General features: G+C 36.1%; 74 protein-coding genes and 1 other annotated feature (1 of these 75 running past the window's edge). Of the genes, 67 read left to right on the top strand and 7 right to left on the bottom strand.

The genetic code is table 11. The features are described 5' to 3' along the window. The 28 genes from rplP to JF73_RS06340 form a co-directional block, all read left to right on the top strand. Positions 1-366, top strand: partial view of a 50S ribosomal protein L16 gene (rplP, locus tag JF73_RS06475; protein WP_038523747.1) — the 3' portion only. The gene continues 75 nt to the left of window position 1, outside the view; only the last 366 of its 441 coding nucleotides appear in the window; the start codon falls outside the window, past its left edge; its stop codon occupies positions 364-366. After that, a complete protein-coding gene (gene rpmC, locus JF73_RS06470) occupies positions 356-553 on the top strand; it encodes a 50S ribosomal protein L29 (RefSeq protein ID WP_034980443.1) in 198 nt (65 codons plus the stop codon). Before rplP ends, rpmC begins: the two co-directional genes overlap by 11 nt. An 18-nt stretch (positions 554-571) precedes the next feature. Next, on the top strand, positions 572-838 hold the full coding sequence (gene rpsQ, locus JF73_RS06465) for a 30S ribosomal protein S17 (RefSeq protein ID WP_038523743.1): 267 nt from the start codon (positions 572-574) through the stop codon (positions 836-838). Between the two features lie 32 nt (positions 839-870). Continuing rightward, entirely contained in the window at positions 871-1,239 is a 369-nt protein-coding gene (gene rplN, locus JF73_RS06460) for a 50S ribosomal protein L14 (protein WP_034980437.1), read from the top strand. Between the two features lie 17 nt (positions 1,240-1,256). Beyond that, a complete protein-coding gene (gene rplX, locus JF73_RS06455; protein ID WP_038523740.1) occupies positions 1,257-1,520 on the top strand; it encodes a 50S ribosomal protein L24 in 264 nt (87 codons plus the stop codon). Positions 1,521-1,534: 14 nt separating this feature from the next. Continuing rightward, a complete protein-coding gene (gene rplE, locus JF73_RS06450) occupies positions 1,535-2,077 on the top strand; it encodes a 50S ribosomal protein L5 (protein ID WP_038523737.1) in 543 nt (180 codons plus the stop codon). A gap of 12 nt (positions 2,078-2,089) precedes the next feature. After that, the gene (locus tag JF73_RS06445) at positions 2,090-2,275 is read left to right on the top strand and encodes a type Z 30S ribosomal protein S14 (RefSeq protein ID WP_038523734.1); all 186 of its coding nucleotides are present in this window, start codon (positions 2,090-2,092) and stop codon (positions 2,273-2,275) included. 22 nt (positions 2,276-2,297) lie between these two features. After that, entirely contained in the window at positions 2,298-2,696 is a 399-nt protein-coding gene (rpsH, locus tag JF73_RS06440) for a 30S ribosomal protein S8 (RefSeq protein ID WP_038523731.1), read from the top strand. 24 nt (positions 2,697-2,720) lie between these two features. After that, complete coding sequence (rplF, locus tag JF73_RS06435) at positions 2,721-3,251, top strand: 50S ribosomal protein L6 (RefSeq protein WP_046327484.1); 531 nt, start codon at positions 2,721-2,723, stop codon at positions 3,249-3,251. Between the two features lie 22 nt (positions 3,252-3,273). Further along, positions 3,274-3,633, top strand: coding sequence for a 50S ribosomal protein L18 (rplR, locus tag JF73_RS06430; protein ID WP_038523724.1), 360 nt, complete (start codon positions 3,274-3,276; stop codon positions 3,631-3,633). 16 nt (positions 3,634-3,649) lie between these two features. Then, positions 3,650-4,156: a 30S ribosomal protein S5 gene (rpsE, locus tag JF73_RS06425; RefSeq protein ID WP_038523721.1), complete on the top strand. Its 507-nt coding sequence runs from the start codon at positions 3,650-3,652 to the stop codon at positions 4,154-4,156. A gap of 13 nt (positions 4,157-4,169) precedes the next feature. Then, positions 4,170-4,355, top strand: coding sequence for a 50S ribosomal protein L30 (rpmD, locus tag JF73_RS06420; RefSeq protein ID WP_038523718.1), 186 nt, complete (start codon positions 4,170-4,172; stop codon positions 4,353-4,355). A 23-nt stretch (positions 4,356-4,378) separates the two neighbouring features. Then, positions 4,379-4,819 (top strand): 50S ribosomal protein L15, encoded by a 441-nt coding sequence (gene rplO, locus JF73_RS06415; protein WP_038523715.1) that lies wholly within the window; start codon positions 4,379-4,381, stop codon positions 4,817-4,819. Continuing rightward, positions 4,819-6,114: a preprotein translocase subunit SecY gene (gene secY, locus JF73_RS06410; RefSeq protein ID WP_038523712.1), complete on the top strand. Its 1,296-nt coding sequence runs from the start codon at positions 4,819-4,821 to the stop codon at positions 6,112-6,114. The genes rplO and secY overlap by 1 nt, the downstream gene beginning before the upstream one ends. A 10-nt stretch (positions 6,115-6,124) precedes the next feature. After that, on the top strand, positions 6,125-6,781 hold the full coding sequence (locus tag JF73_RS06405) for an adenylate kinase (RefSeq protein ID WP_046327483.1): 657 nt from the start codon (positions 6,125-6,127) through the stop codon (positions 6,779-6,781). 65 nt (positions 6,782-6,846) lie between these two features. Then, the gene (gene infA, locus JF73_RS06400) at positions 6,847-7,068 is read left to right on the top strand and encodes a translation initiation factor IF-1 (RefSeq protein WP_034980408.1); all 222 of its coding nucleotides are present in this window, start codon (positions 6,847-6,849) and stop codon (positions 7,066-7,068) included. A gap of 14 nt (positions 7,069-7,082) precedes the next feature. Continuing rightward, positions 7,083-7,199, top strand: coding sequence for a 50S ribosomal protein L36 (gene rpmJ, locus JF73_RS06395; protein ID WP_003647815.1), 117 nt, complete (start codon positions 7,083-7,085; stop codon positions 7,197-7,199). Between the two features lie 21 nt (positions 7,200-7,220). Beyond that, entirely contained in the window at positions 7,221-7,571 is a 351-nt protein-coding gene (gene rpsM, locus JF73_RS06390) for a 30S ribosomal protein S13 (protein WP_034980405.1), read from the top strand. 19 nt (positions 7,572-7,590) lie between these two features. Further along, a complete protein-coding gene (rpsK, locus tag JF73_RS06385; protein WP_038523704.1) occupies positions 7,591-7,974 on the top strand; it encodes a 30S ribosomal protein S11 in 384 nt (127 codons plus the stop codon). Between the two features lie 45 nt (positions 7,975-8,019). Further along, positions 8,020-8,958, top strand: a complete 939-nt coding sequence (locus JF73_RS06380) for a DNA-directed RNA polymerase subunit alpha (RefSeq protein WP_038523702.1) — start codon at positions 8,020-8,022, stop codon at positions 8,956-8,958. Positions 8,959-8,983: 25 nt separating this feature from the next. Then, positions 8,984-9,367 (top strand): 50S ribosomal protein L17, encoded by a 384-nt coding sequence (gene rplQ / locus JF73_RS06375; RefSeq protein ID WP_038523699.1) that lies wholly within the window; start codon positions 8,984-8,986, stop codon positions 9,365-9,367. A gap of 507 nt (positions 9,368-9,874) precedes the next feature. Continuing rightward, complete coding sequence (locus JF73_RS06370) at positions 9,875-10,726, top strand: energy-coupling factor ABC transporter ATP-binding protein (protein ID WP_038523696.1); 852 nt, start codon at positions 9,875-9,877, stop codon at positions 10,724-10,726. Beyond that, positions 10,702-11,547, top strand: a complete 846-nt coding sequence (locus JF73_RS06365; RefSeq protein ID WP_046327481.1) for an energy-coupling factor transporter ATPase — start codon at positions 10,702-10,704, stop codon at positions 11,545-11,547. Before JF73_RS06370 ends, JF73_RS06365 begins: the two co-directional genes overlap by 25 nt. Positions 11,548-11,551: 4 nt before the next feature. Continuing rightward, complete coding sequence (locus JF73_RS06360) at positions 11,552-12,349, top strand: energy-coupling factor transporter transmembrane component T family protein (RefSeq protein ID WP_046327480.1); 798 nt, start codon at positions 11,552-11,554, stop codon at positions 12,347-12,349. Continuing rightward, a complete protein-coding gene (gene truA, locus JF73_RS06355) occupies positions 12,349-13,134 on the top strand; it encodes a tRNA pseudouridine(38-40) synthase TruA (RefSeq protein WP_046327478.1) in 786 nt (261 codons plus the stop codon). The genes JF73_RS06360 and truA overlap by 1 nt, the downstream gene beginning before the upstream one ends. Positions 13,135-13,240: 106 nt before the next feature. Beyond that, a complete protein-coding gene (rplM, locus tag JF73_RS06350) occupies positions 13,241-13,684 on the top strand; it encodes a 50S ribosomal protein L13 (RefSeq protein WP_038523686.1) in 444 nt (147 codons plus the stop codon). A gap of 11 nt (positions 13,685-13,695) precedes the next feature. Beyond that, positions 13,696-14,091, top strand: coding sequence for a 30S ribosomal protein S9 (gene rpsI / locus JF73_RS06345; protein WP_034980394.1), 396 nt, complete (start codon positions 13,696-13,698; stop codon positions 14,089-14,091). Between the two features lie 97 nt (positions 14,092-14,188). Further along, a complete protein-coding gene (locus tag JF73_RS06340) occupies positions 14,189-14,545 on the top strand; it encodes a DUF6176 family protein (protein ID WP_046327477.1) in 357 nt (118 codons plus the stop codon). Between the two features lie 201 nt (positions 14,546-14,746). Here the strand turns inward: JF73_RS06340 and JF73_RS06335 are convergent, their stop codons facing one another. Beyond that, on the bottom strand, positions 14,747-16,012 hold the full coding sequence (locus tag JF73_RS06335; RefSeq protein ID WP_046327476.1) for an ABC transporter permease: 1,266 nt from the start codon (positions 16,010-16,012) through the stop codon (positions 14,747-14,749). Continuing rightward, positions 16,009-16,692, bottom strand: coding sequence for an ABC transporter ATP-binding protein (locus tag JF73_RS06330; protein WP_046327475.1), 684 nt, complete (start codon positions 16,690-16,692; stop codon positions 16,009-16,011). Before JF73_RS06330 ends, JF73_RS06335 begins: the two co-directional genes overlap by 4 nt. 270 nt (positions 16,693-16,962) lie before the next feature. On the opposite strand from JF73_RS06330, the gene JF73_RS06325 reads away from it, so the two are divergent. The 7 genes from JF73_RS06325 (at position 16,963) to JF73_RS09330 (ending at position 25,660) form a co-directional block, all read left to right on the top strand. Next, on the top strand, positions 16,963-17,286 hold the full coding sequence (locus tag JF73_RS06325) for a PadR family transcriptional regulator (protein WP_046327474.1): 324 nt from the start codon (positions 16,963-16,965) through the stop codon (positions 17,284-17,286). Then, entirely contained in the window at positions 17,270-17,893 is a 624-nt protein-coding gene (locus JF73_RS06320) for a DUF1700 domain-containing protein (RefSeq protein WP_046327473.1), read from the top strand. Before JF73_RS06325 ends, JF73_RS06320 begins: the two co-directional genes overlap by 17 nt. Positions 17,894-17,913: 20 nt before the next feature. Beyond that, positions 17,914-18,780, top strand: a complete 867-nt coding sequence (locus tag JF73_RS06315; RefSeq protein WP_046327472.1) for a DUF4097 family beta strand repeat-containing protein — start codon at positions 17,914-17,916, stop codon at positions 18,778-18,780. Positions 18,781-19,406: 626 nt separating this feature from the next. Next, positions 19,407-22,004: a cation-translocating P-type ATPase gene (locus JF73_RS06305; RefSeq protein ID WP_046327470.1), complete on the top strand. Its 2,598-nt coding sequence runs from the start codon at positions 19,407-19,409 to the stop codon at positions 22,002-22,004. A gap of 560 nt (positions 22,005-22,564) precedes the next feature. Next, a complete protein-coding gene (locus JF73_RS06300) occupies positions 22,565-23,422 on the top strand; it encodes a helix-turn-helix domain-containing protein (protein WP_046327469.1) in 858 nt (285 codons plus the stop codon). Positions 23,423-23,594: 172 nt separating this feature from the next. Then, positions 23,595-24,884 (top strand): DarT ssDNA thymidine ADP-ribosyltransferase family protein, encoded by a 1,290-nt coding sequence (locus JF73_RS06295; RefSeq protein ID WP_046327468.1) that lies wholly within the window; start codon positions 23,595-23,597, stop codon positions 24,882-24,884. Positions 24,885-24,889: 5 nt separating this feature from the next. Further along, positions 24,890-25,660 (top strand): macro domain-containing protein, encoded by a 771-nt coding sequence (locus tag JF73_RS09330; RefSeq protein ID WP_052727779.1) that lies wholly within the window; start codon positions 24,890-24,892, stop codon positions 25,658-25,660. Between the two features lie 171 nt (positions 25,661-25,831). Here JF73_RS09330 and JF73_RS06285 read toward each other — a convergent pair whose 3' ends face one another. Continuing rightward, positions 25,832-26,866 (bottom strand): linear amide C-N hydrolase, encoded by a 1,035-nt coding sequence (locus JF73_RS06285; RefSeq protein ID WP_046327467.1) that lies wholly within the window; start codon positions 26,864-26,866, stop codon positions 25,832-25,834. Between the two features lie 386 nt (positions 26,867-27,252). On the opposite strand from JF73_RS06285, the gene JF73_RS09715 reads away from it, so the two are divergent. Then, a complete protein-coding gene (locus JF73_RS09715) occupies positions 27,253-27,390 on the top strand; it encodes a hypothetical protein (protein WP_179853385.1) in 138 nt (45 codons plus the stop codon). Positions 27,391-27,525: 135 nt separating this feature from the next. Here the strand turns inward: JF73_RS09715 and JF73_RS06280 are convergent, their stop codons facing one another. Together JF73_RS06280 and JF73_RS06275 are read right to left on the bottom strand one after the other, a co-directional pair. Beyond that, positions 27,526-28,110, bottom strand: coding sequence for a DJ-1 family glyoxalase III (locus tag JF73_RS06280; RefSeq protein WP_046327466.1), 585 nt, complete (start codon positions 28,108-28,110; stop codon positions 27,526-27,528). Positions 28,111-28,146: 36 nt separating this feature from the next. Next, a complete protein-coding gene (locus JF73_RS06275) occupies positions 28,147-28,803 on the bottom strand; it encodes an HAD family hydrolase (RefSeq protein ID WP_046327465.1) in 657 nt (218 codons plus the stop codon). A 313-nt stretch (positions 28,804-29,116) separates the two neighbouring features. On the opposite strand from JF73_RS06275, the gene JF73_RS06270 reads away from it, so the two are divergent. The 9 genes from JF73_RS06270 (at position 29,117) to galT (ending at position 36,767) form a co-directional block, all read left to right on the top strand. Beyond that, positions 29,117-29,395 carry an autorepressor SdpR family transcription factor gene (locus JF73_RS06270; RefSeq protein WP_038523630.1) on the top strand — a complete coding sequence of 93 codons (279 nt, stop codon included), beginning with the start codon at positions 29,117-29,119 and terminating at the stop codon, positions 29,393-29,395. After that, on the top strand, positions 29,382-30,017 hold the full coding sequence (locus JF73_RS06265) for an SdpI family protein (protein ID WP_046327464.1): 636 nt from the start codon (positions 29,382-29,384) through the stop codon (positions 30,015-30,017). Before JF73_RS06270 ends, JF73_RS06265 begins: the two co-directional genes overlap by 14 nt. A gap of 432 nt (positions 30,018-30,449) precedes the next feature. Beyond that, positions 30,450-31,130, top strand: coding sequence for a histidine phosphatase family protein (locus JF73_RS06260; protein ID WP_046327463.1), 681 nt, complete (start codon positions 30,450-30,452; stop codon positions 31,128-31,130). Between the two features lie 55 nt (positions 31,131-31,185). Beyond that, the gene (locus JF73_RS06255) at positions 31,186-32,073 is read left to right on the top strand and encodes a cation diffusion facilitator family transporter (RefSeq protein ID WP_046327462.1); all 888 of its coding nucleotides are present in this window, start codon (positions 31,186-31,188) and stop codon (positions 32,071-32,073) included. An 18-nt stretch (positions 32,074-32,091) separates the two neighbouring features. Then, positions 32,092-32,268, top strand: a complete 177-nt coding sequence (locus JF73_RS09635; protein ID WP_222711717.1) for a hypothetical protein — start codon at positions 32,092-32,094, stop codon at positions 32,266-32,268. Position 32,269: 1 nt separating this feature from the next. Continuing rightward, positions 32,270-32,944 (top strand): 2,3-bisphosphoglycerate-dependent phosphoglycerate mutase, encoded by a 675-nt coding sequence (locus tag JF73_RS06250; RefSeq protein WP_046327461.1) that lies wholly within the window; start codon positions 32,270-32,272, stop codon positions 32,942-32,944. An 89-nt stretch (positions 32,945-33,033) separates the two neighbouring features. Then, the gene (locus JF73_RS06245) at positions 33,034-33,969 is read left to right on the top strand and encodes an AAA family ATPase (RefSeq protein WP_038523616.1); all 936 of its coding nucleotides are present in this window, start codon (positions 33,034-33,036) and stop codon (positions 33,967-33,969) included. 140 nt (positions 33,970-34,109) lie between these two features. Continuing rightward, positions 34,110-35,276 (top strand): galactokinase, encoded by a 1,167-nt coding sequence (locus tag JF73_RS06240; protein WP_046327460.1) that lies wholly within the window; start codon positions 34,110-34,112, stop codon positions 35,274-35,276. Between the two features lie 12 nt (positions 35,277-35,288). After that, positions 35,289-36,767, top strand: a complete 1,479-nt coding sequence (galT, locus tag JF73_RS06235; RefSeq protein WP_046327459.1) for a UDP-glucose--hexose-1-phosphate uridylyltransferase — start codon at positions 35,289-35,291, stop codon at positions 36,765-36,767. 97 nt (positions 36,768-36,864) lie between these two features. On the opposite strand, the gene pepC is transcribed toward galT, so the two are convergent. Beyond that, positions 36,865-38,211, bottom strand: a complete 1,347-nt coding sequence (pepC, locus tag JF73_RS06230) for an aminopeptidase C (RefSeq protein WP_046327458.1) — start codon at positions 38,209-38,211, stop codon at positions 36,865-36,867. Between the two features lie 129 nt (positions 38,212-38,340). Further along, positions 38,341-38,655: a hypothetical protein gene (locus JF73_RS06225; RefSeq protein ID WP_046327457.1), complete on the bottom strand. Its 315-nt coding sequence runs from the start codon at positions 38,653-38,655 to the stop codon at positions 38,341-38,343. Between the two features lie 113 nt (positions 38,656-38,768). Here JF73_RS06225 and JF73_RS06220 point away from each other — a divergent pair, with 113 nt between their 5' ends. The 22 genes from JF73_RS06220 to JF73_RS06120 all read left to right on the top strand — a co-directional run. Then, on the top strand, positions 38,769-39,320 hold the full coding sequence (locus tag JF73_RS06220; RefSeq protein ID WP_046327456.1) for a dCTP deaminase/dUTPase family protein: 552 nt from the start codon (positions 38,769-38,771) through the stop codon (positions 39,318-39,320). Continuing rightward, complete coding sequence (radA, locus tag JF73_RS06215) at positions 39,321-40,697, top strand: DNA repair protein RadA (protein WP_046327455.1); 1,377 nt, start codon at positions 39,321-39,323, stop codon at positions 40,695-40,697. Positions 40,698-40,771: 74 nt separating this feature from the next. Then, positions 40,772-42,271: a glutamate--tRNA ligase gene (gltX, locus tag JF73_RS06210; protein WP_038523597.1), complete on the top strand. Its 1,500-nt coding sequence runs from the start codon at positions 40,772-40,774 to the stop codon at positions 42,269-42,271. A gap of 159 nt (positions 42,272-42,430) precedes the next feature. Then, on the top strand, positions 42,431-43,855 hold the full coding sequence (gene cysS / locus JF73_RS06205) for a cysteine--tRNA ligase (protein WP_046327454.1): 1,425 nt from the start codon (positions 42,431-42,433) through the stop codon (positions 43,853-43,855). Further along, a complete protein-coding gene (locus tag JF73_RS06200) occupies positions 43,848-44,291 on the top strand; it encodes a Mini-ribonuclease 3 (protein ID WP_046327453.1) in 444 nt (147 codons plus the stop codon). Before cysS ends, JF73_RS06200 begins: the two co-directional genes overlap by 8 nt. Continuing rightward, a complete protein-coding gene (gene rlmB / locus JF73_RS06195) occupies positions 44,278-45,033 on the top strand; it encodes a 23S rRNA (guanosine(2251)-2'-O)-methyltransferase RlmB (protein ID WP_046327452.1) in 756 nt (251 codons plus the stop codon). Before JF73_RS06200 ends, rlmB begins: the two co-directional genes overlap by 14 nt. A 216-nt stretch (positions 45,034-45,249) precedes the next feature. Beyond that, positions 45,250-45,825: a sigma-70 RNA polymerase sigma factor region 4 domain-containing protein gene (locus JF73_RS06190; RefSeq protein ID WP_046327451.1), complete on the top strand. Its 576-nt coding sequence runs from the start codon at positions 45,250-45,252 to the stop codon at positions 45,823-45,825. A gap of 71 nt (positions 45,826-45,896) precedes the next feature. After that, entirely contained in the window at positions 45,897-46,115 is a 219-nt protein-coding gene (locus JF73_RS06185) for a P8 family protein (RefSeq protein ID WP_034980340.1), read from the top strand. A gap of 202 nt (positions 46,116-46,317) precedes the next feature. Next, complete coding sequence (gene rpmG / locus JF73_RS09540; RefSeq protein WP_082229351.1) at positions 46,318-46,467, top strand: 50S ribosomal protein L33; 150 nt, start codon at positions 46,318-46,320, stop codon at positions 46,465-46,467. 3 nt (positions 46,468-46,470) lie between these two features. Next, positions 46,471-46,641 (top strand): preprotein translocase subunit SecE, encoded by a 171-nt coding sequence (secE, locus tag JF73_RS06180; RefSeq protein WP_046327450.1) that lies wholly within the window; start codon positions 46,471-46,473, stop codon positions 46,639-46,641. Positions 46,642-46,743: 102 nt separating this feature from the next. Beyond that, positions 46,744-47,292, top strand: coding sequence for a transcription termination/antitermination protein NusG (gene nusG, locus JF73_RS06175; protein ID WP_038523578.1), 549 nt, complete (start codon positions 46,744-46,746; stop codon positions 47,290-47,292). 126 nt (positions 47,293-47,418) lie between these two features. After that, a complete protein-coding gene (gene rplK, locus JF73_RS06170) occupies positions 47,419-47,844 on the top strand; it encodes a 50S ribosomal protein L11 (protein ID WP_034980336.1) in 426 nt (141 codons plus the stop codon). A gap of 70 nt (positions 47,845-47,914) precedes the next feature. Continuing rightward, positions 47,915-48,607, top strand: coding sequence for a 50S ribosomal protein L1 (gene rplA / locus JF73_RS06165; protein WP_038523574.1), 693 nt, complete (start codon positions 47,915-47,917; stop codon positions 48,605-48,607). A 136-nt stretch (positions 48,608-48,743) separates the two neighbouring features. Next, positions 48,744-49,610, top strand: a complete 867-nt coding sequence (locus JF73_RS06160; protein WP_046327449.1) for a phosphate ABC transporter substrate-binding protein — start codon at positions 48,744-48,746, stop codon at positions 49,608-49,610. 1 nt (position 49,611) lies between these two features. Further along, a complete protein-coding gene (gene pstC, locus JF73_RS06155; RefSeq protein ID WP_046327448.1) occupies positions 49,612-50,607 on the top strand; it encodes a phosphate ABC transporter permease subunit PstC in 996 nt (331 codons plus the stop codon). Between the two features lie 4 nt (positions 50,608-50,611). Further along, positions 50,612-51,505, top strand: coding sequence for a phosphate ABC transporter permease PstA (gene pstA, locus JF73_RS06150; protein WP_046327447.1), 894 nt, complete (start codon positions 50,612-50,614; stop codon positions 51,503-51,505). Positions 51,506-51,515: 10 nt separating this feature from the next. After that, the gene (pstB, locus tag JF73_RS06145; RefSeq protein ID WP_046327446.1) at positions 51,516-52,316 is read left to right on the top strand and encodes a phosphate ABC transporter ATP-binding protein PstB; all 801 of its coding nucleotides are present in this window, start codon (positions 51,516-51,518) and stop codon (positions 52,314-52,316) included. A 14-nt stretch (positions 52,317-52,330) separates the two neighbouring features. Continuing rightward, positions 52,331-53,086: a phosphate ABC transporter ATP-binding protein PstB gene (gene pstB, locus JF73_RS06140; protein ID WP_046327445.1), complete on the top strand. Its 756-nt coding sequence runs from the start codon at positions 52,331-52,333 to the stop codon at positions 53,084-53,086. Positions 53,087-53,101: 15 nt separating this feature from the next. Continuing rightward, entirely contained in the window at positions 53,102-53,770 is a 669-nt protein-coding gene (phoU, locus tag JF73_RS06135; protein WP_046327444.1) for a phosphate signaling complex protein PhoU, read from the top strand. 33 nt (positions 53,771-53,803) lie between these two features. Beyond that, positions 53,804-53,927, top strand: a sequence feature (ribosomal protein L10 leader region). Between the two features lie 39 nt (positions 53,928-53,966). Next, positions 53,967-54,476: a 50S ribosomal protein L10 gene (gene rplJ, locus JF73_RS06130; RefSeq protein WP_038523553.1), complete on the top strand. Its 510-nt coding sequence runs from the start codon at positions 53,967-53,969 to the stop codon at positions 54,474-54,476. A gap of 51 nt (positions 54,477-54,527) precedes the next feature. After that, a complete protein-coding gene (gene rplL / locus JF73_RS06125; RefSeq protein WP_038523551.1) occupies positions 54,528-54,893 on the top strand; it encodes a 50S ribosomal protein L7/L12 in 366 nt (121 codons plus the stop codon). Between the two features lie 285 nt (positions 54,894-55,178). Then, the coding region (locus JF73_RS06120; protein WP_179853384.1) for an SLAP domain-containing protein at positions 55,179-55,703 on the top strand (525 nt) is incomplete at its 3' end.

Genomic DNA, 55,703 nt, shown 5'->3' with positions numbered 1-55,703 from the left:
AGAACCATTGCTTTTGGTGAATATGGTTTACAAGCCTTAGAGTCCCACTGGATTACTACTCAACAAATTGAAGCTGCTCGTGTTGCGATGACTCGTTACATGAAGCGTGGTGGTAAAGTTTGGATTAGAATTTTCCCTCAAAAGTCATACACTGCTAAAGGTGTTGGTGTACGTATGGGTTCTGGTAAAGGTGCACCTGCAGGCTGGGTAGCTGTAGTCAAGAGAGAAAAGATTATGTTTGAAATCGGTGGCGTTAATGAAGCTACAGCACGTGAAGCTTTAAGATTAGCTGCAACTAAGTTACCGATTAAATGTAAGTTTGTGACTAAAAGTTCGGAAGTAGGTGGCAATTCTAATGAAGGCTAAAGATATCAGAGCATTAACCACTGATCAAATGTTAGACAAGGAAAAGCAATACAAAGAAGAGCTTTTCAACTTGCGCTTTCAACAAGCAACGGGTCAATTAGAAAATACCGCTCGCCTAGGTAAAGTCCGCAAAAATATTGCTAGAATTAAAACAATTCTCAGCGAAAAAGCATTGGAAAAAGATTAGTGGAAGGGAGTTATTAACTTGAGCGAATCAATCGAAAGAAATCATCGTCATGTATATCAAGGCCAAGTAATTTCTGATAAGAACGACAAAACTATCACTGTAGTTGTTGATACTTATAAGAATCACCCTGTTTACAAGAAGCGTATTAGATATTCAAAGAAATACTACGCACAAGATGAAAAAAATGAAGCTAAAGTTGGCGATACTGTTCGTATCATGGAAACTCGTCCATTATCTCGTACAAAACGCTTTCGTTTAGTTGAAATTGTCAAAAAATCTGTTTAATACTGCGGATTTAGTGAGGGGAGGATTATATAGTGATTCAAAATGAATCCCGTTTGAAGGTTGCTGATAACTCAGGTGCCAGAGAACTTTTAGTTATTAGAGTCTTAGGTGGATCAAGACGTAAGACTGGTAACATTGGTGATATTGTGGTTGCAACTGTCAAACAAGCAACACCAGGTGGCGTTGTCAAAAAAGGTGACGTTGTCAAAGCAGTTATTGTTAGAACAAAATCAGGCGCACGTCGTGAAGATGGTTCATACATCAAGTTTGATGAAAATGCTGGTGTAGTTATTAATGCAGATAAGAGCCCACGTGGTACTCGTATCTTTGGGCCTGTTGCACGTGAGCTACGTGAGCACGACTTTATGAAAATCGTCTCTCTTGCTCCTGAAGTCTTATAATTAAGTGAGGTGCACTGATGTTTGTTAAAACTGGTGACAAAGTAAAAGTTATTGCCGGAAAAGACAAAGGTAAAGAAGGTACTGTTCTTTCTGTTAATGTTAAGAAAAACCGTGTGGTTGTAAAGGGCGTTAATAAGATTAAGAAACACCAAAAGCCTTCACAGACTAATGCAAATGGTGGTGTAGTTGAGTCAGAGGGTTCAATTCACGCATCAAATGTTAAAGTAATTGCTAAGTCTGAAAGCAAAGCAAAAGATAAAAAAGAAGAAACTAAGAAGTAGGAGGGAGGACACATATGGCAAATTATTTAGCTCAAGAATATAAAGAAAAAATTGTTCCTGCGTTGCAAGAAAAATTTGGCTACAGCTCAGTTATGCAAGTACCAAAAATCGAAAAAATAGTATTGAACATGGGTGTCGGTGATGCCGTTTCTAATGCTAAGAACTTGGATGAAGCTGTTGAAGAATTGACTTTAATTTCAGGTCAAAAGCCTTTGGTAACTAAAGCCAAAAAGTCAATTGCCAATTTCCGCTTACGTGAAGGCATGTCTATCGGTGCTAAGGTAACACTTAGAGGAGATAGAATGTACGATTTCTTATATAAGTTAATCAGTGTTTCACTTCCTCGTGTTCGCGACTTCCGCGGTGTTTCAAGCCGTTCATTTGATGGTCGTGGTAACTACACTTTAGGTATTAAGGAACAATTGATTTTCCCAGAAATTGACTTTGATAAGGTTAATAGGACTAGGGGTTTAGATGTTGTTATCGTTACTACTGCCAACACAGATGAAGAAGCACGTGAGCTTCTAGGTCAGTTTGGTATGCCGTTTGCAAAATAATGGAGGACATTAATGGCTAAGACATCACAAAAAATTAGAAATCATCGTCCTGCTAAATTTTCTTCACGTGAATACAGTCGTTGCGAGAGATGTGGTCGTCCACGCTCTGTATACCGCAAGTTTGGCTTATGTCGTATTTGCTTGAAGGATTTAGCTCACAAGGGTCAAATCCCAGGCCTTAAAAAGGCTAGTTGGTAATACGGATAGGAGGATAGCATAAATGGTCATGACAGATCCGATTGCAGATTATTTGACTAGGATTAGAAACGCCAACATGGCAAAACATAATTCTGTTGAAATTCCTGCATCAAATATTAAAAAATCTATTTCAGAAATTTTGAAACGTGAAGGCTTCATCCGTGATTACGAAGTTACTGATGATAACAAGCAAGGCATGATTAAGATCTTTTTGAAATACGGTCCTGACGGAGAACGTGTCATTTCAGGCTTAAAGAGAATTTCTAAGCCAGGTCTTAGAAATTACGTTAGTGCTGAAAACTTACCTAAGGTATTAAATGGTTTAGGTATTGCCATCGTTTCTACTTCTGCCGGTGTGATTACCGATAAAGAAGCAAGACAAAAAGACGTTGGTGGCGAAGTTATTGCCTATGTATGGTAATTCTGACAGAAAGGAGAACAATCAATGAGCCGTATCGGTTTAAAAACAATTGAAGTCCCAGATAGTGTCACTGTTACCAAGACGGGTGACAACATCACTGTTAAAGGACCTAAAGGTGAATTAACTAGATACTTCGATCCAAAAATTACTTTTAAACAAGAAGATGGCAAGATTAACTTTTCACGTTCAAGTGAAAATGATAAAGCACTTCACGGAACTGAAAGAGCTAACTTAGCTTCAATGGTCGAAGGCGTTGTTAATGGTTATAAAAAGACTTTAAAGTTAATTGGTGTTGGTTACCGTGCAACAGCACAAGGTAACAAATTGACTTTGAATGTTGGCTATTCTCACCCAGTTGTAATGACTGCACCAGAAGGTGTTTCAGTTAAAGCTACTTCAGCTACAGATATTGAAGTAGAAGGAATTTCAAAGCAAAATGTTGGTCAATTTGCTGCTGAAATTCGCGATGTACGTCCACCTGAGCCATATAAGGGTAAAGGTATTCGTTATACTGATGAATACGTACGTCGTAAGGAAGGTAAGACAGGTAAATAGTAAAAATTTTTGAGGTGAAATTGTGATTTCAAAACCAGATAAGAACAAATTGCGCTTAAAGCGTCATAAACGTATTCGTAGCAAAATTTCTGGTACTGCTGAGCGCCCACGCTTAAGCGTTTTCCGTTCAAACAAAAACATCTACGCTCAATTAATTGATGACGTAGCGGGTGTAACGCTAGCAAGTGCCTCAACTTTAGATGATAATGTATCAAAAGATCAAACTAAAGTAGAACAAGCTCAAGCTGTTGGCAAGGCAATTGCTGAAGCAGCAAAAGCTAAGAGCATTACAAATGTTGTTTTTGATAGAAGTGGTTACCTATACCACGGCCGTATTTCAGCATTGGCAGATGCCGCTCGTGAAAACGGATTAGATTTCTAGGAAAGGAGAATAATACATGGCAAACCGCAACGATTCTCGTAATAATCGCAGAAATAAGGACGATATTGAAGATCAGTTAGTCGCAATTAATCGTGTTACTAAGGTTGTCAAGGGTGGACAAAGAATGAGATTTGCTGCCTTGGTAATTGTTGGTGACAAAAAAGGTCGTGTAGGCTTTGGTACTGGTAAAGCTCAAGAAGTTCCAGAAGCAATCCGTAAGGCTGTTGAAGCTGGTAAAAAGAACATGATCAAGGTTCCTAAGGTTGGTACTACCATTCCTCATGAGGTAATTGGTCACTATGGTTCAGGTAACATTTTAATTAAGCCTGCCCCAGCTGGTTCAGGTGTTGCTGCAGGTGGTGCCGTTCGTATCGTTATGGATATGGCTGGTATTGCTGATGTTACTTCTAAGTCACTTGGCTCAAACACTCCTATCAATGTTGTTCGTGCAACAATTGATGGATTAAAGAAGCTTAGAACAAGTGAAGATATTGAAAAGCTTCGTCACGCTGAATTGGATTAGGGAGACTGGAAAAATGACTGAATTAAAAGTTACTTTAATTAGAAGTGCTGCACACCGTCTACCTAACCAAAGAAAAGTTGTGAAAGCTCTAGGCTTAGGTAGAATTAATAGTACAACAACTCTACCAGACAATGCTGCTACTCGTGGTGCATTAATGAAAATTGCCCACTTGATTTCAGTTGAAGAGATAAATAAATAGTTAATTGAGGAGGTGCCAAATTAATGAAGCTTCATGAATTACATGCTGCTGAAGGTTCACGCAATGCTAGAAAACGTGTTGGTCGTGGTACTTCAAGTGGTTTTGGAAAAACTTCTGGCCGTGGACAAAAGGGACAATTGTCACGTCAAGGCGGTCATACCCGTTTAGGTTTTGAAGGTGGTCAGATGCCATTATTCAGAACTATGCCTAAACGTGGTTTTAAGAACATTAACCGCAAAGAGTATGCAATCATTAACTTAGACGACTTAAACAAGTTTGAGAATAACAGCGATGTTACTGTTGCTAGTCTCAAAGAAAAAGGTTTGGTAAAGAAAGAATTATCAGGCGTTAAATTGCTTGCAAAAGGTGAGTTAAAAGTTAAGTTAAACGTAAAGATTAACAAAGTTTCCGCCGCTGCGAAGAAAGCAGTTGAAGATGCAGGCGGATCTGTTGAGGTGATCTAATGTTTTCGACCTTGAAGAACGCCTTTAAGGATAAAGAAATTAGAAATAAAATTTATTTCACTCTCTTTATTCTTTTGATATACCGAATTGGAGCTAATATTACTGTTCCAGGTGTCAACGCAAAAGCGATTACTCAAGTTGCACAAACCGGTCTAGTGCCAATGCTGGATACTGTGTCTGGTGGTGGACTAGATAATTATTCAATTTTCTCTTTGGGTGTTTCACCTTACATTACTGCGCAAATTGTTATTCAACTTTTGCAGATGGACATTGTTCCAACATTAGTAGAGTGGGGCAAACAAGGTGAAGTAGGACGTCGTAAGACTAATAACGTAACTCGTTGGCTTGCCTTATTTGTGGCATTCATTCAGAGTATCGGAATTACGCTTGGCTTCAATGCTTTAACGCAAATGGGCTTAGTTAAGTCTCAAACCTGGCAGTCTTATTGTGAAATTGCAATAATTATGACTGCTGGAACGATGCTTCTAACTTGGCTTGGTGATGAAATTACTGATAAGGGACTAGGTAATGGTGTATCAGTAATTATTTTTGCTGGTATTATTGCACGTCTTCCTCGTGGCCTCTGGCAGCTATATAAGGACAGCGTAATCAATAATAATGCTAGTGATCGTTGGCAAGGGATTTTGTTCTTCATCGCGATTATCATTGCAATACTCATCGTAACCCAGTTAGTTACCTGGGTAGAACAGGCAGATCGCCGAATTCCAATACAATATACAAGAAGAGCAACAATAAGTGGCTCCGAAAGCTTTTTGCCGTTAAAAGTTAATGTTTCTGGTGTTATTCCAGTTATTTTTGCTAGTTCATTTATCATTACACCAGCGACTATTTTAATGGCCTTTCAAAGATCTCAAGGTGACCAGCAATGGTACAAGGTAATGACTAATATCTTTAGTATGCAAACTACACCTGGAGTCATAATTTATACTGTTTTAATCATTTTGTTTACGTTCTTTTATGCTTTTGTTCAAGTTAATCCTGAGAAGCTGTCAAAGAATTTACAAAAACAAGGTGCTTATATTCCAAGTGTTTGGCCGGGTAAAGATACACAAGACTATGTATCTAAAGTATTGATAAGATTATCAACTGTTGGATCCGTATTTTTAGGTCTTGTTGCGTTATTGCCACAGTTAGCTACTAATTTTTGGGATTTGCCAAGTTCGATTGGTTTAGGCGGTACTAGCCTTCTGATTGTAATTGGGGTTGTCTTAGAATTATCTCGTCAAATTAACGGATTGTTAATGAAGAGAGAATACGTTGGATTCATCAGATAGGAACAGATAAATGATTAATATATTTCTTTTAGGCTTGCCAGGTGCTGGCAAGGGAACAGTATCAGAACAGATCGTAGATAAATATCATCTAACTCATATTTCAACTGGGGATATGTTTAGAGATGCAATGGCTAATGAGACTAAAGTTGGTCTTGAAGCTAAAAGCTACATTGATAAGGGTGATCTGGTACCGGATGAAGTTACAGCTAAGTTGGTTGAGGAACGTTTGGGCCAACCTGATATTAAAGAAGGTTACATTTTAGACGGTTTTCCGCGGACACTAGTTCAAGCGGAGCTGCTAGAAGGTATTACCGAACGTTTGAATAAGCCCTTAACAAATGTCATCTCACTTGAAGTTAAAGAAGAAACTTTAGTAAAACGCTTGTCAGCGCGCTTTATGTGCAGAAAATGTGGGGCCACTTACAATAAGATTACCAAGATGCCTAAAGTTAAGGATACTTGTGATCGTTGTGGTGGTCACGACTTCTATCAACGTGAGGATGACAAGCCTGAAGTAGTTAAAAATCGTTTAGAAGTTAACGAAAAAATGAATGCACCGCTGAAAGACTATTATCAAAAGAAGAGTTTACTAACTGTAGTTGATGGTGAACGAACTCCTGAAGAAGTCTTCAAGAGTGTTGATGCGGTTTTAAGTAAAAAGCAATAATTTGTATATTTACTTTTCCGTGTTATAATTTCAAAGTATGACTGTTTAAATGCGGAGGAACGGCTTTGGCAAAAGATGATGTCATTGAAGTAAAAGGTAAGGTAGTTGATACCCTGCCTAATGCTATGTTTAAAGTTGAATTGGAAAATGGAGCTGTGATTTTAGCACATGTTTCCGGTAAGATTAGGATGCACTATATTCGAATTTTGCCTGGAGACCGTGTTACTGTGGAACTTTCTCCTTATGATTTAACTAAAGGTAGAATAACTTATCGGTTTATAAAGTAATAACGGAGGGAAACATGAAGGTTAGACCATCTGTTAAACCAATGTGTGAACATTGTAAAATTATTAAAAGACATGGTCGTGTAATGGTTATTTGTTCTGCAAATCCAAAGCACAAGCAACGTCAAGGTTAAAATAAATAGGAGGTGCAATTTATGGCACGTATTGCTGGTGTTGACTTACCAAGAGATAAAAGAATAGTTGTTGCATTAACCTATATTTATGGTATTGGTGAACCAACAGCACAAAAGATTTGTGCGGATGCAGGTGTTTCTGAAGACATACGTTCAAAAGATTTGACTCCAGATGACCAAGAAAAGCTCCGTGCGGAAGTAGACAAGTACCGTGTTGAAGGTGACTTACGTAGAGAAGTCAGCATGAACATTAAACGGTTAATTGATATTGGTTCTTACCGTGGTATTCGTCACCGTCGCGGACTTCCAGTTCGTGGTCAAAATACCAAGAATAATGCCCGTACTCGTAAGGGTAGTAAGAAAAATAAATAAAATTTAAGGAGGTTTATTGATGCCTAAAACAGCACGTAAACGCCGTGTGAAGAAGCATGTTGAAAAAGGCGTTGCTCATATTCATTCTACGTTTAACAATACTTTAGTCATGATTACTGACGTTCAAGGCAATGCAATTGCTTGGTCTTCAGCCGGTGCATTAGGCTTTAAAGGTAGTCGTAAGTCTACACCATTTGCAGCGCAAATGGCAGCTGAGGCAGCAGCTAAGAGTGCAATGGATCAAGGTATGAAACATATTGAAGTTTCTGTCAAGGGTCCTGGTGCTGGCCGTGAATCTGCTATTAGATCGCTTCAAGCGACTGGGCTTGAAATCACAGCTATTCGTGATGTTACCCCAGTTCCTCACAATGGTTCTAGACCACCAAAACGTCGTCGTGTTTAATTTTGTTCTTAATGAAGGACATTGCGTTTTGAAAGGGGCCTAGTAATGATTGAATTTGAAAAACCAAATATTACCGTTGTGGACCAAGAGAAGTCATATGGTAAATTTGTTATTGAACCACTTGAACGAGGCTTTGGTACTACTTTAGGTAACTCATTACGTAGAGTTTTACTGACATCTATCCCAGGTACAGGACTTGTTTACGTTCAAATAGATGATGTCTTACACGAATTCTCAACCGTTCCAGGCGTAAGAGAAGATGTCGCTAAGATAATCCTGAACCTTAAGAAACTTGAATTAAAGTCTTTTTCAGATGAACAAAAAATTATTGAAATAGACGTTGAGGGTCCGGCTACTGTAACCGCTGATGATCTTAAAGCTGACGCAGATATTCAAATCCTGAATCCTGACCAATATATTTGTACTATTGCTGAAGGTGGACACTTGCACATGCAAATTGCCGTTAAAAATGGTCGCGGCTATGTTGCAGCAAGTGACAATAAGAGCGAAGATATGCCAATTGGTGTCATTCCTGTTGATTCTTTATTTTCACCAATAGATAAAGTAAATTACCAAGTTGAATCTACTCGTGTTGGTAAAAGAGACGATTTTGATAAGCTCACTTTAGAGATTTGGACAGATGGTTCAATCAAGCCTAACGATGCCCTTAGTTTCGCAGCTAAAATTTTAGTTGCACACTTTAAAGTGTTTGAAACTGCTGATGCAAATACTAAGTTCAATGATGTGATGGTTGAAAAAGAGGATGACACAGCTGAAAAGAAGCTCGAAATGACAATTGAAGAGCTTGATCTTTCTGTTCGTTCTTATAACTGTCTTAAACGTGCTGGCATTAATACTCTGCAGGAATTAACTGATAAGACAGAAGCAGATATGATGCGTGTACGCAATTTAGGACGTAAATCATTGGAAGAAGTTAAAAACAAATTAGCTGACTTGGGATTATCACTTCGTCAAGAAGATTAATTAAAACAATAAAGGAGGTAAACTGATGGCATACCGTAAATTGGGTCGCGATAGCGCACATAGAAAAGCAATGCTCAGAGAAATGACTACTCAATTAATCATGAAGGAACGCATTACTACAACTGAAGCTCGTGCTAAAGAAGTTCGTAAAACCGCCGAAAAGATGATTACTTTAGGCAAACGCGGTGATTTAGCTGCTAGAAGACAAGCTGCTGCTTTTGTACGTGATGAAGTTGCAGATATTCATGAAGAAAAAGATGCAGTTGTTGTAAAATCTGCATTACAAAAGCTTTTTAGCGACGTTGCACCTCGTTATAAAGACCGTAATGGTGGTTACACCAGAATTATGAAGCTTGCTACCGCCCGTAAAGGTGATGGAGCTCCAATGGTTATTTTAGAATTAGTTTAATTCAAATAATCAAACTTAATAGCTATTAAGAATTATCCGTGAGAGTGAGAATAAGCGTTAAGATGATGACGAAAGTTTAGTCTAGCTTAGATAATGTCGATTATCCCTCCTCATGGGTGATTTTTTTTGCTTTGAGAACTTTTTATCTGTTTGGACAAAAATCTGATTTTTAAAGTATATAAATACCTAATTTTTAGATCTGGCATGAATTATTATGATACGCAAAATTTTCAGATAATAGTAAAATTGGTACTATCTATGTTGAAAAGACAAATAACGAACAAATTAGTTACTGTTATTGCGGCAGATAATGTTGCAGAATATAATTCATAAAACGTTTTTTAAATTTTTTGGAAATTGACTAGCAACTAAACGTAAAATAGCTTATCAGTTCTTGATAGAGACATTTTGATATGCTAAATTAAACGGCATAACGTTAACGATCGGTGTTCAGAATTTTTGAAATTTTTGGTACAATTGAGTCAGACTTTTTAGGATGGTGAGAAAATGGCAACTGATAGCATTATTAAAATTAAAAATGTGAGCTTTTCATATCCAGAGTCTGATAAGCCTGCTATCGACAACATTAGTTTTGAAGTAGAGCGGGGTTCATGGACTTCAATTATCGGTCATAATGGTAGTGGAAAATCTACAATAATTCGCCTAATTAATGGCTTATTGGTACCAGATGAAAAAGAAAATTCATTAATTGAAGTAGACGGCATTAAACTGAATGACGATACAGTTTGGGATATACGTGATAAAGTTGGAGTTGTGTTTCAAAACCCAGATAATCAATTTGTAGGAGCCACAGTTGCTGATGATGTAGCATTTGGACTTGAAAACCGTGGTGTGCCCCATGAGCAAATGGTTAAAACTGTTGCTGAAGCTATCAAAGCAGTGGGTATGAGCGAATATGCCAATTCTGAACCAGCCAATCTATCTGGCGGGCAGAAGCAAAGAGTCGCAATTGCCGGAATTCTTGCTATTAGGCCCAAAATAATTGTATTAGATGAAGCAACTTCAATGCTTGATCCTGAAGGTAGAGATAAAATATTAAAAATTGTGCGGCAAATGAAGGACGAGTATAATTTAACCGTTATTTCTATTACTCACGATATTGATGAGGCTAATATGGCTGACCAGGTTTTGGTAATGAATGATGGTAAGTTGATAACAGAGGGAAGTACAAAAACCGTTTTTAGTCAAGTTGAACTTCTTAAAAAGTTAGGACTGGATGTGCCATTTTTTGAGCAAATAAAAGCTAAGTTGCTAAATGATTCTATGAAAATTCCTGCTAGTGTAGATTCAGAAAAAGAGTTGATTAATTTCCTATGCCAATTAAATTCGAAAATGTAAGTTATACCTATTCTCCTGACACACCTCTTGCTAAAAAAGGTTTAGATAAAGTAAATTTTGAACTAAAAGATGGCACTTTTAATGCAATTATCGGTCATACTGGTAGTGGGAAATCAACTTTGATGCAACATTTTAATGCTCTCCTTAAACCAACAAATGGTCAAATTGAGATAGCGGGAATGACTATTACTGCTGATACTCCTAATAAAAATCTCAAAAATTTAAGGCGGCACGTAAGCTTAGTTTTTCAGTTTCCCGAAATGCAATTGTTTGAAAACACAGTACTGGAAGATATTGCCTTTGGTCCTAAAAATTTTGGTTATGATAAAGAAAAGGCTCTGACCAGTGCTAAGTATTGGTTGAAAAAAGTTGGTTTACCCGAGGAAATAGGTGGCAGGTCACCGTTTGAACTCTCCGGCGGTCAAATGAGACGTGTAGCAATTGCTGGTGTTATGGCCTATGAGCCAGATATTTTGTGTTTAGATGAACCGGCAGCTGGGCTTGATCCACTTGCTCGTAAACAAATGATGGCCCTTTTTTCCGAATATCAAAAGGAAGGTCACACTGTAATATTAGTTACACATAATATGGACGATGTAGCTGATTATGCTGACAATGTTCTAGTAATGGAACACGGCAAGTTGATTAAAGAAGACAGTCCAAAAGAAATTTTCAAAGATCGCAAGTGGTTGCAAGAGCATCATTTAGAAGAACCAAAGTCTTCTTTGTTTGCTGCTAAACTAACCAATTTCAAATTTAAAAAGTTACCACTAACTATTGATGAATTAATTACCGGAATTGAAAAAAACTTGAAGAGGTGAGTATGTGAGTAAAATTTTAATCGGTCGTTATGTGGCTGGCGATTCAATAATTTACCGAATGGACCCGCGGGGGAAATTACTTGCAACTATTCTTTTTATTTTATTTGTCTTTCTGGCTAATAATCCTGTTTCCTATGTAATTGTCACTATTTTTAGTTTTGTTGCAGTTGCTGCGACTAAATTAAAGCCCAAGATTTTTTGGGATGGGGTCAAACCACTAATTTGGTTAATTTTATTTACCTCTTTTTTGCAGCTGTTTTTCACGGTTGGTGGGACAGTATATTGGCAGTGGACGATATTTGCTTTGTCAAGTTATGGTATTACTAATGCGGTGTTTATATTTATCCGTTTTACAGTAATAATCTTAATTTCAACTGTGATGACAGTGACAACTAAGCCGCTTGAAATTGCTGATGCTATAGAATGGTTGCTAAAGCCACTGAAGATAGTTCGTGTACCAGTTGATAAGATCGCATTAGTAATGTCAATTGCCTTACGATTTGTTCCTACTTTATTTGATGAAACGCTTAAAATTATGAATGCTCAACGTTCTCGGGGAGCCGATTTTAACAATGGGGGATTAATCACTAGAGCAAAGGCAATTACGCCACTGCTTGTTCCCTTATTTATCAATTCATTAGAAACCGCGATAGATTTGTCAACAGCAATGGAATCGCGTGGTTATCGGGGAGATCAAGGTAGAACAAAATTTAGAGTATTACGTTGGTCATATCTCGATCTAATTAACTTAGCCTATTTTATTTTATTATTGATACTTCTTTTAGTATTCAGGACGCATTAATGACAACAAGATATAAAATGACAATTGCTTATGATGGTCATCTATTTCACGGCTTTCAGTCCCAACCCCATCAAAGAACAGTACAAGGTACCGTTGAAGCTGCATTAAAAAAGATGACAAAAGGTAAAAACATTATTGTTGAAGGTTCAGGACGGACTGATGCAGGTGTTCATGCCTTAGGACAAGTCATTCACTTTGACTATCCCGATAAAGAAATTCCACCTGCAAGAATGATATGTGCTTTAAATTCAATGTTGCCGTTAGACATAGTTTTTAAAGAATGTGAGATCGTTAACAGCGATTTTCATGTGCGCTACAGTGCAAAAGGCAAATGGTATCGTTATTATGTTAGTTTAGATCGTTTTGTTGATCCATTTAAACGTTTTTATACAGGACATTATCCATATCCAGTTGATATTGACAAAATGAAAATGGCAGCCCGTGATTTATTAGGTACACATGATTTTACTAGCTTTGCTGCAAGTGGCGGACAAATAAAGAATAAAGTACGTACTATGTATTACGTAAACGTTGCTAAAAATGAGCAATCTAATGAAATTGTTTTTGACTTTATTTGCTCAGGGTTTTTATATAATATGGTTCGTATTTTAGTGGCAACGCTACTGGAAATTGGTAGAGGCAAACGCCCTGTAGATGATATTCCCCGGGTAATAATGACTAAAGATCGTGAGCAGGTAAGAGAGACAGCACAGGCAAGTGGCTTATTTCTATACCATGTTTTTTATGAAGATGTGCCAGAAAAATATCGTCTTGACAGGGAATAATATTGACTTTTGAGTTAAAAAGACTTATTATATTAAAGTATGTTTGTCCACGATAGGCCCCGGAATCTTATTGTATTCAAACAACGTAAAAACGGAGGAAATAAAATTGCGTACTACACAATTAGCAAAACCTAATGAAATTGAACGTAAGTGGTATGTTATTGACGCAACAGACGTATCTCTAGGTCGTTTGTCCACAGCAGTAGCAACTATCTTAAGAGGTAAGAACAAGCCTCAATATACACCAAATGTTGACACCGGCGACAACGTTATCGTAATTAACGCTGCTAAGCTTAAGTTAACTGGTAAGAAAGCTACTGACAAGATATACTACCATCACTCTGATTACCGTGGTGGCATCAAGGCCACTCCTGCTGGAGACTTGCTGGCTAATAATCCAGTTAGATTAGTTGAATTGTCAGTTAAAGGTATGCTTCCTAAAAACACTCTTGGTCATCAAGAATTCATGAAGATGCATGTTTATGCAGATGCTGATCATAAGCACGAAGCACAAAAACCTGAAGAATTAGACATTAATAAATTAATCTAGGAGGTTAAATAATGGCACAACAAGTTGCATATGCAGGTACCGGTCGGCGCAAGAATTCAGTTGCTCGTGTTCGTTTAGTACCAGGTAGCGGTAAGATTACTGCTAATAACAAAGATATTGATCAATACATTCCTTTTCCTAACTTAGTTAAGGATTTGAAACAACCATTAACTTTGACTGAAACTGAAAATCAATACGATGTTAAGGTTAACGTTAATGGTGGTGGCTTCTCAGGTCAAGCTGGAGCAATTCGTTTAGGAATTGCACGTGCTCTTCTTGAAGTAGATCCTGATTTCCGTGGACCACTAAAGAAGGCTGGTTTCTTGACACGTGACCCAAGAATGGTTGAACGTAAGAAACCAGGTCTTAAGAAAGCTCGTAAAGCTTCACAATTTAGTAAGCGTTAATCTATACTTATTACGTATAAGTTTTAATTACTAATATAAAAAAGGCATCAACACAAAGTTGATGCCTTTTTGTTTAAGTAGGTATGAGGAATAAGTAATGTCAAAAATTGAATTAACCCGTTTTCGTATTAAAAAGGGTAAGGAAGAAAAAGCACAAGAATGGATGGATTTTCTTAATAATCATCATCAAGACACAGTCGCTACTATGGCTGGAGAAAAAATGTTTGTGGAAACAGTTTTTAAAGAAGAATGTTCTGATGGCTATACATATTTTTACTGGTACTCTCTACAAGGAGAAGGAGGTAAAGCGGTTGAAGAATCAGACAGTTATATTGATCAAAAGCACTTAGAATATTGGAATGAATGTATTGATAATGCTTATAGACCGGTTGATATGAAAGTAATGGAAGATTTAATAGCTCCTAAAATTAATAAGATTATCCAAAGTGACTAAAGCAGAAATTAGAATAGCAAACTACTGGTATTATTTTGTCAATTTAGTGAGTCAAAAAATGAATGTCTTCAAATTGTTATTATTTAAGTAGCTACTAATCTGGCAGAACGATTGGTTCTCACTTATCTCTTTCATTAGTATTTAGCGTAAATTAAAACTATAGCAAAAAAACATCAGATTTTGTCTGATGTTTTTTGATTTTTATTCATATCTTAAAGCAGTGATTGGATCTAGTTTTGCTGCTCGTTTGGCTGGTAACGTACCTGCTAAAAAGGTAATTAGACAGATGAGACCAATAATTAGTAAGCTGCTTGACCAGTTGAATTGAATTAAAGTAAAACCGTCCAGTCCTTTTAAGAATGACTTAGCAGCAAAATTGTTTAAGGCGTTGCCTAAACCCATTGCCAGTAGTAAACCCAATGAAGAACCAAACAAACCAATTAAGATTGCTTCACAGCTGAATATAGAAAATACTTTACCCTTGCTGAGTCCTAATGCCTTCATAAGACCAATTTCTTTTGTACGATCTCTCACTGACATATACAGAGTATTGATTACTCCAAAGCTGGCAGCTACCAATGCGATGGCGCCAAAAACTATTAAAACCCCAGTGACTGCGTTGAATGTTAGGAAAAGTTCATTCACGGCTTCCTTAAGAGTCATACCGGAATATCCTTTTTTAGTCAAATTGTCCTCAACTTGCTTAATACTGCTGGCACTCTTGTTAACAGGAGTAGCAATGACACTAACATATTTATCTTTTAATGCTTGCGGAAGACCTTTTTGGTTGGCTGCAACTATTTTTCGTCCTAAGTCATTACTGTAAATGGCAAAACCTTTTGATACTATACTATCATTTCTAACTCCGACAACAGTAGCAGATATTTTTGCTTTTTTCTTAGTCACGGGTGATTTTGTCACTAAAGTTACTTTTTTACCTAGAGCATCTTGTGCATTTTTGAAGCCATAAGATTTAACCATTGGTTTAGTGATTAAAATCTGGGACTTTTTCCCACTAGTTGCAACTTGGTGACCAACTTCCAAATCATAATTGATTCCTTCCGTTATTTGAGCAATTATAAGATATTTAGTTTTATTAGGGCCTTGGACATAGTCAACATCACAGTCCTTTAACGCTTTAAAATCTTTTAAGCCTTTAACTGATTTGATTTTTTTAATGTCGTTTTTGTCCATCATACCATCAGCGTTTTGACTGCTCTTCTTGGTATTATATTTTTGAGGCTCATTCGTATCTTGACTGGAACTCTCAGGCAAAATAGACATTTGCTCAGTTTTACCAATATTGCCGACCTGCTTTTTCAAATAATCATTAACACCATTATTAATACCCATAGTAATGGCAATAGTTAAGGAGCCAATGAAAACAGCAATAATGGTTAGGAGTGTTCTCCCCTTATTGTGCCATAAGTTTGTAGCCGCTGAGTTAAGAATATCATGGAATCTCATTGCTGTGTTCCTCCTACTACTTGACCATCTTTAATCTGAATCTGACGTGCACACTTTTTTGCTAAATCAGGATCGTGAGTAACAATTATTAAAGTGATATTTTTTTCTTGATGTAGTTTAAATAAAATATTTTCAATATTTTCGCTAGTAGCTGAATCTAAGTTTCCTGTGGGCTCATCTGCAAAAATGATTTGGGGATCATTGACTAAGGCACGCGCAATACAGACCCGTTGTTTTTGTCCTCCTGATAAAGCACTGGCTTTATTTTTGACTTTACTTTCTAATCCAACTGCCTTTATGGCTCCCAGAGCTTTTGCACGGCGTTCTCTGCCTGTGACGCCAGCTATTTTTAGAGGAAGCATCACATTTTCTAATACACTGTCTTGAGCGTTTAAGAAAAACTGTTGGAAAACAAAGCCAAATGTCTGATTCCGTAGCTTATATAATGCTTTATTTTTAATTTTACTTGTGGGTTCATTATTTAGAAAGACGTCACCGCTAGTAGGGTGGTCAAGGAGAGCCAGGATGTGCATCAAAGTAGACTTACCTGAACCACTTTTGCCAATGATAGCAACTGAATCTCCCCGATTAATTTGTAAATTAATTCCACGTAAGGCGTCAAACTTAGTTGCGCCTTTGCCATAGATGCGAGTTACCTCACGAGTTTCAAGTAAACTCATAGATTTTCCTTCTTTCATGTATTACTGTAATACATATATAATACACCACGATTAAAAAAAGGCAAATATTTTTTAAAAATTTTTCAGCCTAAGTAAACCATGATTTCATAACTGTAGATTTTAGTTTTAGAAAAATATTGGACTAATGCTTTTTTAAAATAATTAATGGTAACTATGTCAACTTAAATTAAAAACTTGTGATAATGACTTGAAAGCTCCTTAATTAAGCTCTACAATATTATATATAATATAATATGGGAGGAAATAATTATGGCAATAGTAATTCCGAATCGTCTACTAGATGGCATCATTTTATCTTTTATCAAAAGAAATAATCTCTATAGACGTGTTATTACAGAGCAAGCTAAAGCGTTCTTTGGTATTTCCGAGCCTACGATCTATCCAGTTCTCAGGAGATTAAGGAACAACAGATTTTTATCAGTTTATTCAAGGCCTTTTCAAGGAAGAACTAGAAATTATTATCAGATTACATCCTCTGGTAAGTCAGAATTAAAAGTAATAAAAAAAGAATGGCAAATTTTCAGCACTAAAATGAATCAAGTTATGGGAGAAGAAAATGAACAGAATAATTGATAATTATATTTTGCAATTAAAACAATATCTGATTGATCTGCCTAATTCAGATTTAAAAGACGTTGTGCAATTTTATCAAGAATTTTTACTTGATGGCAATTACCACAATGAAGCAGACATAATTACTGAGCTAGGAACGCCTAAACAATTAGCTCGAAAAATCATGGCAGACTATTCTGTTTCGGTCCCTGAAAAAGAAGAAACACAAAAAACATCTTCCAAGTCTAGTTTAAAAACTATTTGGGTTATTTTATTAGGAGTTCTGGCAGCGCCAATCGGCATACCACTAGCTTTGGCGGCAGTAGTAGTGATGGTAGCTGTATTGATCGCTTTAGCGGCAGTCTTTATTGCTCTTGCTATCGTTATTACGTCTCTATTTGTCTCTGGTGTTTTTATATTGGTTAGGTCGTTTGGACTGCTTTTTGGCGGCAACTGGGCATCAGGCTTTTTCTACGTCGGAGGAAGCATGGTTTTAACATGTGTCAGCTTACTGCTATTTCCAATAATTATGAAGTTTATCCGTTTCTTAACTGCAGAATGTGCTGCTTTTTTTCAACATATTGGCAGAAGAATTTTCAAGCAGCGTTACTATAAAGTTAATGCTTAGATGGTAAAGGAGGATTAAATATGAGAAAGTTTTACCGCATATGTGGATTGGCTTTAATTGTTGGTCTGGTTATGATGCTCGTTGGTTGGTCTAATAATGGTGTAAAACCAATAATCGCTAACCATAATCACTTTACCTTGAAAGCTATTGATAATACTAAGCTCACACGTACATACGTCTCAAACCACAAATTTAATAAAGTTTTTGTTCAAACTGATTCCTCAGACGTTTTTCTGCATTCAGGCAAAAAATACCAAGTTACAGTTACGGGTGTTAATCCAGACGCAGTACAAGTTAAATTAGCCGATAACCGTTTGGATATATACGAGCCCAGACCTGTTGCAATTAATTGGCGTAAAATTGGCTCCAGAATTGATGTAACTGTTCCTCAAAATGTTCACTATACTGAATTTGATAGCAACAGTGATCACGGAAATATCAGTTTAAAAGACCTGAAAGCTAAGGCATATTTTATAAGTTGTGCAGACGGTTATCTGGATATTGACAATATTGATGCCAAAAGTACAAATTTATCAGCTGGGGGCAGCCATAGATCAACACTTAATAACTCTGATCTGGGAGAGGCAGTTGTTAAGATAGAAGGTGGCTGGTGCAAGCTTTTAAATTCTCGTTCATCAATGACCCTTGATGCTTCCGACTCAGATATTAAAATTACCAATTCACAACTCAGCAATAAAAATTCTTTTACTTTACAAAGTAGTAACTTAGTTATTAAAAATGCACCTAATCTGAGTTACCAGCTTACAGCGGATGGAAAAGCAATTAGGTACAAAAATTCAAAGCCTTATGAAAACTTTATCAAAAAGAATTCGAAGAAAAATTTTCTTTTAGCTGATTCAACAGAGGGAACGATTACTATTAAATAAGATCTATCTTGGGTGCCAGCTATAATCAAATAGCCCTGAAAGTTAAAAAACTTTCAGAGCTATTTTTATAGTTAAATTTTGAAAGAAAAAATTACGATAAAAAGCTAGTTACTAATTTATTAGCTTTGATGGTTCTGTCAGAAAATACAGGTAACAAGCATTTGTAAATGCTAACTAATTTATCTACTGGAGCTATTAAAAATAGATTTTGCTGCCAGAATTTAAATAACAAAAAGAGTGCTTTAGCAAAAGAGAAGAAGCAATTTAAATCATATAATGAAAACATTATAAGCATAAAAATAGCCAAAAAATGTCAGTTCCTGTATACTATTATTAAGCTTTTATGGGAAAGAGGAAGTTTAGTTTAGAAATATTTTTTTTAAACTAAAGGCAATTTTAGAAAAAACGTTGTTAATTAACAACAACTTTTAATAATCATGTAAGCAGAAAACTTCGGATAATTATCAGAGGCTTTCTGCTTTTTTAAAAAATAAAAGAAATATTGTCTTTACTGCATTAATCAAGTTTAGCTTTTTATAAAATCGGCTTAATTACGATAAATATTGCTTTTCTATTCAAACAGCTTAATTGTAAATTTAATTTAATCGAATAATGGAGGAGATAGCATGTCCCAAAAGTCAGAACTACTATTCAAAATAACCCCCAAGTCCGGTTTAACTGATGCTGAGGTAGAACAAAAGCGTGTTGAGTTTGGCATTAATGAGCTGCTGGAACAGCGGCCGGTACCGTTATATAGAAAAATATGGCATCACCTCAAGGACATTTCGTCGTTAGTACTATTGCTGGCAGTAGTCTTAGCAACATATATGGCTATTTTTCAAAACGGTGGCTGGACCAAGACAATTGTAATTAGCCTGATTTTAATAATTAATGTTGTAATCGGCTTATATCAAGAGGCTTCAGCTGAAAAATCTCTAGCTGCTTTAAAAGCAATGAGTTTGCCAACAGCTAAGGGTAGACGCAATGGTCGAGATATTACCTTAGCAGCTTCCGAATTGGTGCCTGGTGATTTAATCTATCTAAATACTGGTGATCAGGTTCCGGCAGATGCGGTAATAATAGAAGAAACTAACTTAACTGTCGATGAAGCAATTTTAACTGGAGAAAGTTTAGCAGTTTCCAAAACAAACTTTAAAGCAGAAACTAATTTAACTGACGATGAGCGTATTTTTTCTGGAACTGCTGTTGTAGGTGGTAGTGCGCTAGCTCAAGTTACTGCAATCGGGATGGCAACCGAGCTTGGTAAAATTGCGAATCTTTTGAATAAAACCCAGAAACGACAAACTCCTTTGCAGGGCAAATTGGATAGTTTATCAAAATGGATGACTCTTTTTGCTGCATTAGGCGGAGTGGTAATTTTTTCTTTAAGTATGGGAATGCAAAATAAGGCTTTAGCGGATAGCCTGATGATCGGACTATCTTTAGCAGTTGCAGCCGTCCCTGAAACTTTGCCAATTATTGTGACAATCAGTCTGTCACGTGGTGTCAAAAGAATGGCTGACCGTAACGCTATTATCAGACATATTGGCGCCGTTGAAACGATTGGTAATGTTGACGTGATTGCTACTGATAAAACAGGCACTTTAACTCAAAATAAAATGACCATCACTAAGTATTGGACTCCAGAAACTGATATTAAAAAAGCGGCTGATTTACCGGAGGCTGGTCAAAATTTATTAAAGATGTTAGGTTTAGCTAATGACGCTAAAATTATGGAAAAGGACGGGTCAAAAGAAGTCATTGGGGATGCTACTGAAATTGCGATTGTTAACTGGTTAAAAACGCAGGGAAGTTCGCGCCAACAACTAGAAGAAAAAGCTCCCCGAATTGCAGAAGATCCTTTCGATTCTGCTAAAAAAATGATGACAACTGTTCATCGTTTACCTAATGGTCACTTGTTGGTGATTGCAAAAGGTGCCTTAGATCGACTGCCTTTGACGCAAAGCAAGGTAATTGAAGCTGGTCAAAAGGCTCATGATGATCTGGCTGCTGCCGCTTTACGAGTACTTGCCGTTGGCTATAAAGTATTGCCAGAAGATGCAGATCCAACCGCTTGGAAAGAAATTAATTCAAACTTAAAACTTGCGGGTCTGATTGGTTTAATTGATCCTCCGCGACCAGAGGTAGCTGCAGCAATTGCCAAGGCTAGACAAGCTGGTATTAAAACGGTAATGATTACTGGGGATCACCTGGTTACTGCTAAAGCTATAGCAGAAGAAATTGGCATTTTGGACTCGGGTCAAACGGCAATAACTGGTACTGAATTGAGTGAAATGTCAGATGCTGAACTAAAACAAAGCATTCAAAATATCAGTGTCTATGCCCGGGTATCGCCGAGTGACAAAATTAGGATAGTTCAAATGTGGCAAGAGCTTAATAAAACTGTTGCTATGACAGGTGATGGTGTTAATGATGCACCAGCGTTAAAAGCCGCTGATGTTGGTATTGCGATGGGAGTCACAGGTACTGAGGTGGCAAAAGAGGCGGCAGATATGATTTTGACTGATGATAATTTTGCTACAATTATTAAAGCTGTTGCAGAGGGTAGAACAGTTTACCAAAACATTATTAAGGCCGTAGAATTCTTAATAGGTGTCAATTTTGCCCAAATTTTCCTAATGGTTATTAGCACAATTTTTGGCTGGGGCGCGCCGTTATTAGCAGAACAATTGTTAATTATTAATGTTCTTGCTGACGGAATACCAGGATTCTTTATCAGTAAAGAGCCTAGCGAACCAAATATTATGGCTCAAGATCCAATAGGTAATGACGAAAGTCTTCTTGGGCGGGGGTTAATGCAAAGAATGATTATCCGCGCAATTACTTTCACAATTTTAACTCTGGGCGTTTACGCTTACGGCAGATTTGTTATTTCAGCTAACAATCCGCAAGTAGGGATGACTTTAGTTTTCTTAGTTTTAGCTCTTGGTTCAATGATTGATATTTATGCGATTAAAGATTCGCAACCAATATCTTGGCAAACTTTTAAAACGAATAAAATGCTTAATTGGGGCTTATTACTAAGTATGACACTAGTTATATCGCTGACGGTTTTACCGCATCTGAGACAATTCTTGCATCTAACTTTATTGCCTATTCAAGGCTGGCTGGTTGTTCTGTTTGGAAGTTTAATACCGATTTTTATTCTAGAACTAAATAAGCGGCTGACTGGAAACTTGCAGTTAAATTTTGAAAATAGTTAAATAATATTGTTGTAATATATATTTAAAAAGCAGAGATTAACTGTAGTAGTTAATCTCTGCTTTTTATTCTAGTTTTATATTTTTGATTTCCGTAAATAATTATTACAATTTGTTTTTTGAGTTTTAAAAACTGAAACAGAACTATTTTAATTCAGCTTTATGCGCTATAGTCTTTTTTCTTTTACAACCGTTACCAAAGCTGAAAATTTTGCTAATGATCAACGGCCAGTAATAAATCAGGTAAAGAAACCTATGCCTATTCTAACTATCGTTATTGGTTGCTAAATAGATTTAGTATCTTAATATTAAAAAAGCGGTTAAAAGTAAGAAAGCTTTTAACCGCTTTTTTGATGAAAAGAATAATTTAAGCTATTAAACGCCTAGATAGCTATTTACTAGTAGCAAAAGCAAGACTTTACTTGTGGTAAAATCAATTTATAAAGTGAGAAATAGCATTAAAGACATCATTAAAGTTAAGTGGAACTAACTCTAATGATCCTTCTAATAATATTGCGATAATAGATAAGCTATATAATTTTCTTTTCAATTGAGGAACCTCCATGCATGATAATAAATTTGGAAAAAAATTCAAAAATTTGCGTAAACAAAAACATATTAGTTTGGATATGGCAGCTCATGATATTACATCAAAATCATCTTTGTATTATTGGGAAATTGGGAAAGCTAATATGTCCTTTGAAAAAGTAATAGCTATGCTTGAGCGTATGCAAATTAAACCTTCAGAATTTGTTACAGATAGCTTAACTGATAATTTTGACTATAAAAAAATAGTTTCTGCATACAATGGTAATGATGACAGCGAGCTTAAAAGATTGTCACTTTTATACTTAGACGCTAGTAGGCGTAAGCCATTTGACAAAACTTTACTAATTAGAGCAGCGATAGCCTGTAGTTGTCTAAATTCAGATACAAGAATCAACTTATTTTCAAAACAAGATACAAATAGGCTGATAGAACTATTGTCTGAAACTCAAGCCTGGCATTATGCGGATATTTTCAATTTTGCAAATACCCTCTATGTTTTGCCTGGAAATCGTGTTTATGGCTTATCAAAATTAATAATAACTCAATTTAACAATAAAACTAACGATTATCAGTGGCAACATGCAGCTATAACAGCACTTACTAATGCGGCTTTTTCATTACTTTTTAATGACTTTCAAGATGCAAAAAAATTGATTGCAGAAATAAGTAATTTAAACCTAGGTAATAATTTTGCTTACGAAAAGATTCGATTAAAGTTCATCAAAGAGCTTAAGCGATACATAATAACTAAAGATGACCGAATAATAGAACAAGTATTTTTCCCTGCTCTTAAATTTTTTGAATTGGATCAACTTAGATTAGCTTTCGAAAAAACTTTTGATCAAATAAGAAAAATATATGATTACCAATAATCCAAACCATTTAAATAATACTATTATTTATGTTGTCAAAACGTTTTTATTCATTATACCGAACAAATAAAGCTATTTTGAAGTATAAAGTCTTATCATAATCTAGGTAAAATAATAATTAGAATTTTAATTTATATAAATAATTATATAGATTATGAAGGAGATAACGAAAATGAATAGTCATTTATCTAATCAGGCATTAAAAAATTATCGAGATGCGTTTGAAATTCTTTCAAATTCACAAAAAAATGTGGACAAAAGTTGGTATATGGATGTTAGTAAAAAAGGGAATACTACGGGTCTTATTTGGCACTTCACTGATATTAATAACATGGCCAATATTCTTTCTTTTTCAAAAATTGGATCAAAGAATTATTGTCGTACAAATAATTTATCAGTAAATGACAATGCCTCGACACTTGTAAATGAATCACTGACCAAAAAATGGGTTCATGACTATGCTCGTTTCTATTTACGGCCAAAGACTCCGACGCAGTACCGTAATGAAGGAATTTTTGGTGAGACAGGAGAAAAAAATAAACGATTATTAAGAAACGGAGAATTATGGGTGAAAAGGCCAGCCCATTTACCAGTACCAATTTTTATTACCTTTAGTTTGAAACATTTTCTGGAATTAGGTGGTTTTGTAACTAAAAGAAGTTTGGCAGGCAGTAGTATAAGTGAAAACTTTATAGATGAAATAGATAAGGACTTATCAAGTTTAAAGCAGAATATTACTGATATCTATGATGATTATAACAGCAAAAATTATATTAAACAGACAGAATTCATTATGAAAGATTATTTGAAATTTTCTCCTGGAGATATTAAAAAAATATATGTTCGTACTGAAATTGAAAAACTTTCTTTACTGACAATGTTATCCGAACATAATGCTAAACTTTTCAGTAAAAAAGAACAACATGAAGAAATTGATATTGATAAGTATAAGGATAAAATTGTTGTCAAACCTGATTTGTTTTTCCATGATGCTGGAATGCTAGTCACTAAGAAAAATGTTCAACCTACTTCACATACAATGTATCCAAAATGTTTAACTAAGGTAGAAAAAAATGATAAAATAACTAAGCTTTCTACCTATACTTACACTAAAAAATGGAACAACGGCAAAAGCAAAGGAATGTTTAATGTTACGGTAAATAACTTAAAGAGAACCGAAGTTTTTGTCAATGATATTAACAATGAAAAAAAGCTAGTTGGCGTTTTTCATGATCCTGATTGGATTTTAGACGTCAATAAATGGTCTAAAGGAGATAATAACAGATATTATTCTAGGATCTATCATAATAATAAATATTTTACAATTTATCGTAAGGTTGGGGAAAATGATTGGTATTGTAAAGGAAAAGACGATCAGCCAATAGATTTCTTGAAACCGGAAGAAAAAGAAATTTTAAAACAAGTTGAAGAAAGCTATAGTATAAAAGATATAGAAAGCTGAATTTAATGATTATTTATACGGATGAAAATTTATTTTTATCTCCAGCACAAACTTTAGTTAATACAGTTAATACAGTTGGAATAATGGGTAAGGGCTTAGCAAAAGAATTTAAAAAATACTACCCCGATATGTATAGAAAATATCGTTATTTGTGTCAAAATAATAAACTTAAAGTAGGTCAATTGCAGCTTAGCAAAGAAGAACCAGAAATATATCGCAAAAAAGAAACTGGTAAGTACAGGTATCGGTGGGTTTTAAACTTTCCAACTAAAAAAAATTGGCGGTATAAATCAAAAATTGAGTATATAGAATTGGGTCTAGAAAAGTTTGTGAAAGATTATCAGAAAAAAGGCATCAAATCAATTTCTTTTCCTCAATTGGGTATAAAAAATGGAGGATTATCGTGGGCTGATGTAAAACCAGTAATGGAAACCTATCTAAAAAAAGTTGATATACCTGTGTATATTCATATTTATCATCCTGATAGTGAAACAAATAATAGTTCTAATTTGAAAAAAATAAAAGAAAATTTAAATAATAGACACGATGCTTGGGAAGCGAACCCCTATTTAGATCTGAAAAAGCTAAAGGAAAATAATCAAATAAATTGTGACGGCATTGTATTACCTGATTCTATGCTATATAAAAAAGATGTTGCTTTAGAAAATATAAAAAAGCTTTCCGTAATGGATCAAAAAAATTCAAACTTAATTTGGTTACAAAAGGATACGAAGAATAGATCAAGCAAAAAGGGAGAACAAATGAATCTTTTTTAACGCACCATGTGACAGTATATATCAGTGATTGTATCAAAATAAAATTAATTAAAGAATATATTTTTTAGAGAACGTCAAAAGGAATAATTACAGTTAAACTGTAATTATTCCTTTTTTTAAAATTATGAATATAAAATAATTATATTTATTAAAATATCGTTAATTAAGTATTTAAGCTAAGGCCTTTTGTTTCTTAGTTTCCAAAACTTTAAAGTCATGCTGAATAGGCTGTGTAATTTTAGTCGTTGTTTCAGAATCCAGAACAAATTTTGTCATTGTTGGGCAATCTTCAGGTTGAATATATAAACTTCTATTGGAAACATCATATCCTGCCCAGTAACCAGAATAATCACATTTATCCTCACCTTCGTGAAGATGCTCTAATCCTCGTGGAATCATGACTGATTTAAAGACATTATATAATTGCGGAATTCCTTGATCAGAATGAAATGGTGCTAGGAATTTAGAAATAAATGTTCCTCGAACAAAACGCGATGGTGCGGTATAATCTCCAGGCAATCCTAATAAACCTGACCCACTTTCTATTTGTTTAATGTCTAGTTGATCGGTAATCTGGTGATGACCTAAATTATGGTTAGTTAATTGCAGGTAATTACGCAGATTGTCAAGATGCCAAGGATATTCCGGACTATTGGTCATTACACCGATACCGTCGTAAATTTTGAATGCGCCGTTATTAACCGGTTCTAAAATTACGCTCTTACCACTGGCGTCACTGAAAGTATAATGCATTGGAATTGGTGTAGGGATGCCGGTGTCTGCATCCTCCCAATCAGGATAGTTGGTCTTTTCTTGACCCAAATGCTTGAATGCTTCTTTAATTTCAGCAATACTGCCAAAATTACTTAAGACGTAAGCAACTACTTCTTCACCAATTATCGGTTTTAATCCGCGCTTTTTAAGATTGGCTACTGAATCCCAAGAGGCTTCTTCTAAGAATTGAGCATCTCCGACAATGCCAGCGCTATTTATACCATCGTTAAAGAAAAGTGAGTCATTGACATTAATCCCCATAAAAGGATATTTGGTAGTCCAGCTTTGATGCAGTCCGTTCAATTCATAATTAGCGGGAAAAGTAGTCATTTTACTATCTGCACTGGGTTTAAACGGATCAAACGTAAAATCCATTGTGCGTCCCCAAAAAACGTCACCACTATCTGACTTAATCGCAATAGTCGTACACATAATCATACCTCCTATAATCTTTCCTTTTTAAGCGTAATTTAATTTTATCATGTATTTAATATGTTGCTTAAAAAAATACCTTTATTTATGAATAATCTTATAGTTAATGAAGTAAAAAATTATGTGAGTTGTTCTCGGTTTGACTGCTAGTTAAATAATGCAAAGACTGTAAAAGCTGGTAATTAACATTATTACTGCTGCATAGTTTGCAAAATGTGAAATTAAGGAGATCTTGTTATTTAAAAGAAGAAAGTTTTAGCAAATGATAATTTATTGCAAAAATCTCTCCCTGCTGGTTAAGCTAGCTGATAGACGCCTTAATGTAGAAAAAGAACGGAGTTTTTATTAAAAATTTCGTTCTACTATCTGATATGAAGGAGAACGATATGACAACTGTCAAAAATTTAGCTGTAGCAAACCACCAACCTATTTTGCATAATTTTACGTATCTTATTGCAGTTGAAGTATCCACAGGGAATTTGACTTATTTGCATAAAATGCCCCAATACACTTTTCATAACTGAATTTTGGTAGTTAGAAGGGGAATTATTCTGCTCCTAATATTAACTCAAATAGTGGTCTGAGTTCTGAGCAATAATAATGGCAAAATAAAAGGGTGAAGCAAAATGCTTCACCTTTTTATGATCACATATTTGACTTTACAAACTGTCTTGAATATTCTCAGCCAGATAATCATATAACATTCCAGCCTTTAAATCTTTGGTATTAATGCCAAGCGCCTCAGCAATTGCATAAGCAAACGCCCAAGCAGTTGCGGGGCCGCGACTGGTAATGATCTTATGCTGATCATCTGTAACAGTTATGTTTTCTTTAAAGTGTCCGCTAGGAGCATCCTTTTTTGTTTGTTTGTCAAAGCCAGGGTAACAGGTGTAATCGGCATCAGCTATAACGCCATAACGGGCCAGAGCAATAGGAGCGGCACACATTGCAGCATCCCATTTGCCTTCTTCGTGCCGCTTAACCATTAAATCTGCGAGCTTTTCATTGTCACGCAAATTTTCTGCGCCAGTCGCGCCACCAGGGAACGCCACTATGTCATAGTCAAGTAAACTTTCATCAACTGTTTTGTCACAGGTAAGTTTGATGTTATGAGCACCATTAACAGCAGTGTTATTTAATCCGACCATATCAGCTTGAACGCCAAGACGGCGCAACACATCAATGATACTTAGTCCTTCAACTTCTTCACAGCCATCGGCAAAAACTACAGCTACTTTTTTCATTTGTTTTACCTCACAATCCTTTTCTTTTATTATAAACTAGCTTAATTCTAGGTAAAATAATAAATCGTTTAATTTATTTAAATGTAAAGTTGGGTGCGGGCTAATCGGCATTTTTACTTTCTTAGGCGCTAGCCAGAGTGACTGTATTTTGGCATTCTCTGCAGCCTGAATTTCATCTGCTAAGTCAGTTCCGATTACTAAACTAGTTGCGAACGCCAAGTTTTGTTTCTGCAAAATGGTGGTCAAAACTTTTTTATGTGGCAATTTTTCCGTAAAGTCATCTTTAAAATAAGCAAACGGAAAATAATTTACCAACTCTGTGTTCTTCATGCGCTGTAATGCTACTTTTTTGTTCTCTTTTGCCAGCAGAATTAGTTTAACCTTGCAGTTAACTTTGTTTAAAAATGGCAATACTTCTTTATTCAAGCGATTTTGCTTTTGTAATTCTTTGATAAAAATCTGCCCTGCATCTTGCCAATTTTCATGAAAAAATGTTTGTAAAATTAATTGTATGCGGTCTTCAAAGCCAAGCAACTTATTATTTTCTCGTACAGAATTATATTTTAAACGTTCACTGGGACCAAAATCTCTGCCAGTTGACTTTAAAGTTTGCTTTAATGCACTTTGTTCAGCAATCTTTTCATCTAATAAACTGCCCTCAAGAATAAAAATTAATGTTTGAAATTTTGCCAATTTTAATTTCCTTTCTCCCAATACCTATCTGCATTATAGCGATCTACTATAGCGATTTAAAGTAGCTCATTAAAATCAAACTTACAGGGTTTAATGATACTTTTGCGGACAAACCGTTATTTAAAACAGCAGCTGAGGATTAATCTATATCATTTATGTGTTCTAAATAAAAAAACTGCCAAACTGTTTTTTACTTCAAACATCACTAAAAAACATAATTTTATAATAGTTAGTCATTGCTTTTTTATAAAAAAATGATACTATTTAGACAAATATCTAATTAGATATTTGTCTAAATAGAAAGGAAACTAATGTGAGTTTTGAAACTAGTTTTAAAGCATTGTCCGATCCAGTGCGTCGCAAAATATTGCAGCTTTTAAAAAATGGACCAATGTCGGCAGGAGACATTGCTAATCATTTTAATATGACAAAAGCTACTATTTCCTACCATCTTAATATGCTGAAAAAGGCTGATTTAATTGAAGAAGAACATGAAAAAAACTTTATTTATTATTCGCTAAACACTTCTATTATAGAAGAAATTATGAGTTGGCTGGTTGATTTGAAAGGAGATCATGATGAAAAAGAATAGTATTCGTCAAACTGAACTAATCTCGCTTCTGCTAATTTTATTTCCAGTTTTGACCGGAATATTTTTATATAATCGTTTGCCGCAAAAAATGGCTACACACTTTGGGATGACTAATATGCCAAATGCTTTTAGCAATAAATTATGGGTCATTATTGGTCTGCCTTTTTTGGGAATTATCCTTCAAGTAATGGTCTTTTTGATCTTACGCAATCAAAAAGAAACCAAAAATCTTGATTTTAAGATAGTTAATATTACGCTTTGGCTTGTTCCTGTTATTACTAATATCGTAAATCTGTCACTTTATGCCTATGCACTGGGTCATAAAGTAAAAGGTTCCTTTATACTTAGTGCTTTTTTGGGCCTGTTCTTTATTATTTTTGGTAATTATTTACCTAAAGTTAGTCCCAATCATGTCGTTGGCATTAGATTACCATGGACTTTGAATAATACGGAAAATTGGCGTAAAACACACAGATTTGCCGGATGGATCTTTTTTATCAGCGGCATTGTTCTGCTTCTAACTTCTTATTGGGAAATGTATTGGACGGTTATATCCGTCACTATTATAGTTATTTTGTTAATAACTTGTTATTCTTATTCGCTTAGTAAAAAAGGTTATTAAAATGCGTAGCATAATTTAAATATGAAAAAGCTCCACAATGAGAGACTGAAATCTATATTGTGGGGTTTTATTTTCTTAATCATTTTAAAATAGGTGTAAAAGTAGTAAAACTAAAGTTGGTAATAAAGTTCTAAGTAAGAAGAACTGTTGTTTTTTGTATGTGTCACCACTTTCTGGAATGGCAAATAAGATAGGTTAACTGTTTTAGATAAATACGATAAAAGCTTTATCACAAAAACTTTTTGCGTTGCAATATTGATTAATCGAGGGTATGTATATTAGTCATTTTGGTATGGATATTTTACATACACTTCTTGTTTGTTACATCCATGTTTCTATTGCGGCTCTAGCTTTTATTTAAGCAGGGTATTTCATTTATAAGGCATATATGTTATAGTTTAAAGCACGTTATAATAGAAAGGGGAATGCAAATTGGCAACAGAAGTTTATTTTGTACGCCACGGTGAAACAATGTTTAACCAACTAAACAAAGTTCAAGGATGGTGTGATTCTCCTTTGACTGTCAAGGGCATTAATGACTTGAAGATAACTGCACAGGCGTTAAGCCAGGTGCATTTTGACGATATGTATTCTTCCGATTTAAAGCGTGCCATAGATACTGTACACCTGATGAAAGCTGCTAATCAGGTATCAGAAATAGGTAAAATTAAAAAGTTACCAGAATTTCGAGAAGTATTTTTTGGTTCCTTTGAAGGTGATGACATTGAAGGAACCTGGAAGCAGATTGCCTTAGCAGCAGGTATTGGTCCTGAAACAGATGTAACGAAAATTATCAATCAAGTTGGAATATATGAATTTCGGGAAGCTACTAAAAAAGCTGATCCTCGTCATTTGGCTGAAAATAAAAAAGAGCTTGATGAACGAATGGTACGGGCAATTAGCGTGTTACATGAGTTAGCAGTAGGTGACAAAAGAATTTTGTTAGTTTCACACGGAGATTTTATTAAAACATTGGCTATTAAATACTGGAACCAGAGCGATGGTTTACATGATATCATTTTTCCTAATAATGGCAGTGTTACCCGTGGTATACTCCATGAGAATGGTGATTTTGAAATTGTTGATTATAACGTTGATGCTGAAAATATGTGAAGTCCTGCATAATAGTAGGACTTTTTTTGTTATTAAGACTTGAAGGGAAAAAAAGATGAAGGATCATACAACAAAGCGGTATGCTTACGTGACAGTACTAAATATTATTATTACAGTCGCTGAATTTATTGGTGGCTTTGTTTCAGGTTCATTGTCGCTGTTATCAGACGCGGTCCACAATCTGAGTGATGTAGGTGCTATTGTCATTTCATTTGTTGCGCACGTTATTAGCAATAGAAGCAGGAATAAGAAGAAGACCTTCGGTTATGATAGAGCAGAAACGCTAGCAGCTTTTACTAACGGTATAATTTTAATTTTAATCAGTATTGCTTTATTTATTGAAGCAATTGAACGGTTTTGGCAACCGACCGAAATTAGTGGCGGAATTATGCTTGTTGTTTCTATTATTGGACTTCTTACTAATGTTGTTTCAATGCTGGTAATGAGACAAAGTGGTCAAAAGAATTTAAATGTCCGCTCTACTTTCGTCCATATGTTAAGCGATGCTCTGTCTAGTGTAGCAGTTGTTATTGGCGCCATTTTTATTTACTACTGGCACATCAGCTGGATTGATCCGTTAATGACTTTATTAGTATCTATTTTTGTCTTTCATGAAGCTTTTGAAATAACTGGTAAAGCTGCCAATGTTTTAATGGAATCTAATCCAGATATTGATTTAGACGAAGTAAATCGGATTGTCTTGTCTTTTCCTGAAATAAATAATATTCATCATGTTCATGTGTGGCGTTATAGCGACCGTTATGTCATGCTTGACGCACATGTCAATGTTAATCCCGATTTAACAGCTGGAAAATTCGAGCAATTAACGCAACAAATTAGTTCTAAGTTAAAAGATTTGGGAATTAACCATATCAACTTCCAAGCAGAGTGTAACCGTGGAAAAAATGATAAAATGATTGTAACTGATCGTAGTCGTGAGTAGCTAGGAGAAAAAATAATTTTGAGAGTTAGTATTTTTACTGCAGTAATCGTGTTGATAGTTGGACTTTATGACATTGCTTATGCTTACAACCGTCGATATCGCAATCATAACCATGGTGCTACACCTTTTATGGTGTTGGGCATAATTTTTACAATTAGCGGATTGGTCTTAATAGTAATGCACTGGGTGAAGTGAAATGGTAAAGTTGGTGCTTTTGAGACATGGAGAAAGTCTTGCCAATAAGTCAAATGTCTATACTGGCTGGAATGATGTTGCTTTGACTGCAAAAGGCCGAGCCCAAGCTGAAGCAGCCGGTAATTTAATAAATCTGATACCACAATATGACCCTACGCATATTCATACTTCGGTTTTAATGAGAGCGATTGTCACCGCAAATATCGTAGCGGATACCTGTCATTTTTTATATTTACCGCTTACCAAGACCTGGCGTTTAAATGAAAGACATTATGGCAATTTACGGGGAATTAATAAAGAAGAATCGAAAAAAATTTTTGGTAAGGAGCAGGTATTAGAGTGGCGACGTGGTTTTTATGCAATTCCACCTGCAGGTAAAAAAGTTAGCTCCAGACGATATGCCAGTTGTGACTATCACCTGTTACCACGTGCTGAAAGCCTTTATCAAACCCAACTTAGAGTGTGGCCCTATTATCAGGATCATGTTGCTAATAGACTAAAAATGGGAGAAGACCAATTAATTGTGGCACATGGTTCAAGCTTGCGTGCATTAATCAAAAAACTAGAAAATATCAATGATCAAGATATTATAAAATTAGAAGTACCCAATGCGGAGCCTATCATCTATACCTTCAATCCGCAATTGGAAATAATTGATAAAAAGATTTTACATTGACTTTGGTTCTTAGTAAGGAATTTTTCAGATGTATGTTAAAATTTATTACGATATCATTTGAATTATCATTCTTAGTTTGGAGTAGAGGAATGCGTAAAATATTTTTATTACGAGGCGCACCAGGCTCCGGTAAATCTTCTTTTATTTCTCGTCATCACTTACAGCCATACGCGATTAGTCGTGATCAAATTAGATTGTTATTGGCGAATTTAACCTATTATTATGAAGAAGATACCGATTGCTTACATCAAGTAATTCCGCGCTATGCGAATGAACGCACGGAGCAAGTGGTGGATTACCTGGTAGAAGAAAAGATGAAACGTGGCGAAACGGTTATAGTAGATAGTACGCATATTTTTCCTGAGAATATTGAGCATTATCAACCATGGATTGAACGTTATCGTTACGAATTATTTGTTGTTGATCTAATGTACCATAAGAGTTTGCGTAATTTGCTTAATCGCAACGAGATTCGCAGGCAATACGATTGGGTTAAGCCGGGTGTCATTAGAGAAATGTATTTATCATATCAGGAAAATTTAACACTGCCGGAATGGGCACACGTTATTACACCTAATCAATTAGGTAAGGCACTTTCGCAAAAGGAAAGTAATTTAGATCATTTTGCACATGTAGTAGCAGTGCCAGACAAGGTTGCGGAAGAAGATTTTCCCCATGTGCATATTTCTAACTTTTATTTTTCTTTTAACGATCTTTTTACTGAAAAATATGGTACTTACAGAAATGTTGTGACAATTGGTAAAACTCAAGATGAAGTTGTTAATCAATTTCGGTTACCGTTTTTTGTATTTAAATTTCATCACAAGCACTTTTTAATTTCGGCATATCCTATTAGAAATGAAATGCTTGATCCAATTAAAAAAGTAAAAAGTGTTTGGTCCTATTCGACGGGGCTAGTCAATCCCGCTGACTTTTTGGAGGTATTTCCCCAAAGTCAGCCGCAACATGTACACCAATTCAATCTAAGCAAATTACAACCTGACAGGTTATTGCATATTTGGTAACAACTATGAAAAGAGTTTCGGAAAACCGAAACTCTTTTTAAATATTGGGAATTTCCTTTCAAACATTGCTGGTGAATTATAATGAAGTATAATTGAATTGTCAGCATTTTGATAGCGCTTTTAGAAGGAAATGAATACAAATGAAGATTGAAGAACTTAAGCAAGAATTTAGTAATGTCTATCATCAGACACCTACTGGCTGCTATTTTTCTCCCGGAAGAATTAACTTGATTGGCGAACATACTGATTATAATGGTGGGCACGTTTTTCCATGTGCCATTTCTTTAGGAATTTATGGTGCTGCTAGTCCTCGTGATGATGAAAGATTTTGTTTTTATTCAGCAAACTTTGCCGATATGGGAGTAGTTGAAACGGACCTCCATGGATTGAAGTTTGTTAAAGAAGATTCTTGGGCTAATTATGCTAAAGGCATGTTACACTTTATGCTTGCTAGTGGCGCCAAAATTGAACATGGTTTAAATATTTATATTAACGGTAACATTCCTGATGGTGCGGGACTATCTTCCTCTGCTGCCTTGGAAATGTTAATTGGCGTCATATTGCAAGATCAATACCAGTTGTCTTTTGCCAAATTAGACATTGTGAAAATGGGTGTTAAAACCGAAAATGAATTTATCGGTGTTAACTCTGGCATCATGGATCAATATGCGGTGGCTATGAGTAAAAAGGATCATGCCATTTTGCTTGATACTGATAAAATAAAATCCGAATTAGTACCTTTAGACCTGAAAAATAATGTGATTGTCATTATGAACACTAACAAAAAACGTACTCTGGCAGACTCAAAGTACAATGAACGCAGGACTGAATGCGAAAAGGGTCTGCGATTTTTGCAGGAAAAACTAGACATTAAATCATTGGGAGAGTTAGATGATTTAGTGTTTGATGAAAACAGTTATCTTTTGCCAAACGAAAAATTGCTTAAGCGTTGCCGTCACGCAGTCTGGGAAAATGAGCGTACTTTAAACGCTGAAAAGGCACTACAAAAGGGTGACTTAACTGAATTTGGTCACTTAATGAATGCTTCGCACGTTTCTTTGGAATATGATTACGAAGTAACCGGTAAAGAGCTAGATACGTTAGTGCATACCGCATGGAAACAACCTGGTGTTCTAGGAGCACGTATGACCGGAGCCGGTTTTGGTGGGTGCGCCATCGCACTAGTTGCTAAAAATCGGGTAGAAGACTTTCAGAAACAAGTCGCAACCGTATATAAAGAAAAAATAGGCTACCTACCTTCATTTTATATTGCAGAAACTGCTGACGGTACGAAAGTTTTACGATAAACGGGATTTGAGATGGGTAAAAAGAATTTAGTTGAAGAATTTATCACACAAATAATTGCTAATAGCGCTTTTACTGAACTTGATCGTATTTATTTGCGTAACAGAATTTTGGCGCTCGTAGGCGATGAAGCGCTGAAAGTTGAAACTACGAGTGACAATCTGCTTGATCTGAAAGACGAGTTAATTGTTGCTGCTCAGAATAATGGGTTAATTGCAAACAGCAATTCTGCTTACGATATCTTGGGCGCACAATTATTGAATTTTATTGTACCTAGACCAAGTATAGTGAATCAAAAGTTCTGGGAAAGTTACCAGCTTTCACCACAAAAAGCGATCGCTGATTTTTACCAAATGAGTAAAGCAAGTGACTACATTAAGACTAGAGCTATTGCTAGAAACATATATTTTACTGCGGGAAGTAAATACGGTGATCTGGAAATTACAATAAATCTGTCTAAGCCTGAAAAAGACCCTAAAGACATTGCCGCTGCCAGATATAAAAAGACTGTTTCATACCCACAATGTCAGTTGTGCATGGAAAACGAGGGATATCTCGGACATAGCAATTACCCTGCTCGGACAAATCACCGTGTTATTCGCTTTAAGCTCGGAAATGAAACTTGGGGCTTTCAATATTCTCCTTACGCCTATTTTAACGAACACTGTATTTTCTTGGCACCTGTTCATGAAAAAATGAAGATAAGTGAACAGACTTTTGTAAACTTACTGGAGATTGTCAGCAAATTTCCTGGTTACTTTGCCGGTAGCAATGCTGATTTGCCAATTGTCGGAGGTTCGATTTTAGCGCATGAGCATTACCAAGGGGGAAGACACAGTTTCCCAATGGAAAAGGCGCCAATTATTAAAAAACTAAGTTTTGCTGGTTTTAGTGATATAGAAGCTGGCATAGTCAAATGGCCTATGTCTGTGATTCGGTTACGTGGTCAAAACCAAAAAAGCATAGTCGAATTAGCAAATAAGATCTTACGCAAATGGCAAAATTATAGTGATGAAAAGGTAGATATTCGGGCGTTTACAGAGCACATTCCCCATCATACAATCACGCCAATTGCACGTTTACACGGCCAGACTTATGAGCTTGATCTGGTTTTACGTGATAATCAAACTTCTGCCAAATATCCTGATGGCATTTTTCACCCGCATCCCGCTGTGCAACATATCAAAAAGGAAAATATCGGTTTGATTGAAGTAATGGGTCTGGCAATCTTTCCACCACGATTAAAACCTGAATTACTTGAGGTCAAAAAGTACTTACTCGACCAACCTAATGATATTGCCCCAATGCATCTTGACTGGACTCGTCATATTAAGACTAAATATCAAATTAATAGCGCAAACGTTAAGCAAATTTTGCAACGTGAACTGGGACTAGTCTTTGCTAGCGTCTTGGCAGATGCCGGTGTTTTCAAGCAAACAACAGAGGGCGAAGCAGCCTTTATGCGTTTTATTAATGAAGTAGGGCTAAATTAAATTTTTTTAATACAGGCTGTATTAATCTGAAAATAGATAAAAAAGCACTGAGAAAACTTTCTCAGTGCTTTTTAATTAATTTTCAACGGTAATGAATTTATTTAAAAGCCAAAGCACCCATTGGGTCCCATGGTAATAATTGGATCGGGTCCTTAGCTCCTTCATCAAAAGCTGCTCTTAAATCATCAGGTAAGAATTTCTTGTTGATAACTGCTTGGTAAACAAATTGGTCAAACCAGGAGTCACTCATTACAAAGTAGCCCTTAAAGCCAGGCTTTTCTCCCCATGAATTTTCTATCTTCCACTTAGTTGGCTTGTCATCTACTAAGTCAACACCGGTAATAACCATAGCATGATCCATCATGCTTTCGCTAGAATCAAGTTTATCACCCTTAGACATTGAAAAATCAACGTCAAATAACTCGTCACGCTTGTAAATATTGGTATCAAGTAAGCCGAGCTGTCTTTCTGAATCTTTACCAACATTTGAACCAAACCAAACAACTTCTCCCGCTTTAAGTTGTTTAATGATTAAATCTTTCATTTCTGAAATTTTGACATTAAGGTGACGAACTTGGCGACCGCCAACAACATTACCTAAATATTCAACTGAAAATACTTTGTGGTATGGCTTATCATCTGTAGGTGAATTAATAATTGAAACATGGTCTTCTAAGTTCATGCCTACGAATTTGTCAAAGAATTCTTTAGGAGTAATGCCAGCTTCACGGTGATAGTTACCATCATCATCTTTGTATTCAAAGTCAAACTTCTTTGGTGGCACGCCTAATGAGATTGCCAAAATTCTGAAGACATCATTTAAAAATTCAGCTTTACGTTGTTCAACTTCATCTTCTGTTTTACCAGCATTAACTAAAGCACGTAGTTCCAAACCGTCTTTACGTAAAAGAGTATTCAGAGTATCGTTTAAAGCGCCAGAACTATTTGAATTTGCAGTTTCCGGATAAACTGATTTAGGTACAATCCCGTATTTTTCAACCAAGCCACAAAGCATATCCCATTGACCACCATCTTGTTGTGGGGTAGCGAATAAGAAGCTTACTTTACGGTCACCAAGAGGTTTCTTGGCGGAAGCGATAACGTTCTCAAAGAAGAAGTTTGACTTTTCAAACTTATCCCAGAAGTTAGTGTAATTTTGGGATAATTCAAAGTCCTTAATCTTATATTCTTTTTGTAACGGGTGACGCATAGTGTTTAATGCGGAAAACATCCAGCAACGACCTGATTGTTTCTGGTCTGCCGGCTTGCCCGTGTTAATTTCAACGGAAAAAGTTGGAGTCAAATCAATTTTTGATTGTAAATTCTGACTGGCCTTGAAAATGCCATTCTCTTGCGCAGCGTGGCTGGCAATGTTAATACCAGCATGATTTGCTAAGTCTTTAGTAAAATTATCAATGGCTGCATTTGTGATTTCTTTTGTCATGTAAATAAGTCCTCCTTAAACAAATTAATATTATTTTAACTTATATATTTAAAGTAGTCTATCCTTGAAAATTTAATTATCGTTAAAAAAATATTTGTTTCTAACCTTCTAATTTCATTAAACTAGTTTCTAAATAGATTTGTTTTCTGAATTTGGACGATGATACCAAATGCCAGCAAATTCAGGATGTTCATCAAAATAATTGATAACTACTGGATCAAGCGGCCACACAGGAAGTTGCGATTTTTGAGCAATATACATTACTGTTTGCATTTGATCGTGTAAAATCTTTTTACTATCTTTATTGGGATTAATAAAAAGGTGATTCATGATCCAGACAGTAGCATCTTTACGCTCAATTTTATCCATCGTCCAATGACAGATCATTTCTCCCTGATCATCGTCTTCTCGAAAACACTGGTGGGGGTCATCTATGTTAAACATTTAATCTCCCTTCAAAAAATGAAATAATTTTTACGTAACTAATTATATTAGATTTAAAATATAATCCGCAAATTAATGTAAAATAGTGTTTGAAGATTTTTAAAGGAGACAGCATGAATAAAATAAGGGGCTTTGAGGTAGTATCTAAATACCATAATAAAAATATTACTTTGCCAAGAAGGCAGACTATTGCCAGTGCTGGTTATGATTTAGAGGCGGCTAAAGATGTTTTGCTTCCCAGTATTTGGCGGCTTAACTTTGTGCGTATTTTTCGTCTAATCAGAAATGGTCACCAGCTATACGAACAAGACTATGAAATGGCAGAGCACGTTCTCAAGCCATTTCTAATTCCTACGGGTGTAAAAGCATACATGCCGGAAGACGAAGTATTATTACTAGCAAATCGTTCTTCTAACACTTTTAAAAGAAATCTGGCGCTACCAAACGGAATAGGAGTTATTGATTCAGATTATTATAATAATGATCAAAATGAAGGGGAAATTTTTGTTCAATTAATTAATTATGGTGTTAGACCTATTCAAATTCGCAAGGGTGAACGAATAGGTCAAGGAATTTTCGTTCATTATCTAAAGTCAGATAATGATCTTCCTATTAATAGGCAAAGAATAAGTGGTTTTGGCTCAACAAATAAGAAGGGAAGCTAAATGGCAAAACTGAAAACAAAATATAAATGCCGTTCTTGTGGTTATATCTCTGCCAGCTATTTAGGACGCTGTCCTAATTGTGGTGCTTGGAATCAGTTTGAAAAAGAAACTGAAGCAGTGCAAAACCGTTCAACTAAAGGCAGTCCCAGCAGGCTCATCAAGAAAACCGGAATTAGCGAACCGGTTAAATTGGGGAATGTGAAGGCTGAAAAAGAAGAGCGCATCAAAACAAGTATGGCAGAACTGAACAGGGTTTTAGGCGGCGGCATTGTTCCCGGTTCACTGGTTTTAATCGGTGGTGATCCTGGAATCGGTAAGTCAACTTTAATGTTACAAATCATGAGCGAATTGGCTGATCAATATAAAGTACTGTATGTTTCAGGGGAAGAATCTGCTAATCAAATCAAGCTCCGTGCAGATCGCTTAGGTCTTCCTGCTAATGACATGATGCTTTATCCGGAAACAGATATGGAAGATATCCGTCAGCAAATTGCTGATTTAGAGCCCGATTTTGTCGTGATTGACTCCATTCAGACCATGAATGAACCCAGTCTTGACTCGATGACCGGTTCGGCGTCACAAGTAAGGGAAGTCACAAGCGAATTGATGAAAATTGCTAAAATGGATGCGATTACCGTTTTTGTTATTGGCCACGTGACAAAAGAAGGTGCGATTGCAGGTCCTAAAATTTTGGAGCACATGGTAGATACAGTCCTTTATTTTGAAGGTGATGAACATCATGCCTACCGTATTTTACATTCTGTTAAAAATCGGTTTGGTGCCGCAAATGAAATCGGCATGTTTGAAATGGTTAACAAAGGTTTGCAGGAAGTAACTAATCCTTCAGCCGTATTCTTAGATGAACGGTTGCCCAAATCTACCGGTTCCGCGATAGTAGTATCGCTTGAAGGAACAAGGCCAATTTTGGCGGAAATTCAGGCACTGGTGACACCGACTGCTTTTGGTTATGCAAAAAGAACCACTTCGGGGATTGACTACAATAGAGCTGGACTATTGCTAGCTGTCTTGGAAAAAAGAGGCAACTTAATGCTGCAAAATCAAGACGTTTATCTAACTGCCACTGGGGGAATTCGTTTGAACGAACCGGCAGTTGATTTGGCAGTTGTCATGGCAATTGCATCAAGTTATAAAAATCAGGAAATTTTACCTACGGACTGTTTTGTGGGCGAAGTTGGCTTAACTGGTGAGGTGCGCAGAGTCAATCAAATAGATGCGCGTATTAAAGAAGCTGCTAAGACTGGTTTCAAACGTATTTTTATTCCGAAACACAATATGCGTGCTAGTCTTAAAAACGCGGGAATTGAAGTGGTTCCAGTTGCAAGTATCCCGCAAGCCTTAAAAGTGGTTTTAGGGTAACGAATATTGAACTTTTTTGCTATTACGCGTAAACTTAAATTGTTTATATTTACTTTTTGAAAGAGGCATGAATTTTGGCTAAACAAAAAATTCGAGTAAGGTATGCCCCAAGTCCAACAGGGCACTTACACATTGGTAATGCACGGACGGCGCTATTTAATTTCTTATTTGCGCGTCATAATAAGGGGACTTTTGTTTTAAGAATTGAAGATACTGACCAGAAACGTAATGTTGCAGGTGGCTCAAAGTCACAAATGGAAAACTTACATTGGTTGGGAATTGATTGGGACGAAGGACCCGATAAAGGCGGAGACTATGGTCCGTACCGTCAATCTGAAAGAAAAGATATATACAACAAGTATATTAAGCAACTAATTGATGAGGGTAAAGCCTATTATTCATATAAAACTGAGGAAGAACTAGAAGAACAGCGTGAAGAACAACGTGCGATGGGAATCGCACCGCACTATACTTATGAATATGAAGGTATGACTGCTGCTGAAATTGAACAAAAGCAAGAAGAAGCAAAAGCAAAGGGCTTAAAACCGGTTGTTCGTATCCATATTCCAGAAATGGAAACATATTCCTGGGATGATATTGTTAAAGGACATCTTAGTTTTGAATCCGACACAATCGGTGGCGATTTTGTCATTCAAAAACGGGATGGCATGCCAACTTATAACTTTGCTGTTGTAATTGATGATCACCTTATGGAAATTACCCATGTTTTGCGGGGGGATGATCACGTTTCAAATACGCCCAAACAATTAGCAGTTTATGAAGCTTTGGGCTGGCAGCCACCCAAATTTGGTCACATGACTTTGATTATTAATGCTGAAACCGGTAAGAAACTTTCTAAGCGTGATGAATCTGTTTTACAGTTTATCGAGCAATACAGAGACCTTGGCTATCTGCCTGATGCAATGTTTAATTTTATTACGTTACTCGGCTGGTCACCGGTAGGTGAAAACGAAATCTTTAGCCAGAGAGAATTGATCAAGCAATTCGATCCTTCACGTCTGTCAAATTCACCAGCAGCTTTTGACCAGAAGAAGTTGGAGTGGATTAACAACCAGTATATTAAAAAGGCTGATCGTGATACGCTCTTAGATTTGGCACTTAATAACTTGCAGGAAGCAGGTTTGGTTGAAAACGATCCGACCCCTGAAAAGATGGAATGGGTTAGACAATTAGTGAATATTTATTCTGTGCAGATGTCTTACACCAAGCAAATTGTTGACTTGGCTAAAATATTTTTCGCTGCGCCTAAAGATTTAAGTGACAAGGAAATTGAAGAAATTCGTAACGATGATGCCAGACCGGTAATTGAAGAATTTAAAAAGCAAGTTAATTTAATCCCCCGGTTTACTGCTCCGCAAATTATGAACGCTGTTCAAGCAACTCGTCAGGAAACGGGAATTAAGGGTAGACGCTTATTTATGCCAATCAGAATTGCTACGACCAGGTCAATGGTTGGTCCCGGAATTGGAGAAGCAATGGAACTTTTAGGCAAAAAGCGGGTACTGGAACATTTGGAATTGACTCTTAAGCAAATGAGCGCAAACGGCTTATAGAAAACAACGTGTTATTCAATTAATTGGATAATGCGTTTTTTTTATTTTGAATCATAAACTCGTTTAAATGATCAGAACAGATTATTTATATACTAGAATCTGTTCTTGTTTCTGTTAGAATGAAGATAAAAATATTTTGAGAAAGGCAAGCTAGCCGCAGTGAAAATATACAATACTTTAACCAAAACTAAGGAAGAATTTAAGCCGATAACGCCTGATAACATCACTATGTATGTCTGTGGTCCTACTGTATACAACTACATTCATATCGGTAATGCCAGAAGTGTTATTGCATTTGATACAATAAGGCGCTATTTGGAGTTTAAAGGCTTTAAGGTCAACTATGTGTCTAATTTTACTGACGTTGATGACAAAATGATTGCTGAAGCACAAGCGGAACACGTAACTGTCCCAGATTTAGCCGAGCGCTATATTAAGGCTTACCGTGAAGATATTGAAACGTTAAATGTTGAACCGGCAACTACAAATCCCCGCGCTACTCATGAAATTAGTGCAATTATTAAGTTTATCCAAAAACTAATTGCTAAGGGTTATGCTTATGAATCAGACGGTGACGTTTATTATCATACTAAAAAGTTTAAAAATTACGGTCAGCTCAGCAGTCAAAATGTGGCAGAACTTGAGGAGGGCGCTTCTGAGCATATAAATGTTGAGGAGCAAAAGCGCAAAGAAGATCCCATAGATTTTGCATTATGGAAAAGGCAAAAGGAGCCGGATGAAATTGCATGGGATTCACCTTGGGGAAAAGGCCGCCCGGGTTGGCATATTGAATGTTCAGTTATGGCAACAAAATATTTAGGAGATACAATTGATATTCATGGTGGTGGACAAGATTTAGAATTTCCCCATCATGAAAATGAAATTGCCCAAAGTGAAGCTGCAACTGGTAAAAAGTTTGTTCATTATTGGATGCATAATGGATTTGTAACCGTGGGCACAAGTCAAGAGAAAATGTCTAAGTCCTTACATAATTTTGTAACCGTTCATGATCTGTTACAAAAAATTGACCCGCAGGTTTTGCGTTTCTTTATGGCGAGTGTGCAGTACAGAAGGCAAATTAATTATTCGTCTGATAATTTAAAGCAGGCACAAGTCATTTTGCAAAGATTCAAAAATACTCTGATTAATGTTGCTTATAGACTAAAAGACAATTCCGAAAGCCAGACCTCAATAGATTTAACTGCCGCAATTAAGAAAACTGAACAAAAATTTATCAGTGCTATGGACGATGATTTTAATGTCCAAAACGCGCTGAGCGCAATCTATGATTTACTGCCAAAAATCAATGACAATGTTAATGCTAAAAATTCTGATAAAAACGCTCTTAAACAAGTTCAAAAAAATTTAACCAAATGGCTGGCAATTTTTGGAATAGATACTGAAAAGTTAACCACTTCTGATAAACAAAATGATGATAGTCAAGTTGAAAAGTTAATTCAAGAGCGTGAAGAAGCACGTAAAAACAAAGATTGGGCGAAAAGTGATGCCTTAAGAGCTGAACTAAAACAAATGGGCGTCATTGTTGAAGATACACCGCAAGGAACAAGGTGGCTACGTGAATAAAACTGACAAAATGATAGAAAAAGATGTTAATCCGGATACACTGAACGGGCAAACTTTAGCTTATCTGGGAGATGCAGTATACGAAATCTTTATTAGAAGGCATTTAATTAAATGCGGGGTTGTTAAACCACAAGTTTTACAAAGAAGGGCGACTCACTATGTATCTGCTAAAGCTCAGGCTGCGTTAATTACCAAATTACAAGAAGATGGTTTGCTAACAGAAGATGAAGTAGCCACTTTTCATCGCGGTCGTAATTCGAAAACCTATACTAAGGCTAAAAACACAAGTTTAGCCACTTATAAATTATCTACTGGATTTGAAGCAGTCTGGGGTTACTTGGAGCTTTTAAATGAAAAAGAGCGTATTCAGGAATTAACCGCTTGGTGCATTAAAAATGTTGAGAATGGGAGCATAGAAAAATATGACTTCAAGTGATAAAGATTTTGTTTATGGTCGACACGCTGGCTTAGATTATTTGCAAACGCAGGATGCTGACCATATTAATAAAATATTTCTGCAGCAGGGAATCAAAGAAAATTTTGCTAATGAAGTATTTGCTTTAGCTAAGGAAAAGGGTTTAGTTGTTCAAACTGTACCCAAAAATAAGTTGGATAGATTGGTGCAGGGTGAGAATCATCAAGGTTTGGTATTGACAGTTGCCAGCTTTGAATATGCTGATCTGAACCAATTGTTAGCAGAATTTGAACACACAAAAAAGGATCCTTTCTTGTTAATGCTTGATTCGATCGAAGACCCGCATAATTTAGGTTCAATTCTAAGAACAGCTGATGCCACGGGTGTAGATGCGATTATTATTCCTAAAAGGCGGGCGACTGGTCTAACGTCAGTAGTAGCCAAAACTTCTACTGGAGCTATTGATTACGTGCCGGTTGCCAGAGTAAATAATTTGGTACAAACGGCAAAATTATTAAAAAACCAGGGTTACTGGCTATTTGGTACCGATATGGACGGAACAGATTACCGTCAATGGAACAGTAATGGCAAAACAGTTCTAGTTATTGGCAATGAAGGTAAAGGAATTTCTCGGCTTTTAAAAGAGCAAATGGATCAAACATTAACTTTACCAATGGTCGGTCACGTACAATCATTAAATGCGAGTGTGGCTACCGGTATTTTACTCTACCAAATGCTTAATAACCGGAACCCACTAAAATAAATAGCGAAAATCATTCTGAAGTTTTCAGGATGATTTTTTTGTTTGAAATAGTAAAATATCATCTTTTTAATTTAATGTGTTTTTAACAAAAATAAATCTTTGTTTTTTAGCCGATTTACATTAAAAATTGACTGCAAAGAATGAACTAAGGTTCGATATTTGAGCGCTTTTAAGTTCTGTATTCTTCATTCATCTATAAAAATAGGAGTAGTTAAGATGAAGAGTATAAAGAAAGCAAGCAAAAATGAAACAGAACTGATAATGCAAATTAAAAATGGTGAGGAAGAAGCGTTAATTGATCTTTGCTACTTGTATAAGCCATTAATTAATAAAGTTAAAAGCATGTATCATGTACGTTATTATGACAGTCAAGACTGGGATCAAGATGCCCTGATTATTTGTCATGATTCAGCGAAAAAATTTGATCTCAAAAAAGGTAAATTTAGCAGTTATTATAAAACTAGGTTAACTAATCATGCCAAGTCACTAGTTAGATATGATAATGCATACCGCAGGCAAGCTTTAAAGCAATCTATTTCACTAGAAACTGCAAGAAAAAACAATCTATCACCAATGAAAAAAGATTCTACATCCATCCCTGAGGTACCTCTGAGTGAAAATATAGCAATTTTAACCGCACACTTATCAAATTTAGAGATTAATGCTCTTTTAGTCGAATTAGGGCTAAAAAATCAGGATGAAATATTGCACAGATTAAATATCAGCGAGTTAACTTTGTCAAGAGCTCATTCAAGACTTGCTCAAAAAATGCGTAAAACCTTACTCAATTAGTTTTTTATAGTTCTTATATAAAAAATGGGGTATAATTGTTATTGTAGAATAAATTTTAGGAGGTAGTTAAGATGGCTGATGAAGTTATGAAGACTGCATTGTTAGATCGTCACATGAAAGAAGTTTTCGACTGGAGTGATTCAGATCTTCCAGTAAGAGATGCCCTTTGGGATTATTTTATGGAAAAGAATGGTAGAGATACCATTAAGACGGAAGAAGCTATGCTTCCATTCCTGAAAGACTCTGACGATAAAATCGAATCCTTCGTTAATGAAAATCTTAAGAAGTAAATCCGACTAATACAATGTTCTACGCACTGTGGTCACGCATTTGTTTGACCACTAAAGCAGCTGCTCGAATTAAAGGGGTGGCTGTTTTTGTTAATAAAAAATTTTATGGGAAGATACACTTGAGTAATTAATACAGTAATTGTTAAATTAATTGCTTATACCTGATATTTTTGCTAAAATACAATAGTTTGGAAGTGAGATTATGGCAGTGAAAAAAGCATCATTAGCCTGCAGTATCTGCGGCTCGCGCAATTACTCTATCACCGCAAGTAAAAATCGCACTCAGCGTCTGGAATTAAACAAATTTTGTAAACATTGCGGTAAGATGACTTTGCATAAGGAAACGAGGTAGATTATGGTTAAGTTTTTTAAAAGTGTAGTTGAAGAAATGCGGTTAGTTACATGGCCAACTGCAAAACAAAACCGTCACGACACAGCAATCGTAATTGTTACCTCAATTCTGTTTGCTGCTTACTTAGGTTTGCTTGATTTATTGTTCACCAATATTACACAAATAGTTATGTAATAGCACAGTTATATTGTTTGTGGTACAATTAGTTTGATTATAAAAGTCCTCTGACGCAAGAGGCTTTTTTGTTTGCCAAAAATAAAAGGAGAAATTGTAATAATGGTAGAAACTACTAAGAAGCAATGGTACGTGCTGCACACATATTCTGGCTATGAAGATAAGGTTAAATCTGACCTCTTATCTCGTGCACAAAGTATGGGTATGCAAGATTATATTTTTCGTGTAATGGTGCCGGAACAGGAAAAAATTGAAAAAGTAAACAATAAGAAAAAAGAAGTTGAAGAAAAAATTTTCCCTGGCTATGTTTTGGTGGAGATGGTAATGACGGATGAAAGTTGGTTTGTCGTGCGTAATACACCAAATGTAACTGGCTTTGTTGGTTCACATGGTGGTGGCTCAAAACCATCGCCACTGTTAGAAGAAGAAGTAAACAGGCTTTTACGTCAACAAGGAGAGCCTGCTAAAAGACCACAAATTGATTTTGAAGTTGGGGAAACCGTTACTATCATCGATGGCGCGTTTAACGGCGTTGAAGGAAAAATTACTGAAATTCAACCAGATAAGTACAAATTATTTGTTTCCGTTGATATGTTCGGCCGTGCTACTACAACTGAACTAGATTACGATCAAGTAAAGAAAATTAGCTAGTAATAAGTCATTTATTGCAAAATTACTAAAACGATGATAATATATTAAAGTACTTTTATTATTGTGGGAGGAAGAGTAGGTAACTCTTCCATTTTAACCACGCACGGAATCAAGGAGGTTTTGACCGTGGCAAAGAAAGTTATAAATGTTGTTAAATTACAAATACCAGCTGGAGCTGCAACACCCGCTCCACCAGTTGGTCCAGCTTTAGGTCAAGCTGGTATTAACATTGTTGGTTTTACTAAGGACTTCAATGCTAGAACAGCTGACCAAAAAGGCATGATTATTCCTGTAGTCATTACAGTATACGAAGATCGTTCATTTGAATTCGTTACTAAGACTCCACCAGCTCCAGTTCTTTTGAAACAAGCTGCTAAGATTGATAAGGCATCCGGTGAACCAAATACTAAGAAAGTTGGTAAGGTTACCAAGGATCAAGTTAAGGAAATCGCTGAAACTAAGATGAAGGACCTTAATGCTGCTGATGTCGAAGCTGCTATGCGGATGATCGAAGGCACTGCTAGAAGCATGGGTATCGAAGTCGAAGACTAATCCTGTTATTTATAACAATTTAGGTGGGAGAGCTTAAGCTCGTTTGACCACATATTAAGGAGGAAATCACATGCCAAAGCATGGTAAAAAATATTTAGAAGCTGCTAAAAAAGTAGATTCAAAGAAATTATATTCAGTTGCTGAAGCAATTAAGTTAGTTAAAGAAACTTCATACGCAGGCTTTGATGCATCAGTTGAAGTTTCATACAATTTGAGTGTTGACCCTAAACAAGCTGACCAACAAATTCGTGGATCACTTGTTTTACCAAATGGTACCGGTAAAACCCAAAAGGTGATTGTTTTTGCTGATGGTCCACAAGCTGAACAAGCTAAAGCTGCCGGCGCTGATGAAGTTGGTTCTGACGACTTAGTTGAAAAAGTACAAAACGGTTACTTGGACTTTGACGTAGTTGTTGCTACGCCAACTATGATGGCTAAAGTAGGACGTTTGGGCCGTATCTTGGGACCTAAAGGCTTAATGCCAAACCCTAAGACTGGTACCGTTACAATGGATATTGAAAAAGCCGTTAAGAACGTTAAAGCTGGTCAAGTTGAATACCGTGTTGACCGTCAAGCTGCTATTCATGCTGCTATTGGTAAAGTTTCATTTACTGATGAGCAATTAATTGAAAACTTTGATGCATTGCGTGACGTGATTTTGCGTGCGCGTCCATCTGCTGCTAAAGGTCAATACATTAAGAGTGTAGCTGTAGCTGCAACTTTTGGCCCTGGAATTAAACTTGATCCATTAAACTTGGACTAAAAATGAATAAGTGTTAAAAGCAACTTCGCCTGCTTGGGCAAGTTGCTTTTTTATCTATGTTTAAGTAATTATGATTGGTCAATAGTAAAAGATTTGATAAACTAGAGCTGAATTTTATTTGACTGAGGGAGTTATTATGAAAAAAAGTAATTTTGGCAAACTGCTGCTACTATCTTTATTTGTGCCACTTTTTTGGGTAGGTTGCAGTCAAAGCCGAGAAAAAATTACTATTGTCGGCTCTAGTGCCCTGCAACCTTTAGTTGAGCAGGCCGGCAACGATTACCGCTTGGCACATATGAGTAGCAACATTGTTGTCCAAGGCGGCGGATCAGGTACAGGTCTGAGTCAAGTTCAGGCAGGAGCAGTTGAAGTAGGGACATCAGATGTTTTTGCTGAAACACAAAAAGGTATTGATGCCAAAAAATTAGAGGACTATCCTGTTGCGGTAGTAGGAATCGTTCCTATTGCCAACAAAGGCGTCGGCGTTAAAAATTTATCTGTTGAACAACTTTCTGCGATTTTTACCGGTAAAATTAAAAATTGGCGTGAAGTCGGTGGTAAAAATCAGCCCATTATAGTGATTAACCGTTCGCGTGGTAGCGGTACGCGCTCTACTTTTGAGGACTTGATTTTAAACGGCAAAGATGCTGTTAATTCACAAGAACAAGATTCTAATGGGACAGTTAAGAAGATAGTTAACTCAACCCCAGGAACAATTTCTTATATTTCTTTTCCGTATGCTAATGATCAAAATATTCAAAAAATTAGTATTGATCATGTCAAGCCTGATAATAAAAATATTCCCACCAATAAATGGCCTTTATGGTCATACGAGCATATGTACACCAAGGGCAAGCCTAATAAGGCAACAGCCGCTTTTATCAAGTATGTATTAGGTAAAAAGGTGCAAACAGAGTTAGTACCTAAAATTGGCTATATTAGTATTCACGAAATGAAAGTTTCACGCGATAGTCAAAATAAAGTTACAAAGATAGGTAAATAAAATGGCAGAAAAAGAACAAGACTTACAACAAGTTGTTGAAGATGCGCTTGCCGAACAAAAAGTCCCACACGTTAAATTTAAAGGCATAGATCCTAAAGATATTGATATTGCCCGTTTAACAAAACCTTCTAAAGAAACACGACAGGAATGGTGGGGCAAAGGACTAACATTCTTGGCAATTATTTTAATAGGGATATTAATTGTGGCAATTATCGGCTTTGTTGGGATGCATGGCCTGGCTACTTTTATTGACGATAAGGTTAATATTTTCCATTTCCTTTTCTCAACAGATTGGAATCCCGGGGCTGGCAAAAATCACGTTGGTGCGGCAGCAATGATTGTCACTTCATTTGCCGTAACGCTGCTGGCAGCATTAATTGCAACGCCATTTTCGATTGCCGTGGCACTATTTATGACAGAATATGAATCTGGTAAAAGAGTACAACTATTGCAATCGGTAATGGAACTTTTAGTCGGAATTCCGTCTGTAGTTTACGGCTTTCTGGGCTTAATGGTTGTAGTTCCCGCTGTTAGAACTATTTTTGGTGGCACTGGTTTTGGAATTTTAACGGCAACCTTAATCCTATTTGTAATGGTTTTGCCGACAATCACTTCTTTAACTGCTGATGCCTTTAAAGCAATTCCCAAGGAATTACGCAAATCATCAGCGGCTTTGGGCGCAACAAAATGGCAAACTATTTATCACGTTGTTTTAAGAGCAGCTCGATCACGGATTATGACCGCCATAATATTTGGCATGGCTCGTGCGTTTGGTGAAGCTTTAGCTGTCCAAATGGCAATCGGTAACGCTGTATTGATGCCATACAATTTGGTAAGTCCAGCAGCAACTTTGACTAGTCAGTTAACTAGTCAAATGGGTAACACCGTCATGGGAACTTTGCCTAATAATGCATTATGGTCATTGGCACTTTTGCTTTTAATAATGTCGTTAGTGTTCAATTTCCTAGTACATTTAATTGGAAAGAAGAGTAAGTAATAAGATGAACGCAAAAAGAATTAATCGCATTGCTACTGGCGTAATTTATTTTTTAGTGGGAATAGTAGTCTTGTTACTGGTTGGAATTATTGGTAACATTTTAGTCTCAGGAGTACCGCACTTATCTTGGCATTTTCTAAGTTCGGCTTCATCTTCGTTTGAAGCTGGCGGTGGAATCAGAGATCAATTGTTCAACTCACTATATCTATTGCTGCTTACCCTAATCATTTCTCTGCCAATTGCACTGGGTGCCGCTATTTACTTAGCTGAATATGCGCCAGATAACTGGTTTACACAGTTAATTAGAACTACTATTGAAATCTTAAGTTCTTTACCATCTATAGTTGTGGGTTTATTTGGTTATCTTTTATTTGTGGTTCAATTTGGTTTAGGCTTTTCTATTCTTGCCGGAGCTTTGGCTTTAACTTTTTTTAATTTGCCGACTCTAACTAGCAATATCGAAGAAGCTATTAAGGGAGTGCCACAAACTCAGCGCGAAGCTGGTTGGGCTTTGGGATTGTCAAATTGGAAAACAATTCATGGTATCGTTTTGCCAGCTGCGCTCCCCGGAATCATTACCGGTGTGATTTTAAGTGCCGGGCGTGTTTTCGGTGAAGCTGCTGCCTTGATTTATACAGCGGGACAAAGTGGTTCTACGGTTGATTATTCTAACTGGAATATGTTCAGCCCTACTAGTTTTTTAAATATTATGCGACCAGCTGAAACTTTGGCCGTACATATTTGGAAAGTAAATACTGAAGGGATTATCCCAGATGTTAACGTAGTTTCGGCTGCTACATCAGCTTTGTTAATCATTGTTGTCATAATTTTCAATTTTGGTGCACGTGCACTTGGCAACTGGATTTATAAACGGCTTACGGCCGCAAAAATTAAGTAAGGAAAGTTTTATGGAAAATTGGCAAAATCAAAAAAGGTATATTAAGACCTTTGCTGACGAAGACTGTGCGATTTCTACGAATGATCTAAGCGTTTTTTATGGTGGTACTGTGCAAAAGCTGTTTGACGTTAGTTTAGGCTTTAAGAAAAACACCATCACTGCTTTGATCGGTGCCTCTGGTTCGGGAAAATCAACTTTTTTACGGTCACTCAATCGCATGAACGACCGGGTAGCAAAAGTTGATGGTAAAATCATGTTTCATGACCTTGATATTAATCAAAGCAAAATCAATGTTTACGAATTACGAAAAGCTATCGGTATGGTTTTCCAAAAACCGAACCCTTTTCCTAAATCAATCAAGGAAAATATCACTTATGCGTTAAAAGCAAATGGGCAGCAAAATAAGAAAAAGTTAGACCAGATAGTAGAAGAAAGTTTGAAAGCAGCTGCATTATGGGATGAAGTCAAAGATAAACTTGATCAGAGTGCTTTGGCACTTTCTGGTGGTCAGCAACAAAGACTTTGTATAGCGCGGGCAATTGCTTTAAAGCCGGAAATTTTACTCCTTGATGAGCCTGCTAGCGCATTAGACCCTGTGTCTACTGCCAAACTTGAAGATACGCTCAAGCAATTGCGTAAGAAGTACACTATGATTATGGTAACGCACAATATGCAGCAAGCCTCAAGAATTAGTGAATATACCGCGTTCTTTCACTTGGGACATGCGTTAGAATATGATACTACTACTAATATTTTTACTAATCCTCAAGGTGAAATTACTGAAAAATACATTCAGGGTAGTTTTGGATAAAGGTGGCGTTATTAATGACAAATGTAATGGAGGCAAAAAATGTTAAACTTAAGTATGGCAACTTTGAAGCTTTACACGGAATTAGTTTGGCATTTCCTGCTCAAAAATTGACTGCCTTAATTGGACCTTCTGGTTGTGGCAAATCAACGTTCTTACGCTGTTTAAATCGCATGAATGATGATATTGATGATATTAATATTACTGGCGAAATTCTTCTGGAAGGTAAAGATATCTATCATTCTCATATTGACTTAGTTGCTTTGCGTAAGAAAGTAGGAATGGTGTTTCAACAACCTACGCCATTTCCCTTTTCTGTTTTTGATAATGTCGCTTATGGCTTGCGCATAGCTGGTGTTAAAGATAAGGAGCTGATTAAGCAGAGAGTTGAAGAAAGTTTAAAACAAGCCGCTATTTGGAATGAAACTAAAGACAGTTTAGAGCGAAACGCACTGGCTTTTTCTGGTGGTCAACAGCAACGTATTTGTATAGCGCGGGCGTTGGCGATCAGACCAGAAGTTGTTTTGCTTGATGAGCCAACTTCGGCTTTGGACCCAATATCAAGTGCCGAAATTGAAGAAACACTGATGGCATTAAAGCAAAAGTATACTTTTATTATGGTGACACATAACTTGCAACAAGCAAGTCGGATTTCTGATCAAGTTGCCTTTTTAATGAATGGCGAGCTAATCGAATCAGGCTCAACACAAGAGATGTTTTTATCACCTAAAAAGGAAATGACTAACAATTATCTTAATGGCCGTTTTGGCTAAATTTGGAGGTGGATTATGCACGAAATATTTTTAGACGAATTGAAAAAATTGAATGCCCAGTTTATGGAAATGGGAGTTCTGGTCAATGATTTGATTGATAAAGGGACACGCTCGTTCGTCGAACATGATAAAAAAACAGCACAGGAAATGATTGCGGAAGATAAGGAAGTAGCAAAAGAAGCCGTTAGAATTGAGAAGAAGGCTTTGGAATTAATGGCACTTCAGCAACCGGTGGCAACTGATTTCCGCGTAGTTATTAGTATTTTAAAGGCTACAACTGATATAGAAAGAATTGGCGAAAACGCGAATAGTATTGCCGTTGAAACTGTTAGAGTTAAGGGCAATCCACGTCTGCCAGAAGTTGAAAAGGTTATTTCTAACATGACGCATCAAGTCCGTGAGATGCTGGTACAAGTTCTGACTGCCTATGTGCAAGAGGATGAAAAAAATGCCAGATTGACGGTACTTGGGCACGCCAAAGTCTTTAAGGATTATAAGAATGCCAGACAAATGATCATAGATGGGGTTGAACAAGAGCCAGATGCTGCTGTAGCCTCTGCTAGTTATTTTGTCATTATCAGACTTCTTGAAAGAATCAGCGATCATATTGTTAACATAGCAAGTTGGGTTATCTACAAGAGCTCGGGTGAATTATTCGAATTAATTAAACCCAAAAAGAAATAATTAACTTGCATTTAGGATATAATACTAATATAATTATTAAAGTAAATTCTACCTAAGACTCGGGTGGCATGACGCCTTAATTTCCCGCCGAGGCCAGAAGATAATGAAGAAATTTATGCTCCATGTCTTTCTTGGCATGGAGTTTTTATTTAGGCCTTATGGAATTTATTAATAAATTTGATGGAGGTGAATTCGTGTGAGTAAAGCTGCTATTGCTGAAAAGGAAAAGTTCGTTGATGCTTTTGCTGATGAACTTAAAGCTGCTAAAGCAATTTTAGTAATTAATTACCTTGGTTTAACTGTTGAAGAAGTTACTAACATGCGTAAGGAACTTCGTGAAAACGATGTTAAGATGAAGGTTGTTAAGAACACTTACTTAAGACGTGCTGCTGCTAAGGCTGGTATTGAAGGTCTTAGTGAGACTTTTGTTGGTCCTACAGCTGTAATTTATACTGATAATGCTGATGACATTACCGAACCAGCTCGTATTGTTTCAAAATACGAAGATGATTATGACGTTATCGACATTAAGGGTGGTGTGCTGGAAGGTAAATTGACTTCTAAAGAAGAAATCAAGGAACTTGCTGCCATTCCTGGTCGCGAAGGCTTATTGTCAATGCTTGTTTCTGTTTTACAAGCTCCAGTACGCAATTTCGCATATGCTGTTAAAGCTGTTGCTGATTCAAAAGATGAATCTGCTGAATAAAGCTGAATATTAATATAATTTATATCTAAAATTTTCGGAGGATACATAAGTATGGCTTTAGATACTGAAAAGATTATTGAAGACTTAAAAGGTGCTTCAATTCTTGAATTAAATGACCTGGTAAAGGCTATTGAAGATGAATTTGGCGTTTCTGCTGCTGCTCCAGTTGCTGCTGCAGGTGCTGCTGGCGGCGAAGCTGCTGCTAAATCAACATATGATGTTGAATTGACAGAAGCTGGCCAAGAAAAGGTTAAGGTTATTAAGGCTGTTCGTGACATTACTGGTCTTGGCCTTAAGGACTCAAAAGATCTTGTTGATGGCGCTCCTAAGAACGTTAAGGAAGGCGTTTCTGAAGACGAAGCTAATGACATTAAATCTAAACTTGAAGAAGTTGGCGCTACAATTACATTGAAATAATTGTAGTCCCAGTGGACAAGTTAATAAACAGAGAACGTATTTGCGAGTTGCAAATACGTTCTTTTTTGTTTTAAAAAGTAAAAGCAGCAGAAAGGACAATTAAAAAAGACATTAACCTATTTATAAAAAATTTTAACCCAGACTATTATTTTATAATATAATTAAACTTGTATTGCATTAAATTTAATGAGTTTTTGCCATGATAACTGTGAGTAAAATATTTTTTACTGCAATAGTTTTAATACTTCAGATTTCTGTCTAATAAAAAGTAAAAGGAGAATTACAATGAAAAAAGTTAATATACGCAAAATTATTACCATTTTTTCGGCTGTATCATGCTTAACAATAGGTTTATCTACATTAGCAACACCAATAAATGCCAAAAATACTTCTGGTACCGCTGCTTTAAATTCTCCTACTAAAAAAACAGTTATAGTTAAAAAGAAAACGTATTTATACGATAAAAGGGGACGCAAACTAAAAAAGAAGGTATTGAAAAAGGGTCAAAGAATAGCAGTATCCTTTAAAACTAAAAAGATTAAGGGTCAAAAATATTATTTTGTAACTAAAGATAAGTTTGTCTTGGCAAAATTGGTTATTAAAACAAAAGTAAAATCTAAAGCTAAAAAGCTCAAGAAACAGACAAAACTGCCAAATTCAAATAAACTGACTAATTCTGACAACCAAACACAAAGTGAACATGAATTTCCTACAATTACTAATTTTTCAATCACAGAATTTAGACAGGAGTTTCTAAAAGAATTGAATAAGGAGAGAGCACAGCGGGGGCTAAGTGCAGTTACGGAAGAT

This window comes from Lactobacillus helsingborgensis (assembly GCF_000970855.1).
Lineage (GTDB): Bacteria > Bacillota > Bacilli > Lactobacillales > Lactobacillaceae > Lactobacillus > Lactobacillus helsingborgensis.
The sequence above is the reverse complement of the archived record's forward strand: the minus strand, read 5'-3'. Positions and strand labels throughout refer to the sequence as shown.

Bases quoted from the DNA above. Each gene is read 5' to 3' on its own strand.
- JF73_RS06365 (WP_046327481.1), top strand. From the start codon at position 10,702: ATGCCAATTAAATTCGAAAATGTAAGTTATACCTATTCTCCTGACACA.
- rpmJ (WP_003647815.1), top strand. From the start codon at position 7,083: ATGAAGGTTAGACCATCTGTTAAACCAATGTGTGAACATTGTAAAATT.
- pstC (WP_046327448.1), top strand. From the start codon at position 49,612: ATGGCAGAAAAAGAACAAGACTTACAACAAGTTGTTGAAGATGCGCTT.
- JF73_RS06190 (WP_046327451.1), top strand. From the start codon at position 45,250: ATGAAGAGTATAAAGAAAGCAAGCAAAAATGAAACAGAACTGATAATG.
- rplA (WP_038523574.1), top strand. From the start codon at position 47,915: ATGCCAAAGCATGGTAAAAAATATTTAGAAGCTGCTAAAAAAGTAGAT.
- JF73_RS09330 (WP_052727779.1), top strand. From the start codon at position 24,890: ATGATTATTTATACGGATGAAAATTTATTTTTATCTCCAGCACAAACT.
- rplL (WP_038523551.1), top strand. From the start codon at position 54,528: ATGGCTTTAGATACTGAAAAGATTATTGAAGACTTAAAAGGTGCTTCA.
- JF73_RS06250 (WP_046327461.1), top strand. From the start codon at position 32,270: ATGGTAAAGTTGGTGCTTTTGAGACATGGAGAAAGTCTTGCCAATAAG.
- JF73_RS06245 (WP_038523616.1), top strand. From the start codon at position 33,034: ATGCGTAAAATATTTTTATTACGAGGCGCACCAGGCTCCGGTAAATCT.
- rplO (WP_038523715.1), top strand. From the start codon at position 4,379: ATGAAGCTTCATGAATTACATGCTGCTGAAGGTTCACGCAATGCTAGA.
- JF73_RS06295 (WP_046327468.1), top strand. From the start codon at position 23,595: ATGAATAGTCATTTATCTAATCAGGCATTAAAAAATTATCGAGATGCG.
- truA (WP_046327478.1), top strand. From the start codon at position 12,349: ATGACAACAAGATATAAAATGACAATTGCTTATGATGGTCATCTATTT.
- JF73_RS06305 (WP_046327470.1), top strand. From the start codon at position 19,407: ATGTCCCAAAAGTCAGAACTACTATTCAAAATAACCCCCAAGTCCGGT.
- JF73_RS06445 (WP_038523734.1), top strand. From the start codon at position 2,090: ATGGCTAAGACATCACAAAAAATTAGAAATCATCGTCCTGCTAAATTT.
- rplE (WP_038523737.1), top strand. From the start codon at position 1,535: ATGGCAAATTATTTAGCTCAAGAATATAAAGAAAAAATTGTTCCTGCG.
- rplX (WP_038523740.1), top strand. From the start codon at position 1,257: ATGTTTGTTAAAACTGGTGACAAAGTAAAAGTTATTGCCGGAAAAGAC.
- galT (WP_046327459.1), top strand. From the start codon at position 35,289: ATGGGTAAAAAGAATTTAGTTGAAGAATTTATCACACAAATAATTGCT.
- rpsK (WP_038523704.1), top strand. From the start codon at position 7,591: ATGCCTAAAACAGCACGTAAACGCCGTGTGAAGAAGCATGTTGAAAAA.
- rplF (WP_046327484.1), top strand. From the start codon at position 2,721: ATGAGCCGTATCGGTTTAAAAACAATTGAAGTCCCAGATAGTGTCACT.
- JF73_RS06185 (WP_034980340.1), top strand. From the start codon at position 45,897: ATGGCTGATGAAGTTATGAAGACTGCATTGTTAGATCGTCACATGAAA.
- JF73_RS06220 (WP_046327456.1), top strand. From the start codon at position 38,769: ATGAATAAAATAAGGGGCTTTGAGGTAGTATCTAAATACCATAATAAA.
- JF73_RS06335 (WP_046327476.1), bottom strand. From the start codon at position 16,012: ATGAGATTCCATGATATTCTTAACTCAGCGGCTACAAACTTATGGCAC.
- JF73_RS06285 (WP_046327467.1), bottom strand. From the start codon at position 26,866: ATGTGTACGACTATTGCGATTAAGTCAGATAGTGGTGACGTTTTTTGG.
- rpmD (WP_038523718.1), top strand. From the start codon at position 4,170: ATGACTGAATTAAAAGTTACTTTAATTAGAAGTGCTGCACACCGTCTA.
- secE (WP_046327450.1), top strand. From the start codon at position 46,471: ATGGTTAAGTTTTTTAAAAGTGTAGTTGAAGAAATGCGGTTAGTTACA.
- JF73_RS06160 (WP_046327449.1), top strand. From the start codon at position 48,744: ATGAAAAAAAGTAATTTTGGCAAACTGCTGCTACTATCTTTATTTGTG.
- rpsE (WP_038523721.1), top strand. From the start codon at position 3,650: ATGGCAAACCGCAACGATTCTCGTAATAATCGCAGAAATAAGGACGAT.
- pepC (WP_046327458.1), bottom strand. From the start codon at position 38,211: ATGACAAAAGAAATCACAAATGCAGCCATTGATAATTTTACTAAAGAC.
- JF73_RS06240 (WP_046327460.1), top strand. From the start codon at position 34,110: ATGAAGATTGAAGAACTTAAGCAAGAATTTAGTAATGTCTATCATCAG.
- JF73_RS06265 (WP_046327464.1), top strand. From the start codon at position 29,382: ATGAAAAAGAATAGTATTCGTCAAACTGAACTAATCTCGCTTCTGCTA.
- JF73_RS06315 (WP_046327472.1), top strand. From the start codon at position 17,914: ATGAGAAAGTTTTACCGCATATGTGGATTGGCTTTAATTGTTGGTCTG.
- JF73_RS06325 (WP_046327474.1), top strand. From the start codon at position 16,963: ATGGCAATAGTAATTCCGAATCGTCTACTAGATGGCATCATTTTATCT.
- rlmB (WP_046327452.1), top strand. From the start codon at position 44,278: ATGACTTCAAGTGATAAAGATTTTGTTTATGGTCGACACGCTGGCTTA.
- rplQ (WP_038523699.1), top strand. From the start codon at position 8,984: ATGGCATACCGTAAATTGGGTCGCGATAGCGCACATAGAAAAGCAATG.
- rpsI (WP_034980394.1), top strand. From the start codon at position 13,696: ATGGCACAACAAGTTGCATATGCAGGTACCGGTCGGCGCAAGAATTCA.
- JF73_RS06330 (WP_046327475.1), bottom strand. From the start codon at position 16,692: ATGAGTTTACTTGAAACTCGTGAGGTAACTCGCATCTATGGCAAAGGC.
- pstB (WP_046327446.1), top strand. From the start codon at position 51,516: ATGGAAAATTGGCAAAATCAAAAAAGGTATATTAAGACCTTTGCTGAC.
- pstA (WP_046327447.1), top strand. From the start codon at position 50,612: ATGAACGCAAAAAGAATTAATCGCATTGCTACTGGCGTAATTTATTTT.
- JF73_RS09715 (WP_179853385.1), top strand. From the start codon at position 27,253: ATGACAACTGTCAAAAATTTAGCTGTAGCAAACCACCAACCTATTTTG.
- JF73_RS06320 (WP_046327473.1), top strand. From the start codon at position 17,270: ATGAACAGAATAATTGATAATTATATTTTGCAATTAAAACAATATCTG.
- pstB (WP_046327445.1), top strand. From the start codon at position 52,331: ATGACAAATGTAATGGAGGCAAAAAATGTTAAACTTAAGTATGGCAAC.
- JF73_RS06280 (WP_046327466.1), bottom strand. From the start codon at position 28,110: ATGAAAAAAGTAGCTGTAGTTTTTGCCGATGGCTGTGAAGAAGTTGAA.
- rpmC (WP_034980443.1), top strand. From the start codon at position 356: ATGAAGGCTAAAGATATCAGAGCATTAACCACTGATCAAATGTTAGAC.
- JF73_RS06380 (WP_038523702.1), top strand. From the start codon at position 8,020: ATGATTGAATTTGAAAAACCAAATATTACCGTTGTGGACCAAGAGAAG.
- phoU (WP_046327444.1), top strand. From the start codon at position 53,102: ATGCACGAAATATTTTTAGACGAATTGAAAAAATTGAATGCCCAGTTT.
- rpmG (WP_082229351.1), top strand. From the start codon at position 46,318: ATGGCAGTGAAAAAAGCATCATTAGCCTGCAGTATCTGCGGCTCGCGC.
- JF73_RS06225 (WP_046327457.1), bottom strand. From the start codon at position 38,655: ATGTTTAACATAGATGACCCCCACCAGTGTTTTCGAGAAGACGATGAT.
- rpsM (WP_034980405.1), top strand. From the start codon at position 7,221: ATGGCACGTATTGCTGGTGTTGACTTACCAAGAGATAAAAGAATAGTT.
- JF73_RS06370 (WP_038523696.1), top strand. From the start codon at position 9,875: ATGGCAACTGATAGCATTATTAAAATTAAAAATGTGAGCTTTTCATAT.
- rpsH (WP_038523731.1), top strand. From the start codon at position 2,298: ATGGTCATGACAGATCCGATTGCAGATTATTTGACTAGGATTAGAAAC.
- JF73_RS06300 (WP_046327469.1), top strand. From the start codon at position 22,565: ATGCATGATAATAAATTTGGAAAAAAATTCAAAAATTTGCGTAAACAA.
- secY (WP_038523712.1), top strand. From the start codon at position 4,819: ATGTTTTCGACCTTGAAGAACGCCTTTAAGGATAAAGAAATTAGAAAT.
- radA (WP_046327455.1), top strand. From the start codon at position 39,321: ATGGCAAAACTGAAAACAAAATATAAATGCCGTTCTTGTGGTTATATC.
- JF73_RS06340 (WP_046327477.1), top strand. From the start codon at position 14,189: ATGTCAAAAATTGAATTAACCCGTTTTCGTATTAAAAAGGGTAAGGAA.
- nusG (WP_038523578.1), top strand. From the start codon at position 46,744: ATGGTAGAAACTACTAAGAAGCAATGGTACGTGCTGCACACATATTCT.
- JF73_RS06255 (WP_046327462.1), top strand. From the start codon at position 31,186: ATGAAGGATCATACAACAAAGCGGTATGCTTACGTGACAGTACTAAAT.
- JF73_RS06405 (WP_046327483.1), top strand. From the start codon at position 6,125: ATGATTAATATATTTCTTTTAGGCTTGCCAGGTGCTGGCAAGGGAACA.